At 60.3% G+C, this 54,410-nt stretch carries 59 protein-coding genes, 1 tRNA gene and 3 pseudogenes; 37 read left to right on the forward strand and 26 right to left on the reverse strand.

Going from position 1 to position 54,410, the window contains the following annotated elements:
• Positions 1–103: 103 nt before the first annotated feature.
• Together BZ163_RS17775 and BZ163_RS17780 are read right to left on the reverse strand one after the other, a co-directional pair.
• Positions 104–577 (reverse strand): peroxiredoxin, encoded by a 474-nt coding sequence (locus BZ163_RS17775; protein WP_128871995.1) that lies wholly within the window; start codon positions 575–577, stop codon positions 104–106.
• Positions 578–587: 10 nt separating this feature from the next.
• Entirely contained in the window at positions 588–1,148 is a 561-nt protein-coding gene (locus BZ163_RS17780) for a glycine cleavage system protein R (protein ID WP_019692529.1), read from the reverse strand.
• 327 nt (positions 1,149–1,475) lie between these two features.
• On the opposite strand from BZ163_RS17780, the gene dapA reads away from it, so the two are divergent.
• The 5 genes from dapA (at position 1,476) to BZ163_RS17810 (ending at position 5,170) form a co-directional block, all read left to right on the forward strand.
• Complete coding sequence (gene dapA / locus BZ163_RS17790) at positions 1,476–2,354, forward strand: 4-hydroxy-tetrahydrodipicolinate synthase (protein WP_128871996.1); 879 nt, start codon at positions 1,476–1,478, stop codon at positions 2,352–2,354.
• A 17-nt stretch (positions 2,355–2,371) separates the two neighbouring features.
• A complete protein-coding gene (gene bamC, locus BZ163_RS17795) occupies positions 2,372–3,490 on the forward strand; it encodes an outer membrane protein assembly factor BamC (protein ID WP_128871997.1) in 1,119 nt (372 codons plus the stop codon).
• 6 nt (positions 3,491–3,496) lie between these two features.
• Positions 3,497–4,255, forward strand: a complete 759-nt coding sequence (locus BZ163_RS17800; protein ID WP_128871998.1) for an MBL fold metallo-hydrolase — start codon at positions 3,497–3,499, stop codon at positions 4,253–4,255.
• Positions 4,256–4,283: 28 nt separating this feature from the next.
• Complete coding sequence (gene purC, locus BZ163_RS17805; protein ID WP_007898671.1) at positions 4,284–4,997, forward strand: phosphoribosylaminoimidazolesuccinocarboxamide synthase; 714 nt, start codon at positions 4,284–4,286, stop codon at positions 4,995–4,997.
• Positions 4,998–5,080: 83 nt separating this feature from the next.
• Positions 5,081–5,170, forward strand: a tRNA-Ser gene (locus tag BZ163_RS17810).
• Between the two features lie 144 nt (positions 5,171–5,314).
• Here BZ163_RS17810 and BZ163_RS17815 read toward each other — a convergent pair.
• On the reverse strand, positions 5,315–5,605 hold the full coding sequence (locus tag BZ163_RS17815; protein WP_128871999.1) for a DUF3077 domain-containing protein: 291 nt from the start codon (positions 5,603–5,605) through the stop codon (positions 5,315–5,317).
• Positions 5,606–6,090: 485 nt separating this feature from the next.
• Between BZ163_RS17815 and BZ163_RS17820 the strand changes: the two genes are divergently transcribed.
• The 4 genes from BZ163_RS17820 to BZ163_RS17835 all read left to right on the forward strand — a co-directional run bounded on the left by BZ163_RS17820 (position 6,091) and on the right by BZ163_RS17835 (position 8,027).
• The gene (locus BZ163_RS17820; protein WP_218190524.1) at positions 6,091–6,270 is read left to right on the forward strand and encodes a type II toxin-antitoxin system HicA family toxin; all 180 of its coding nucleotides are present in this window, start codon (positions 6,091–6,093) and stop codon (positions 6,268–6,270) included.
• Positions 6,267–6,599, forward strand: coding sequence for a type II toxin-antitoxin system HicB family antitoxin (locus BZ163_RS17825; protein WP_128872000.1), 333 nt, complete (start codon positions 6,267–6,269; stop codon positions 6,597–6,599). Before BZ163_RS17820 ends, BZ163_RS17825 begins: the two co-directional genes overlap by 4 nt.
• 323 nt (positions 6,600–6,922) lie before the next feature.
• Entirely contained in the window at positions 6,923–7,480 is a 558-nt protein-coding gene (locus BZ163_RS17830) for a chalcone isomerase family protein (RefSeq protein WP_128872001.1), read from the forward strand.
• A 10-nt stretch (positions 7,481–7,490) separates the two neighbouring features.
• The gene (locus BZ163_RS17835) at positions 7,491–8,027 is read left to right on the forward strand and encodes a DUF3833 domain-containing protein (protein WP_128872002.1); all 537 of its coding nucleotides are present in this window, start codon (positions 7,491–7,493) and stop codon (positions 8,025–8,027) included.
• A gap of 56 nt (positions 8,028–8,083) precedes the next feature.
• On the opposite strand, the gene BZ163_RS17840 is transcribed toward BZ163_RS17835, so the two are convergent.
• The 7 genes and pseudogenes from BZ163_RS17840 to BZ163_RS17870 form a co-directional block, all read right to left on the reverse strand.
• Positions 8,084–8,572, reverse strand: a complete 489-nt coding sequence (locus tag BZ163_RS17840) for a DUF2878 domain-containing protein (protein ID WP_128872003.1) — start codon at positions 8,570–8,572, stop codon at positions 8,084–8,086.
• Position 8,573: 1 nt separating this feature from the next.
• Positions 8,574–9,833, reverse strand: a complete 1,260-nt coding sequence (locus BZ163_RS17845; protein WP_128872004.1) for a cyclopropane-fatty-acyl-phospholipid synthase family protein — start codon at positions 9,831–9,833, stop codon at positions 8,574–8,576.
• Positions 9,808–10,620: a DUF1365 domain-containing protein gene (locus BZ163_RS17850; protein ID WP_128872005.1), complete on the reverse strand. Its 813-nt coding sequence runs from the start codon at positions 10,618–10,620 to the stop codon at positions 9,808–9,810. Before BZ163_RS17850 ends, BZ163_RS17845 begins: the two co-directional genes overlap by 26 nt.
• The gene (locus tag BZ163_RS17855; protein WP_128872006.1) at positions 10,617–11,864 is read right to left on the reverse strand and encodes an NAD(P)/FAD-dependent oxidoreductase; all 1,248 of its coding nucleotides are present in this window, start codon (positions 11,862–11,864) and stop codon (positions 10,617–10,619) included. The genes BZ163_RS17850 and BZ163_RS17855 overlap by 4 nt, the downstream gene beginning before the upstream one ends.
• A 6-nt stretch (positions 11,865–11,870) precedes the next feature.
• Positions 11,871–12,621: pseudogene (locus BZ163_RS17860) on the reverse strand (SDR family NAD(P)-dependent oxidoreductase).
• Positions 12,618–13,040 carry a nuclear transport factor 2 family protein gene (locus tag BZ163_RS17865; RefSeq protein ID WP_128872007.1) on the reverse strand — a complete coding sequence of 141 codons (423 nt, stop codon included), beginning with the start codon at positions 13,038–13,040 and terminating at the stop codon, positions 12,618–12,620. Before BZ163_RS17865 ends, BZ163_RS17860 begins: the two are co-directional and overlap by 4 nt.
• Positions 13,041–13,164: 124 nt before the next feature.
• The gene (locus BZ163_RS17870; RefSeq protein WP_128872008.1) at positions 13,165–13,611 is read right to left on the reverse strand and encodes a PAS domain-containing protein; all 447 of its coding nucleotides are present in this window, start codon (positions 13,609–13,611) and stop codon (positions 13,165–13,167) included.
• Positions 13,612–13,787: 176 nt separating this feature from the next.
• Between BZ163_RS17870 and BZ163_RS17875 the strand changes: the two genes are divergently transcribed.
• The 6 genes from BZ163_RS17875 (at position 13,788) to BZ163_RS17900 (ending at position 17,720) form a co-directional block, all read left to right on the forward strand.
• Positions 13,788–14,693, forward strand: coding sequence for a MerR family transcriptional regulator (locus tag BZ163_RS17875; RefSeq protein ID WP_371916818.1), 906 nt, complete (start codon positions 13,788–13,790; stop codon positions 14,691–14,693).
• Between the two features lie 249 nt (positions 14,694–14,942).
• The gene (locus BZ163_RS17880; protein ID WP_128872010.1) at positions 14,943–15,248 is read left to right on the forward strand and encodes a DUF1778 domain-containing protein; all 306 of its coding nucleotides are present in this window, start codon (positions 14,943–14,945) and stop codon (positions 15,246–15,248) included.
• The gene (locus BZ163_RS17885) at positions 15,220–15,771 is read left to right on the forward strand and encodes a GNAT family N-acetyltransferase (RefSeq protein WP_128872011.1); all 552 of its coding nucleotides are present in this window, start codon (positions 15,220–15,222) and stop codon (positions 15,769–15,771) included. Before BZ163_RS17880 ends, BZ163_RS17885 begins: the two co-directional genes overlap by 29 nt.
• Before the next feature lie 131 nt (positions 15,772–15,902).
• Positions 15,903–16,247, forward strand: coding sequence for a hypothetical protein (locus BZ163_RS17890; protein ID WP_128872012.1), 345 nt, complete (start codon positions 15,903–15,905; stop codon positions 16,245–16,247).
• A 123-nt stretch (positions 16,248–16,370) separates the two neighbouring features.
• The gene (locus tag BZ163_RS17895; protein ID WP_128872013.1) at positions 16,371–17,297 is read left to right on the forward strand and encodes a LysR substrate-binding domain-containing protein; all 927 of its coding nucleotides are present in this window, start codon (positions 16,371–16,373) and stop codon (positions 17,295–17,297) included.
• 57 nt (positions 17,298–17,354) lie between these two features.
• Positions 17,355–17,720 carry a 5-carboxymethyl-2-hydroxymuconate Delta-isomerase gene (locus BZ163_RS17900; RefSeq protein WP_128872014.1) on the forward strand — a complete coding sequence of 122 codons (366 nt, stop codon included), beginning with the start codon at positions 17,355–17,357 and terminating at the stop codon, positions 17,718–17,720.
• A gap of 3 nt (positions 17,721–17,723) precedes the next feature.
• Here the strand turns inward: BZ163_RS17900 and BZ163_RS17905 are convergent, their stop codons facing one another.
• Complete coding sequence (locus tag BZ163_RS17905; protein WP_128872062.1) at positions 17,724–18,659, reverse strand: LysR family transcriptional regulator; 936 nt, start codon at positions 18,657–18,659, stop codon at positions 17,724–17,726.
• 223 nt (positions 18,660–18,882) lie between these two features.
• The gene (locus BZ163_RS17910; protein ID WP_128872015.1) at positions 18,883–20,067 is read right to left on the reverse strand and encodes a cyanate transporter; all 1,185 of its coding nucleotides are present in this window, start codon (positions 20,065–20,067) and stop codon (positions 18,883–18,885) included.
• 509 nt (positions 20,068–20,576) lie between these two features.
• Here BZ163_RS17910 and BZ163_RS17915 point away from each other — a divergent pair.
• The 6 genes from BZ163_RS17915 to BZ163_RS17940 all read left to right on the forward strand — a co-directional run bounded on the left by BZ163_RS17915 (position 20,577) and on the right by BZ163_RS17940 (position 27,134).
• Positions 20,577–21,959, forward strand: a complete 1,383-nt coding sequence (locus tag BZ163_RS17915; RefSeq protein WP_128872016.1) for a glutamine synthetase family protein — start codon at positions 20,577–20,579, stop codon at positions 21,957–21,959.
• 179 nt (positions 21,960–22,138) lie between these two features.
• The gene (locus tag BZ163_RS17920; RefSeq protein WP_128872017.1) at positions 22,139–23,788 is read left to right on the forward strand and encodes a phosphoethanolamine transferase; all 1,650 of its coding nucleotides are present in this window, start codon (positions 22,139–22,141) and stop codon (positions 23,786–23,788) included.
• A gap of 73 nt (positions 23,789–23,861) precedes the next feature.
• Positions 23,862–24,524, forward strand: coding sequence for a class I SAM-dependent methyltransferase (locus tag BZ163_RS17925; protein ID WP_128872018.1), 663 nt, complete (start codon positions 23,862–23,864; stop codon positions 24,522–24,524).
• Positions 24,525–24,647: 123 nt separating this feature from the next.
• Positions 24,648–25,781 (forward strand): ribonuclease D, encoded by a 1,134-nt coding sequence (gene rnd / locus BZ163_RS17930; protein WP_128872019.1) that lies wholly within the window; start codon positions 24,648–24,650, stop codon positions 25,779–25,781.
• Positions 25,778–26,071: a YcgL domain-containing protein gene (locus BZ163_RS17935; protein ID WP_128872020.1), complete on the forward strand. Its 294-nt coding sequence runs from the start codon at positions 25,778–25,780 to the stop codon at positions 26,069–26,071. Before rnd ends, BZ163_RS17935 begins: the two co-directional genes overlap by 4 nt.
• A gap of 130 nt (positions 26,072–26,201) precedes the next feature.
• Entirely contained in the window at positions 26,202–27,134 is a 933-nt protein-coding gene (locus BZ163_RS17940; RefSeq protein ID WP_128872021.1) for a D-2-hydroxyacid dehydrogenase, read from the forward strand.
• Between the two features lie 195 nt (positions 27,135–27,329).
• Here the strand turns inward: BZ163_RS17940 and BZ163_RS17945 are convergent, their stop codons facing one another.
• Positions 27,330–27,923, reverse strand: a complete 594-nt coding sequence (locus tag BZ163_RS17945) for a nitroreductase family protein (protein WP_128872022.1) — start codon at positions 27,921–27,923, stop codon at positions 27,330–27,332.
• 278 nt (positions 27,924–28,201) lie between these two features.
• Between BZ163_RS17945 and BZ163_RS17950 the strand changes: the two genes are divergently transcribed.
• Positions 28,202–28,651 (forward strand): YcgN family cysteine cluster protein, encoded by a 450-nt coding sequence (locus BZ163_RS17950; protein ID WP_128872023.1) that lies wholly within the window; start codon positions 28,202–28,204, stop codon positions 28,649–28,651.
• Between the two features lie 21 nt (positions 28,652–28,672).
• Entirely contained in the window at positions 28,673–29,902 is a 1,230-nt protein-coding gene (locus BZ163_RS17955; protein ID WP_128872024.1) for a hypothetical protein, read from the forward strand.
• Between the two features lie 159 nt (positions 29,903–30,061).
• On the opposite strand, the gene BZ163_RS17960 is transcribed toward BZ163_RS17955, so the two are convergent.
• The 4 genes and pseudogenes from BZ163_RS17960 to BZ163_RS17975 form a co-directional block, all read right to left on the reverse strand.
• Positions 30,062–30,439 (reverse strand): DUF2892 domain-containing protein, encoded by a 378-nt coding sequence (locus BZ163_RS17960; protein WP_128872025.1) that lies wholly within the window; start codon positions 30,437–30,439, stop codon positions 30,062–30,064.
• 92 nt (positions 30,440–30,531) lie between these two features.
• Positions 30,532–31,002 (reverse strand): RNA methyltransferase, encoded by a 471-nt coding sequence (locus tag BZ163_RS17965; RefSeq protein WP_128872026.1) that lies wholly within the window; start codon positions 31,000–31,002, stop codon positions 30,532–30,534.
• Positions 31,003–31,208: 206 nt separating this feature from the next.
• Positions 31,209–31,580 carry a YajD family HNH nuclease gene (locus tag BZ163_RS17970; RefSeq protein ID WP_064679221.1) on the reverse strand — a complete coding sequence of 124 codons (372 nt, stop codon included), beginning with the start codon at positions 31,578–31,580 and terminating at the stop codon, positions 31,209–31,211.
• 49 nt (positions 31,581–31,629) lie between these two features.
• Positions 31,630–32,317, reverse strand: a pseudogene (locus BZ163_RS17975) (spermidine synthase).
• 97 nt (positions 32,318–32,414) lie between these two features.
• Here BZ163_RS17975 and BZ163_RS17980 point away from each other — a divergent pair.
• Positions 32,415–32,705 carry a hypothetical protein gene (locus BZ163_RS17980; protein ID WP_128872027.1) on the forward strand — a complete coding sequence of 97 codons (291 nt, stop codon included), beginning with the start codon at positions 32,415–32,417 and terminating at the stop codon, positions 32,703–32,705.
• Positions 32,706–32,737: 32 nt separating this feature from the next.
• On the opposite strand, the gene BZ163_RS17985 is transcribed toward BZ163_RS17980, so the two are convergent.
• Positions 32,738–34,792 (reverse strand): S9 family peptidase, encoded by a 2,055-nt coding sequence (locus BZ163_RS17985; protein WP_128872028.1) that lies wholly within the window; start codon positions 34,790–34,792, stop codon positions 32,738–32,740.
• 230 nt (positions 34,793–35,022) lie between these two features.
• On the opposite strand from BZ163_RS17985, the gene BZ163_RS17995 reads away from it, so the two are divergent.
• The 3 genes from BZ163_RS17995 to BZ163_RS18005 are packed head-to-tail and all read left to right on the forward strand — an operon-like array spanning position 35,023 to position 36,881.
• A complete protein-coding gene (locus BZ163_RS17995) occupies positions 35,023–35,517 on the forward strand; it encodes an MFS transporter (RefSeq protein ID WP_128872029.1) in 495 nt (164 codons plus the stop codon).
• A gap of 32 nt (positions 35,518–35,549) precedes the next feature.
• Complete coding sequence (locus BZ163_RS18000; RefSeq protein WP_128872030.1) at positions 35,550–36,326, forward strand: class II glutamine amidotransferase; 777 nt, start codon at positions 35,550–35,552, stop codon at positions 36,324–36,326.
• A gap of 12 nt (positions 36,327–36,338) precedes the next feature.
• Positions 36,339–36,881 (forward strand): DUF2937 family protein, encoded by a 543-nt coding sequence (locus BZ163_RS18005; protein ID WP_128872031.1) that lies wholly within the window; start codon positions 36,339–36,341, stop codon positions 36,879–36,881.
• Positions 36,882–36,937: 56 nt separating this feature from the next.
• On the opposite strand, the gene BZ163_RS18010 is transcribed toward BZ163_RS18005, so the two are convergent.
• The gene (locus BZ163_RS18010; protein WP_128872032.1) at positions 36,938–37,852 is read right to left on the reverse strand and encodes a LysR family transcriptional regulator; all 915 of its coding nucleotides are present in this window, start codon (positions 37,850–37,852) and stop codon (positions 36,938–36,940) included.
• Positions 37,853–38,092: 240 nt separating this feature from the next.
• Here BZ163_RS18010 and BZ163_RS18015 point away from each other — a divergent pair, with 240 nt between their 5' ends.
• Positions 38,093–38,797: an allophanate hydrolase subunit 1 gene (locus BZ163_RS18015; RefSeq protein WP_128872063.1), complete on the forward strand. Its 705-nt coding sequence runs from the start codon at positions 38,093–38,095 to the stop codon at positions 38,795–38,797.
• Positions 38,794–39,719, forward strand: a pseudogene (locus BZ163_RS18020) (biotin-dependent carboxyltransferase family protein). The gene BZ163_RS18015 and the pseudogene BZ163_RS18020 overlap by 4 nt, the downstream one beginning before the upstream one ends.
• A 135-nt stretch (positions 39,720–39,854) precedes the next feature.
• Here the strand turns inward: BZ163_RS18020 and BZ163_RS18025 are convergent.
• Positions 39,855–41,033, reverse strand: a complete 1,179-nt coding sequence (locus BZ163_RS18025; RefSeq protein ID WP_128872033.1) for a VWA domain-containing protein — start codon at positions 41,031–41,033, stop codon at positions 39,855–39,857.
• A gap of 33 nt (positions 41,034–41,066) precedes the next feature.
• Entirely contained in the window at positions 41,067–41,912 is an 846-nt protein-coding gene (locus BZ163_RS18030) for a MoxR family ATPase (protein ID WP_128872034.1), read from the reverse strand.
• A gap of 204 nt (positions 41,913–42,116) precedes the next feature.
• Between BZ163_RS18030 and BZ163_RS18035 the strand changes: the two genes are divergently transcribed.
• Together BZ163_RS18035 and BZ163_RS18040 are read left to right on the forward strand one after the other, a co-directional pair.
• Positions 42,117–42,347, forward strand: a complete 231-nt coding sequence (locus BZ163_RS18035) for a DUF4160 domain-containing protein (protein WP_128872035.1) — start codon at positions 42,117–42,119, stop codon at positions 42,345–42,347.
• Complete coding sequence (locus BZ163_RS18040) at positions 42,335–42,835, forward strand: DUF2442 domain-containing protein (protein ID WP_128872036.1); 501 nt, start codon at positions 42,335–42,337, stop codon at positions 42,833–42,835. Before BZ163_RS18035 ends, BZ163_RS18040 begins: the two co-directional genes overlap by 13 nt.
• Here the strand turns inward: BZ163_RS18040 and BZ163_RS18045 are convergent.
• Entirely contained in the window at positions 42,832–43,908 is a 1,077-nt protein-coding gene (locus BZ163_RS18045) for a DUF748 domain-containing protein (protein WP_128872037.1), read from the reverse strand. The two genes, BZ163_RS18040 and BZ163_RS18045, sit on opposite strands and share 4 nt — an antisense overlap.
• Positions 43,909–44,034: 126 nt before the next feature.
• Between BZ163_RS18045 and cysK the strand changes: the two genes are divergently transcribed.
• The 4 genes from cysK to BZ163_RS18060 all read left to right on the forward strand — a co-directional run bounded on the left by cysK (position 44,035) and on the right by BZ163_RS18060 (position 47,606).
• Complete coding sequence (cysK, locus tag BZ163_RS18050; RefSeq protein WP_128872038.1) at positions 44,035–45,009, forward strand: cysteine synthase A; 975 nt, start codon at positions 44,035–44,037, stop codon at positions 45,007–45,009.
• 313 nt (positions 45,010–45,322) lie between these two features.
• On the forward strand, positions 45,323–46,261 hold the full coding sequence (locus tag BZ163_RS18055; protein ID WP_128872039.1) for an aspartyl/asparaginyl beta-hydroxylase domain-containing protein: 939 nt from the start codon (positions 45,323–45,325) through the stop codon (positions 46,259–46,261).
• 221 nt (positions 46,262–46,482) lie between these two features.
• Complete coding sequence (locus tag BZ163_RS34870; RefSeq protein WP_168187379.1) at positions 46,483–46,647, forward strand: hypothetical protein; 165 nt, start codon at positions 46,483–46,485, stop codon at positions 46,645–46,647.
• A gap of 95 nt (positions 46,648–46,742) precedes the next feature.
• Positions 46,743–47,606, forward strand: a complete 864-nt coding sequence (locus BZ163_RS18060; protein ID WP_128872040.1) for a DMT family transporter — start codon at positions 46,743–46,745, stop codon at positions 47,604–47,606.
• A gap of 37 nt (positions 47,607–47,643) precedes the next feature.
• On the opposite strand, the gene BZ163_RS18065 is transcribed toward BZ163_RS18060, so the two are convergent.
• The 4 genes from BZ163_RS18065 to BZ163_RS18080 form a co-directional block, all read right to left on the reverse strand.
• Positions 47,644–48,585: a LysR family transcriptional regulator gene (locus BZ163_RS18065; RefSeq protein ID WP_128872041.1), complete on the reverse strand. Its 942-nt coding sequence runs from the start codon at positions 48,583–48,585 to the stop codon at positions 47,644–47,646.
• Positions 48,586–48,654: 69 nt separating this feature from the next.
• The gene (locus tag BZ163_RS18070) at positions 48,655–50,184 is read right to left on the reverse strand and encodes a tripartite tricarboxylate transporter permease (RefSeq protein WP_128872042.1); all 1,530 of its coding nucleotides are present in this window, start codon (positions 50,182–50,184) and stop codon (positions 48,655–48,657) included.
• Positions 50,181–50,714: a tripartite tricarboxylate transporter TctB family protein gene (locus tag BZ163_RS18075; RefSeq protein WP_128872043.1), complete on the reverse strand. Its 534-nt coding sequence runs from the start codon at positions 50,712–50,714 to the stop codon at positions 50,181–50,183. The genes BZ163_RS18070 and BZ163_RS18075 overlap by 4 nt, the downstream gene beginning before the upstream one ends.
• A gap of 53 nt (positions 50,715–50,767) precedes the next feature.
• A complete protein-coding gene (locus BZ163_RS18080; RefSeq protein ID WP_128872044.1) occupies positions 50,768–51,784 on the reverse strand; it encodes a tripartite tricarboxylate transporter substrate binding protein in 1,017 nt (338 codons plus the stop codon).
• Between the two features lie 350 nt (positions 51,785–52,134).
• Between BZ163_RS18080 and BZ163_RS18085 the strand changes: the two genes are divergently transcribed.
• Together BZ163_RS18085 and BZ163_RS18090 are read left to right on the forward strand one after the other, a co-directional pair.
• Complete coding sequence (locus BZ163_RS18085) at positions 52,135–53,091, forward strand: amidohydrolase (RefSeq protein ID WP_128872045.1); 957 nt, start codon at positions 52,135–52,137, stop codon at positions 53,089–53,091.
• Positions 53,088–54,092, forward strand: coding sequence for a 4-hydroxythreonine-4-phosphate dehydrogenase PdxA (locus tag BZ163_RS18090; RefSeq protein WP_128872046.1), 1,005 nt, complete (start codon positions 53,088–53,090; stop codon positions 54,090–54,092). Before BZ163_RS18085 ends, BZ163_RS18090 begins: the two co-directional genes overlap by 4 nt.
• Positions 54,093–54,410 lie beyond the last annotated feature (318 nt).

Raw genomic sequence — 54,410 nt, forward strand, 5'->3', positions numbered from 1 at the left:
CAAGCCAGCTCCTACAGGTTTGCGTCGATCGCACGATTTGGCACGACACAACCCTGTAGGAGCTGGCTTGCCAGCGAAGGCGTCCGAACAGACGCCAGATGAATCAGGCTTTATCGAGCGCCTGGGCAGCCGCCAGAACCGCATCCACATGCCCCGGCACCTTCACCCCCCGCCATTCCTGACGCAGCACCCCATCCTTATCGATCAGGAACGTGCTGCGATCAACCCCCATGTATTCCTTGCCATACAGCTTCTTCAACTTGATCACGTCGAACAGCTGGCACAGCGCTTCTTCCTTGTCGCTGATCAGCTCGAAGGTGAAAGCCTGCTTGGCCTTGAAGTTCTCGTGAGATTTCAGGCTGTCGCGGGACACGCCGAAGACTTCGGTATTGGCCGCTTTAAAGGCGTCAAGCTGATCACGAAAGCCCTGGCCCTGGGTGGTGCAGCCCGGCGTGCTGTCCTTCGGATAGAAGTAAATCACCACCTGCTTGCCTTTGAGGCCCGCCAGGCTGACGGTCTGCCCATTGGTGGCGGGTGCTTCGAAATCGGCAACCGGTTGGTCGATGGCAACGGCCATGAAAGCTTCCTTACATTGGGTTTTGTGGGCGCCACGGTTCGATCAGGGCGTCCAGGTTCAGCGCGTCGGCGAAATCCAGGAACTGATCGCGCAGCCAGCTGATCTGCACGCCGGCCGGCAAGGTCACGGTAAACGTGGCATTGAGCATGGTGCCGCCGGTCTGGGGTGCCTGATAGGTGTCGCAGGTCAGGTTTTCCAGCTCGACGTTGTGGTCCATGAAGAACTGGCACAGCTCGTTGATGATGTCCGAGCGGTAGGCCGAGCTGACATAAGCGACGTACGGCAGGGCCTGGGGGCGATTCTCCAGCGCCGCACTGCGCACCACATTGACGGTGAAGGCGTGCTTCTTGGCGAGGCTCGACAGGCTGCCTTCCAGGCGCGCCAGGGCGTCCCAGCTGCCGGAGATCTCGAGGACCAACGCACTGCACTCGCCATGACGGGTCAGGCGAGAGGTAACCACGGCGCAGCGGTTTTCATGGCTGGCGCGGCACAGGACGTTAGTCAGCTCCATGGGGTTGGCGCCGAGGGCACTGATGACAAGGAATTGTTCGCGAACTGTGGGGGTGGACATGCAGCATTCCTAAAGCGATGAGCGGTCGATACTTTTATGGGCTTTTTTGCCGGGGCGAGCCTGCGGATGCGAATTCAGAAAACCCGGGCCTGAAGGTTGCAACCTGCTCCAGAGTGGCAAGAGCGAAGGGCGGCAACGCTGGATCGGGGCTTGTGATGCCGAAAATGGAGGCTGGAACCCGGCTTGCGAGCTTATCAGTACCGATCAAAGTCTGAAGGGTAGCGAAAAGCAGCGCCAAGGGGAATGGCAGCAGCGCAGTACTTCGCTTGTACAAGCATCTTGGCGCCAGTACCATTACCGCTCTCTTTTTCCGGCAGGAGCGGTTGCATGATTGCGGGCAGTATGGTGGCACTGGTCACACCCATGGATGCACAAGGTCGTCTCGACTGGGACAGCCTGAGCAAACTGGTGGACTTTCACCTGCAAAACGGCACCCACGCCATCGTGGCGGTCGGCACTACAGGTGAATCGGCCACCCTTGACGTGAACGAGCACATCGAAGTGATTCGTTACGTGGTGAAGCAGGTTGCAGGGCGCATTCCGGTGATCGCCGGGACTGGCGCGAACTCGACTCGTGAAGCCATCGAGCTGACCACCAATGCGAAGATCGCCGGCGCCGATGCCTGCCTGCTGGTGACTCCGTATTACAACAAGCCGACCCAGGAAGGCCTGTACCAGCACTTCAAGGCCATCGCCGAAGCCGTCGACATCCCGCAGATCCTGTATAACGTGCCTGGCCGCACCGCGTGCGACATGCTGGCCGACACCGTGATCCGCCTGTCGACCGTGAAAAACATCATCGGCATCAAGGAAGCCACCGGCGACATGTCCCGTGCCAAAGCCATCATCGACGGCGTCAGCAAGGACTTCCTGGTGGTATCCGGCGACGACGCCACCGCGGTCGAGCTGATGCTGCTGGGCGGCAAAGGCAATATCTCGGTGACCGCCAACGTCGCGCCGCGCGACATGGCCGACATGTGCAATGCCGCGCTGAAGGGCGATGCCGTCACGGCCCGCGCGATCCACGAAAAGCTGATGCCGCTCAATAAAACCCTGTTTATCGAATCCAACCCTATTCCCGTGAAATGGGCGCTGCATGAAATGGGCTTGATGCCGGACGGTATCCGTCTGCCGCTCACCTGGCTCAGCGCTGCCTGTCACGAACCGCTGCGGCAGGCCATGCGCCAGTCCGGCGTCCTGGTTTAATTGAGGAAGCACTACGCATGAAGCGATTGGCCGGACTTTCCGCACTTGCCTTGATTATCTCCAGCACCAGTGGCTGTGGATGGGTCTGGGGCCCGGAAGGTTATTTCCGTGACCGTGGCAGCGATTACCTGGAAGCGCAACAGACTGCACCGATGCAATTGCCGCCGGACGTCAACACCGCCAAGCGTCTGGATCCCCTGTTGCCGATCCCGCGCAACGTGGCCGACGACACCGCCAAGGGCGAATACGTCGTGCCGCGTCCGCAGCCGCTGACCGCCGGAGCCGACGCCGCTGGCGCCTACTCGCTGCAGAAGACCGGTGACACGCGCTGGATCGTGGCCCAGAGCCCGCCGGCCGAAGTCTGGCCAGTGGCCGTGCAGTTCTTCCAGGACAATGGTTTCCGTCTGGACGAACAGCGCCCGCAAACCGGTGAATTCACCACCACCTGGCAGCATTCCGACGAACTGTCGGCCGCGATGGCCAAGCGCCTGAGCGCCGCCGGTGTCGGTACCGACAGCGAATCGCGCGTGCGGGTCCGCATCGAACCTGGCGTGCAGCGCAATACCAGTGAAGTCTATGTGGTCAGCGCCCAGCGTCCTGCCGGCAGCACCGCCGACGTGGCCTTCACCAACCGTTCGGTCAACACTGGCCTGGACGCGGCACTGGTCGACGACATGCTCGCAAGCATGAGCCGCACGTCGGAGAAGGGCGGTTCGGTCTCCATGCTGGCTTCCCGTGATTTCGATACGCCAAGTCGCGTCAGCCTGAGCGAAGACGGCAGCGGCAACCCTGTGCTGAACGTCGGTACGGACCTGGATCGTGCCTGGTCGAGCGTCGGTCGTGCGCTGGAACAGGGCGAATGGCGGGTTGAAGACATCAACCGCAGCCTGGGCCTGTACTACATCAACCTGGCGGAAAAAGCCGAGAAGGCAGACGACAAGCCTGGTTTCTTCAGCAGCCTGTTCGGCAGCGCGCCGGACAAGGAAGCCGTCGAAGCCCGTGCCGAGCGTTATCAGGTTCGCCTGAGCAAGGTGGGCGAAAACGTCCAGGTCACCGTCGAGAAAAACATCAACACCGTGGCGCCGGCTGACGTGGCGCGCAAAGTGTTGAGCGTGATTCAGGACAACCTGGGCTGATCTCTCATGCGTTTTGCCGTTCTCGGCAGCGGTAGCCAAGGGAACGGCACGCTGATAGCCAGCGCTGACACGTACGTGCTGGTGGATTGTGGTTTCTCCCTGCGGGAAACCGAAAAACGCCTGTTGCGCCTGGGTGTAAACCCGGCGCAACTGAGCGCGATACTCGTGACCCACGAACATGCCGATCATGTGCATGGCGTGGGTTTACTGTCTCGGCGTTACAATCTGCCGGTCTACCTCAGTCGCGGCACACTGCGCGGGATGCGCAAACCGATTGAACCGGCCGGCCTTCTGGCGGGCGGCGAGCAACTGCAGATCGGCAACCTGAGCATCGGTGTCATTGCCGTGGCCCACGATGCGCAAGAGCCGACGCAATACGTCTTCAGTGACGGTGAGCGGCGCTTCGGCCTGTTGACCGACCTGGGCTCGTATTGCAACAAGGTGCTGGACGGCTATCGGGACCTCGATGCATTGATGATCGAGTCCAACCATTGCCGTGACATGCTGGCTCGCGGTCACTACCCCTACTTTCTCAAGCAGCGGGTAGGCGGCGAACTGGGACATTTGAACAACCACCAGGCGGCATTCCTGGTGTCCGAGTTGGGCTGGCAAGGCCTGCAACACCTGGTCCTGGCCCATCTGAGCAGCAAGAACAACCTGCCGCAGCTGGCCCGGCAATGTTTTGTCGACACCCTCGGGTGCGACCCGGACTGGCTGCAACTGGCCGATCAAGATTCAGGGCTCGACTGGCGACACATCGCCTAGCCCACCTACTTAGCAAGCGGAGCCCATCATGGAAAAACGTGAAGAACTCTACCGCGGCAAAGCCAAATCGGTTTACAAGACCGACGACGCTGACCGCTTGATCCTGCTGTTTCGCAACGACACCTCGGCGTTCGACGGCAAGCGCATCGAACAGCTCGACCGCAAAGGCATGGTGAACAACAAGTTCAACGCCTTCATCATGCAGAAACTCGAAGCCGCCGGCGTGCCGACCCAATTCGACAAGCTGCTGGGCGACAACGAATGCCTGGTGAAAAAACTCGACATGATCCCGGTCGAGTGCGTCGTGCGTAACTACGCCGCCGGCAGCCTGGTCAAGCGCCTGGGCGTCGAAGAGGGCATGAAGCTCAACCCGTACACCTTCGAACTGTTCCTGAAGGACGACGCCAAGGGCGACCCGTTCATCAACGAATCCCACGTCGTGGCCTTCGGTTGGGGCACTGCCGAGCAACTGGTTCGCATGAAAGAACTGTCGCTCAAGGTCAACGAAGTCCTGAGCAAACTGTTCGACGACGCCGGCCTGCTGCTGGTCGACTTCAAACTCGAATTCGGCGTGTTCTCCGACGGCTCCATCGTCCTGGGCGACGAATTCAGCCCGGACGGCTGCCGCCTGTGGGACAAGGCCACCGGCAAGAAAATGGACAAGGACCGCTTCCGCCAGGGCCTCGGTGATGTCATCGAAGCCTACGAAGAAGTCGCCAATCGTCTGGGCGTACCGCTTTAATCGACGCAAGCATCTGATAGCACAGAAATATTTCGCTTAGGGGGTTCGCTTCCGGCGAAAGTGTTGTTATGATGCGCGCCGTTGGAGAGATGCCAGAGTGGCCGAATGGGACGGATTCGAAATCCGTTGTACCTTCACCGGTACCTAGGGTTCGAATCCCTATCTCTCCGCCATTACATAGAAAAAGCCCCGTAGCTGAAAAGTTACGGGGCTTTTTCGTTTCTAGCGTTTCGTAATAGGGGGTTTTTTAGCTGCACGCTCTCAACCGCAGTTGGAGGCCCCAGAAAGCGCGAGTCTTGTCGGAGAGAGGCTGACCGCTATTTTGCTGACTTTTTAGCTTTCCAGGTAGGTCGTGGCGAAACAGCCTTAACCACATCATCGATCAGCGCTTTTCCCATTGCAGTCAAATAGTGTGCGGCCCAAGCATGACGGTCGGTGTCTTTTGCGTAAGCTGCGTCCTCTGCGAGCGCCTTGGCCAAGAAAAGGAAATCAGAGGCCTGTGCCAATGCAACATTGATGGGCACCCCTGCGCTGACGTGGAACAGTGCATTGTCTGAGCAGTAGATGGGGGTGAAACCGATAGTTTTTGCTTCTTCTGGTTCGGTCATACACCACCTCCCATGACGGAGAAGCGGTGGGGAAAGGAGAGCGATGGAGTGTTAAGCAACCCGGTATTGATTTGAAGGTCAATTCGGATTTTGAGCGGATTTATGGTGTGCATTATTCAGATCCCTTGATTTGAGGAGCTGCCGTATTCGATACCAAGCGAATGGGTGGCAGCTGTACGCAGGTTGGTAAACCGGGGAATCAAGGAAACCGGCACATCCGAAGACGTCCCACGCACAGCCGCCATAAACAAAATTGCAGATGAGGAAAAACGTCCGCAATCGTGTTGAAGGCGCTGTTACGCCATATTCCACCGGGTTACCAAGCCCGGTCGCTGAATGTGCAGCGACGTCTGGAGAGTATCCCGCCGAGATATGGCCAACAAGGCGGTAACCTGCCCAAAAGCACAGGAAACGAACCGCCTTACATAACTCTCGGATTTTGCCTACAACTTCATCGCTCGTCACCCGAATATTCTGGGGCGCGAATCGAGTCGCTTTTTGGCGCGGTTGGTGTCAAGACCATTGAAGGCAATGGGTCGCGGGTACGCTTCGAACTGAACGGTGTGGTTGCTACCTTTCACCGGCCCCACCCCGACAAAGAAGCAAAGGCTTACCAGGTTCGTGATGCGCGGGCTTTCCTTGAACAAGCAGGAGTCACCCCATGAACGTAATGAACTATCAAGGCTATGCCGCCCGAATTGAATACAGCGACGAAGACGGTCTGTTTGTCGGCCACATCGCGGGTATCAAGGATATCGTTGGCTTTCATGGCGAGTCAGTACGGGAGCTTCGAGCAGCCTTCGAAGAGGCCGTCACTGATTATCTGGATACGTGCGCCAAGCTCGGTCGCACGCCGCAGAAACCTTATTCGGGCAATCTCAGTCTTCGTTTGGCGCCAGCGCTCCACGCTACCGTTGCCGTAAAAGCTCAACTGGCTCGCAAAAGTATCAATCAGTGGGTGGCTGACGTTCTTGATCGTGAGGCGCATGCCTGAGGAAATGGCCTAGGGTGGCGCACCCGAAAAACAGGGTCGGCAGCTCCGGCTCGGACAACTTGGTTTGTTCTGGCTCAGGTCCGAGTGTCGACTCGAACAGGGCGGGCTGGTCCTGTAGGTCTTCCTGCGGGATGACGTTGTCAGCCAGCGGCAGCCCCGGCCTGGACGACTCGAATGCCCAATCATTGATCTGACTCATCACTGCGCTGATCGGCTGGGCACCAAATGCATACGCAAAAAATTGTACATGTTCTCTTTTGATCGCGTAAAAACTATACATTAAGCTAGTCTTGTATAGAATTTTAAAAAAGGTCGAGGCGTTGATGAACGTGGCTGATTCCAGACGCTTTCTCGCACATCGTCTGTCGAGATCCTTGCTCTTCGCACTGGTACTCGCTGTACCTGCCTGGGCGGATTGGCGTCCCGCGCTGCCCGATGGGCGTCTGGTGGGCAGCGGCGACTTCACCTGGTTCGGCGTAAATCTATACACCGCGCGCTTGTGGAGCGCTGGGTTGCCGCTGACCTGGGATCAGCCCTTTGCGCTCGAACTGACTTATCACCGTGCCTTTTCCAGGGACACGCTGGTGGAGGCCAGTCTCAAGGAAATGCGTCGCATGGCAGGGGCTCGTCCAGAGGACTCAACGCTCCAACGCTGGTCCCGTGAAATGCGTGGCGCCTTCGTCGATGTGCGGCCCGGAATGCGGATTACCGGGGTCTACCATCCAGGCTTTGGCTGCACTTTCTTCGTCGACGGCCAACTGCGCCGGCGGGTCGAGGACCCTGCATTCGCCCGCGCCTTCTTCGGCATCTGGCTCGATCCGCGCACCCGGGATAAGCAATTGCGTCAACAACTGCTGGGGATGCCCGGATCGGCGGAGTGAGGAGGTTGAGATGCGTCAAATACTGGTACTGCTCGTTAGCCTGTTGCTGGTCAGCTGTAACAACATTGGCGTGGAGCACTATGCAAAGGAGCGACCGGCCCTGGATCTGGTGGCGTTCTTCTCCCGGCCGGTACAGGCTTGGGGTCTGTTCCAGAATCGCTCGGGCGAGGTGGTCAAGCGTTTCCATGTCCGGATCGAAAGCCGCGTCGAGGGCCGGCAGCTGATCCTCGACGAGCGTTTTCTCTACAGCGATGGCACGCGTCAGCGGCGCGTCTGGACGCTGGAACAGACCGGCGCCGGGCATTGGCGTGGTCGTGCGGACGACGTAATCGGAGAGGCCAGGGGCGAGGTCGCTGGCAACGCGCTGCGCTGGCGCTATCGTCTTGACCTGCCGGTTGACGGCAGGCATTGGGAAGTGGATCTGGACGACTGGATGTACCTGATGGACGAAGACACGATGATCAATCGCTCGAGCATGAGCAAGCTTGGCGTCGAGTTGGGACAAGTGATCCTGTTCTTCCGCCGCCAGCCGGAGGCGCTTCCGTGAACCCTCGATAACCGGCCAAAGCAGAGGATGTTCACGCATTCGAAGGCAGTTGCTTGTCAGCGGGGTGCAGCCAGGCGCAGGACAAGCGGCATCCATACAGCCCACAACGGCGCGAGCAGCAGGACCGTGCCGAGAGTGCCCCAAGGCAGGCCAACACCGGCCAGCGTAGCACCGGCGATGTAAGCCGGAGGTGCGCCGCACAGGCCCAGTAGCGCCCCGTACCAGAGGGGACGTCGAGCCCAGGCCAGGCTGTGGCGAAGCCCACTGGCCAACACCAGCCACAGCACGGCCAGCCACAAGGGTAGGGGGCGCTGGGCAAAATCGAAAACGCCCAGCGCACCCAGGCCGGCATCCAGTAAACAACCTGCCATCCCCACGCAGGCCAGAGTGATTGCTTCTTCGCCCGGCCGAGGGCAAGCAGCCACATGCACCAACAGGCCGGCCACCACCGGCAGTAGCAGCCAAGGATGCCGCTCGCTCAGCACGCAAGCCCACCAGGCGGCCTGCATCCATAGCGCGTTACCGATCAGCCAGGCCCGGCTCATATCAGCCGCCCGGCAGCGATGCGCGACGTGCGGCCGGGGCTGCCCAGAGCAGTTGCGCGACGCCGATCGCGCGCTCCTCGAAACCGCCTTGGCAGTAACACAGGTAGAACTCCCACAGGCGCTGAAAGGTATCGTCATAGCCCAGCTCGACCAACGCGGTGCGCGACTGACGCAAGTTGTCGCGCCAGTGCTGCAGGGTCCGCGCATAGTCCAGGCCGAAGTCCTCCATGTGCACCAGGTTCAAAGAGGTATGCCGACTGGCGGTCTGCAGCATGACGCTCAGGGAGGGCAGGGAACCGCCGGGAAAGATATGCCGTTGAATGAAATCCACCGACCGCCGGGCCTGTTCATAGCGCTGGTCGCGGATGGTGATGGCCTGCAGCAGCATCAAGCCGTCATCCTTGAGCAGCGACGCGCAGCGGCGGAAGTAAACCGGCAGATAGCGGTGCCCGACCGCCTCGATCATTTCGATCGAGACCAGCTTGTCGAAGCGTCCGCCAAGGTCGCGGTAGTCCTCGCGCAGGACGGTAATGCGCTCTTGCAGGCCAAGATCGCGGACGCGCTGCAGGGTATGGGCGTACTGCGCCTCGGACAACGTGGTGGTGGTCACTCGGCAGCCGTGCCGGGTGGCGGCATGGATCGCCAGGCTACCCCATCCGGTACCGATCTCGAGCAGATGATCGTCGGGGCGCAGCGCGAGTTTGTCGCAGATACGCTCGAGCTTGTTCAGTTGGCCCTGCTCCAGGCTCTGCTCCAGACTGTCGAACATGGCTGCCGAGTACATCATGGTCGGGTCCAGCAGCCGCTCGAACAAGGCATTGCCCAGATCGTAATGGGCCAGGATGTTGCGCCGCGAGCCGCGCCGGCTGTTGCGATTGAACCAATGCAGCAGGCGCAGGACCGGACGGCCCAGGCGGGCCAGCCCGCCTTCAAGGGCGTCGAGCACCTCGAGGTTGGCGACGAAGAGGCGGGTGACCGCGGCCAGGTCCGGAGTGCGCCAGTAGCCGTGGATGTAAGCTTCGCCGGCACCGATCGAGCCGTTGGCCGCCACCATGCCCCAGGCTGCCTCGTCGAAGATCTCGACCTCGGCGTGCAGCGCGCTGCCGACATCGCCAAACAGCCACTCCCGGTCCTGGCAGATCAGGCGCAGACGGCCTTGGCGCAGGTTGCGCAGCTGAGTGAGCACGGCGCTTCTGGCCAGGCCGCCGAATAGTGGCGCCAGGCTAAAGGATTTGCTAACGCTCAGAGTTGGATCGGACATGCTCGGGCTCCTCGTGGACGTGATGGCCAAGGTCTTGGCTGCTCTTACTGGACGTGTGGGTGTAGAGCGGGGTGCGCTTGAGCAACAGGCGCATGGCTTGCCAGTAAATGGCGGTGAGGGTGCGCAGGCTCATCCAGGGGAAGGCCAGTACGTGGCGTCGCAGGGCGCCGGCATCCAGCGGCTGGCGGCGCAGGGCCAGGTCGGCCTCGAAGACTGTTTGCCCTTCGCGGCGGTTTTCCATGTGGATGCGCAGGTGCTCGCCATCGATGTGGAAGCGCATGTGGTACTGCATGTCCATCGGCAGGAACGGCGAGACATGGAAGGCCTTGCTGACCGAGAACTGCCGGGGCTGACCGGGCAGCACCGACAACACGTAGTGAAAGCGCTCACGCCAGGGGGTGTTGCGGACTTCCAGCACAATTGCCGCCAGGTGCCCGTCGCTGTCGTGGCAAAAGTAGAAACTGACCGGATTGAACGAGATTCCCCAGCTGCGCGGCTGGGTCAGCAAATGAATGGCGCCGTCCGGTGCCTGGCCCAGGGCCTTGGCCACCACTTCGCGCACCGCGTCCTTCAAGGGTATGCCGCGACGGGTCCAGGCCGGCAGGTAATCGGTTTCTCGCCAGCACAGCGGCGCCAGGCGAGAAGCACCGAGCAGCGGGGACAGGCCCAGCAGCTGTTCCTGTTCGTCCAGGTCCAGGTAAAACATGCCGCTGCGATAGCGGAAACCATGGAACCGCGGCGCCAGGCGCCGGTGGCTGACCCAACCGTAGCAAAGGCTGCTGTTCACAGGCGCTCCCCGAACCTTTGTGCGACGTCCAGTGCGCTGACCACGCCATCCTCATGGAAGCCGTTTGCCCAGTAAGCGCCGCAGAAATAGCTGTGCCGGTTCCCCTGCAGCTCACCCTGGCGCGCCTGGGCCGCCATGGCGGCCAGGCTGTATTGGGGATGGGCGTAATTGAAGCGTGCCAGCACTTGCGACGGGTCCACGCAGTCGCCCTGATTGAGGCTCAGGCAGAAGGTCACCGGGGCGTCGAGGCCTTGCAGAATGTTCATGTTGTAGGTCACGGCCGCCGGGGCGTGGGCGGGTCCGCCGAGGCGATAGTTCCAGCTGGCCCAGGCCTTGCGCCGGCAGGGCAGCAGGCGGGTGTCGGTGTGCAGCACTATTTCATTGGCGGCATAGGTGAGGGCGCCAAGCACCTCGCGCTCGGCGATCAAAGGTTGCTCCAGCAGCGCCAAAGCCTGGTCGCTGTGGCAGGCGAACACGACCTTGTCGAAGCGCTCCTGGCCTGCGGCGCTGGTGATCTCCACGCCGGTGTCGTCCCGGTGGACGCTCGTCACCGGGCAATTGAGCCGAATGCGCTCGCCGAAGGTCTTGCACAACGGCTCCACGTAGCTGCGCGAGCCACCCTCGATCACTCGCCACTGTGGCCGTTGGCTGATCGAGAGCAGGCCATGGTTACGAAAGAATCGGACGAAGAAGTGCAGCGGGAAGCGCAGCATATCGGCCCTTGATACCGACCAGATGGCCGAGCCCATAGGGACGATATAGTGATGGATGAAACGCTGCCCGTAACTTCGCGTGTGCAGGTAATCGCCAAGACTCATGCCTGGCTCGATGCGGTGGCCATCCAGGTCGGCCACCGCCTGGCGATTGAAGCGCACGATATCGCGCAACATTCCCCAGAAGCCCGGCGACAGCAGATTGCCGCGCTGGGCGAAGAGGGTGTCGAGGTTATTGCCGTTGTATTCCAGGCCGCTGTCCGGATCGTTGACGGAAAAGCTCATCTCGGTAGGGCGCGAGACGACGCCCAGACGATCCATCAAACGGATGAAGTTGGGGTAGGTCCAGTCGTTGAAGACGATGAAACCGGTGTCCACGGCATAACGCTGGCCCTGCCATTGGACGTCGACAGTATGGGTATGGCCGCCGATCCAGTCGGCTGCTTCAAACACGGTCACCTCGTTGCGACGTGACAGCAGATAGGCACAGGTCAGCCCAGAGATCCCGCTACCGATGATGGCGATGCGCATGTGTCGCTATTCCTGTTCGGTTCGCGCCAGGCGACGGCCCAGGGCCAGGCGCCAACGCGCTGGCAGGGCGCCGAGCAGGCGCAGGACGAGAGTGAAAAGAAGTGGAAAGTTGATCTCCAACGGTCGGCGCGTCAGGCGCGCGACCACATGCCGCGCGGCGCGGTCGGACGTCCAGAGTTGTGGCATGGCAAAGGCATTGCGCCGGGTCAGGGGGGGTGTCGATGAAGCCTGGGCTGACCAGCGTTACATCGATGCCTTCGGCGTGCAGATCCAGGCGCAGTGACTCGACCAGATAACGCAGGGCCGCCTTGGACGCGCCATAGGCGCCAGCCCGGGGCAGCGCCAGCCAGGTCACCGAGCTGCCGATCACCACCAGGTGTGGCCGGTGCCCGCGGCGCAGCAGTGGCAGTGCCGCCTCCAGGCAGTAACTGACCCCCAGCAGGTTAGTGCGCATCACGCGCTCGACGGTCTCGGCCTCGAACCTGCCCGGCACAAGGTATTCGCAGGTGCCGGCGTTCAGGATCACCAGGTCGAGTGCGCCCCACGCATGCTCGATATCCTCGCAGATAGCCGCGACCTGTCGTGGGTCAGTCACGTCGCCGGTAGCAAGCAGGGCCCGAGGGTGGCGCAGCACGAGCGGCATCAGTGCCTCCGCCCGCCGGCCCCCCAAGGCCACCGCATGGCCTTGCTCCAGCAGCAATTCAGCCAGGGCAGCACCAAGGCCGCTACTGGCCCCTGTCAGCCAGCAGCGACTCATGCGAGCCTTCCCTTGATCCAGCCGATCACCCCGCCAAGAACCGGGACGTGCTCGTAGAGCAGGGCGCCGGCATCGAAGTAGTCGTGGTGCAGGTAGACATGTGTCGCCCAGCGCAGGTGGCTGCAGCCTTGCAGACTGATCAGCTGGCCGCGGGACAGGCGCGGATGACGGAAATGCAGGTTCCAGCGCAGATAACCGTGGCCGGGGGCGGTTTCATCCACGTCGAGGATGTCGTAGCGGATTTCTTGGACGTTGGTGTACAGTTTTTCAAAGTAAGTGTGCAGTGCCGGCAAGCCATCAAGCTGATGCAACGGATCACGAAACTGAACGTCGTTGCTGTATAGCTCGCCCAGTTGGCCCAGGCGATCAGCGTTCAGCGTTATGAACGTGTCAGCAAAATGGCGGAGATATGCAGACATGGCAGGCTCCAGGCAAAATTGTACAATTCGAAATAATTGTACAGGTTTGTCTGAAGCCTACGTCGAAAATTGTACAAGTCAATATTCTTGTACACTTTTTGTGTCGGTCTAGCGCTATCCGTCTTTAGCCACCAAGCCTTGCCAATTGAAGGCGAAGCTCGGCCACTTCGGTCTCGAGTGACTGAATCCTTTCCAGAGCGGCAATCTTGTCGCTGACGTCATGCTGAATGCCAATGTAGTAGGTCAACTGGTCGGCATCATTGTGCACGGGAGTGATAGACAGCTCGTTCCAGAACGGGCTGCCATCCTTACGATAGTTGCGCAGCACCTGACGGCAGGGCTGGCCGCGGCGGATGGCATCGCGAATTGCCTCGAGGCCGACCTGATCATGATCGTCTGCCTGCAGGAACCGGCAATCCTGGTAGAGAATTTCGTCGGCACTGTAGCCGGTCAGGCGCTCGAAGGCAGGGTTGGCATAGATGAGGATGCTGTCATCGCCTTCCTGCTCGGCCACGACGATGCCGTCATTGGAGGCTTCGACCATAAGTTGCAGGAGTTTGGCGTCAATCATTGTCCGGGCTCGCTGGGGTTCGGGGGTTTGTCCAACAGCGTAGTCGTCAGCGACAGCCATGCCTAGATGGCAGGGCGCAGGGACGCCGGACAACGATTGGTGCTGGTTTAAAAGTGTCATGCCTGGTTTAGAATGCCGACACACTCAGGATGCAACGACTTTTAATGACCGAGCCCATCGAATCCGCCTCCGACGACGTCTTGCTCCCCATGCGGGAAGTCGCCAGCCTGACCGGCGTCAACCCGATCACCCTGCGGGCATGGGAGCGCCGCCACGGGCTGATCCGACCAGTACGCACTGTGGGAGGGCATCGCCTGTATTCGCAACAGGACATCGAACATATACGTAGCATCATGCTCTGGACCAGCCGGGGTCTGCCCATCAGCAAGATAGGCGCTCTGCTCGTCCGGCAGCAGGACACGCCCGGGCTCGCTGTATCAGGCTCGGCCGAATCCCCCCTGGTCCAGTGGCAAGAGGCAGTTCATCGTGCCACGCAGGCTTTTGATGGCGCAGAGCTGGAGCGCCTCCACGGGCAACTATTCACGATCTATCCGAAGGCTACGGTACTGGAGGCTGTTCTGCTGCCTGTCTGGCGCAGCCTGGCATCTGGCAATGCATTCGGCCGACGCAGTCAGTGGCTGTTCCTGGACGCCTTCTTGCGTGCGCGGATGTTGTTGCGACTGCAGATGAACCCGAGCAACGGTGCTTGCGTGCTGCTGGCGGACGGCTCGGGCCATGCGCACGAACTGGAGCTGTTGTGCGCCGGTTTGTTGATGAGTAATGACCAGCTGCGCATCGAGGTGCTGGGCACGGGCCAGCCCCTGGAAGAACTGCCGTTGCTGTGTAAGGCCATTCAGCCCGCTGCGCTGGTGTTATGGGTCCAGGTGCCACTGCAGGCCGATGCGCACCAGCGTCTGCGTGCCCTTCAAATGGGCGTTACGTGCCCGGTGGCGTTGGCCGGCGACGCAGCCGCCGCTTCGTCGGCAGGGTTACAGGGTTCTTCGATTGCCATTTTGGGCAATGACGAAGCGAGTATTTTGCCCAGGCTGGAAGCCTTGGTAAGGGGGACGCTGCAAATTTGAATCCGGTCGTTGCAGCTAAGGAGGCTTATCTGAAACTGCATTGCACACCTAGGCCAGCGCCTGCCTGATACGTACGGCTATTGTACGGATGGAGGTTGACGCTTGTCTGGCTATACGTCTAATATCCGTACATTGCTAAAGGCCTCTATTAGGGGCAGAGCTCAAGAGCTTGCTCACGCTTCTAAAGCTGGGGATGCAATAAAATGACACTCAGTAAGGATATAGGCGCTCTGAAAACGGGGACATCCCATGCTGGAAATTAACGAAATTCTCAAAGCACCAAAAAATGCACGGCTTGAACTCAAAACCACGGACGTCGCCAAGGAGTTCATCCGCAAGGCCGCTTCAATCTCGGGGCTTGATATGACTTCTTTCATTATTTCGTCTGCCTTTGAGAAGGCGGAGGAGGTGATGGAAAAACATCGACGTATCGAAGTGTCGGAACAAGCCTATGCCCGAGCCCTGGAGATCCTTAACGAGGATACGGCTCCAACGCCTGGGCTACTGAACCTGATGAGAGGGAAGCATGGGGACAAAAGCGACTCCGGCTTATGAAATCGACAACCATCTGCAGGTTCGTCTTGAGACTTACCTTTATCTGAAAGATTTCGATTGTGGGCTTGCCATGATGGACGAGTACTACAAAAGCGGTTTGAAGCGTGCCTTGAAGAGCGAAAACATCCGGGGGATTGGTGCGATTAACCCTGCGAGCGAAGTCGTTGGCTTTGGTACGCTCACGCTGGGGCACATTGACAGGACGCTAGCGAAATCGGCCATCAAAAAATCGAACCTGCCGTCTCAGTTGCCCGTGGTGCGGATGGTGATGTTTGGTGTGGATCGTCGATATCAGGGGCTTGGAATTGGTCAGGAAATCCTGAGACATACATTCATCCAGGCGGCCAAGGTTCACAACGAGGTGCCTATCAGAGGTTTGTATCTGGACGCGGCGCCGAATGCAGTTTCGTATTACGAGTCTTTGGGTTTTCAATCCCTGAGCGGGTCCGATACCAGGGGAGGAGTTCCCATGCTTGTCAGCATCGAGCCGATCCTGCGGGCGATTGTCGATACGTCTGAATAACGTAATACATAGAAAAGCCCCGTAGCTGGACAAGTTATGGGGTTTTGTTGTTTTTCAGATCAAGAGAAGGCGCGTCCAACTCATTAGCTATCATGCAATACAGAGCAAATCACCTGACGACGGGGATATGCATGAACAGAGGGCAACGGCTCTGGTTGGTCGTAAAGCTGCTGGCAGCCGTGGCGGCCTGCCTGTACGCGGCTGTCCAGGCTTCTCGCTACATGCTGGAAAGCCCTGACGCAGAGCAAATCCACCCCCTGAGCATTTTGGTTGTCGGGCTGATCTTTGGCTTCGTTACCTTCGGGCTTCTGTCACTGATCGGATGGATTGTCCGACTTTTCCTGCCTTTCCCTGATCCGGTCACTCCGACGGTAGTGGCTCAACCTCAGACAACGCCTGATGAAGATGCGTCGCTGATGCCCGAATCTCCTCCGGTCCTACCCGCTGACGATTCAACTCGGCAGAAAAATCAGTGAACCGGTATCAGGCCGCTTTCGGACATTAAACGCAAACTGCATCAACCTATTCACTTGGTCGCATAGACGCCGATTGCGACACCTACCTAAACTGTCGGCAGATACAGGGATCGGGATCAGTGGATGAATCGCAATGAACTACGCAAGGCCGATATCAACCTGATGGTAGTGTTCGAGACCTTGATGCTCGAACGCAATGTCACGCGCGTGGCGGAGAAGTTGTTTCTCGGTCAGCCGACCATCAGTTCGGCCCTTAATCGCTTACGTGTGATGTTCAACGATCCGCTGTTCATTCGCGTCGGCCATCGTATGGAGCCGACGGCGCGGGCCGAGGAGATTATTCGGCACCTCTCGCCGGCGCTGGATTCGTTGTCGGTGGCCTTGAGCCTGACCCATGATTTCGACCCCATCAGCAGCACCATGACGTTCCGTATCGGGCTGTCGGACGATGTCGAGTTTGGCCTGCTGCCGCCGTTGCTGCGGGCCTTGCGCCAGGAAGCGCCGAAGGTGGTGTTCGTGGTGCAGCATGTCGATTACTGGCGGATTCCGGATTTGCTGGCGTCCGGTGATATCACCGTCGGCATCAGCCAGACCCGCGGGTTGCCGGCCAATGCCAAGCGCAAGTTGCTGCGGCATATCCAGCCCAATATATTGCGCGCCGATGCGTCCGATACGCCGCTGACCCTCGATGAATATTGCCAGCGTCCCCACGTGCTGGTGTCCCACACCGCCAATGTCAGCGGTTATGCCGATGAGTGGCTGGCGGAGATTGGCCGGACGCGCCATGTGGTGCTCTCGGTGCCGCAATACAGTTCATTGCCGGCCTTGCTCGCCGGGACTGATCTGATTGCCAGCCTGCCGGATTACACCGCCGAGGCGATGGCCGCGTCCGGGGTGCTGTTCAGGGAACCCATTCCGTTCCAGGCGCCGACCCTGGACCTGTCGATGGTCTGGCTCAGCCATGTCGATACCGATCCGGCCGAGCGCTGGTTGCGGTCGCGGCTGGAGGCATTCATGGGTGAGCGCGCGATGTTGCCGCTGCCAGAGTGAGCAGGGCACCGCTGTGTTATATCTACGACCCTTCCGCCCACTTTCAGGAGCACCGTCATGCCTCATCTGCACATGGAATACACCGCCAACCTGCCTGAGCTGAATGCCGACGTGGCATTGATCCGGCTCAACAATGCGCTGGTGGCTTCCGGTCAGTTCGCTGCCGAATTCGACATCAAGAGCCGGGCGGTAAAGGTCGAGACGTTCAAGGTCGGTACTGCATTGACTGAGCGGGCGTTCGTGCATGTGAAGCTGGCGTTATTGAGTGGTCGCTCAGGGCAGATCAAGAAGCAGTTGTCGGACAGCCTGCTGGCGGTGGTGCAGGACCTGTGTCAATGGCCAACGGGCATTGAAGTCCAGCTGGCCGTGGAAATTCTCGACATCGATCGTGAGTCCTACACCAAGATTGCCATTGGTCACTGAGTCTCAGGCCTTTTCCTGCTCGATGCAGGCCTGGGTCACTTGCTTGCGCAACCAGGTATTGGCGCTGTCCTGGTCAGCACTTTGGCTCCACTGCATATCGAGGGTGAACCCCGGCAAGCCGACGGGCGCTTCGCAATGCTTGAAGATCGCCTCGCTGGCCAGCAATGGCTGGATGCGTCGGGGCAGGGTCACGATGAAGTCGGTGCCGGTGATCAGTTTCAGCGCCGCACTGTAGCTATTGGCGCGGGCGACGATTTGCCGTTTTTGCGCCTGCTGCGCCAGCCAGCCATCGACCATGTTGGTGTTGGACGTCCAGGGTGTCGGAAACACATGCCGGCGGGCGACGTAGGCTTGCAGGCTTAGCGGCAGCTCCAGCGGTGGGGCGCGCTTATCGAAGACACAGACCAGGTCATCCTCCAGCAATACCCGGGAGTTGAGGTCGCTGTGGCTGCGATGGAAGTGGGGGCCGAAGCAAATCACCAGGTCCAGGCTGCCATCGCGCAGTGCCTCGGTCGGGATGTCGGTTTCGAGCTTGTGCATGTTGATCATCACCGGCAGGCCGGCGAAATCCAAGCGTTTCAGCAGGCGCGGCAGGATCAGTTGCTCGAAGTACTCCGGGGCACAGATGTTGAACGTGATGGACTGCAAGGTCGGGTCGAACGTCTGGGCGCCGGCGTGACACAGGTTGATGCTTTCGAGGATTTTCAGCACGTGGGAGTACATGGTGCTGGCTTTGCCGGTGGGGCGCATGCCGGCGCGGGTATTGATGAACAGCTCATCTTCGAAACTGGTGCGCAGCTTTTTCAGGCAATAGCTCACGGTGGACTGGCTGACGCAGAGTGTCTCGGCGACACTGGTGACGCTGCTTTGCTCGTACACGGCGACAAACACCATGAGGTCTTGCATGTCGAGCTTTCTAAGCAAATTGCTGTTCAGCATCCATTCCATCTCGCTGCGTTCCTTGCGCTGAACATGCGCAAACGTGTGCGCAAGATCCTAGCGGAACGATGGTGTCAGGAAAATGCCTTGTGGGAAGTTTCGCTGATAGTTGTGAGGCGGTTGCCATAAGCCTTGAGCTTTTGCAAGGCGGCAAGCATTGCGCGGCGCCTGGGCATGGACAGTGGTCGCGTGCCAATGCATGACCCCGATCGCCCGTTCCAGATTAGCTGATGTGTCTGGCGTAGTGCCGTGGATCGAAGCGCAAGACCATCAGGATCATCAGCGCCGTGACGCCGGTCAGTGACCACCAGGCCCACTCGAAGCTGCCGAGTTGATCGCGGATCATCCCGGCCAACAGCGGCGAGAGACCGGCGATCAGGTAGCCGATGCCTTGTACGAAGGCGGTCAGTCCACCGGCTCGCCGGGGGTTGTCCAGGTGATCCAGCGACACGATCAGGCTCATCGGAAACAGCCCGCCGATGCCCAGCCCCAACAGGCACGGCCATAACAGGCTCAGGTGTTGCGGGCCGAGAATCAGCCCGCAGAACCCGGCCATGATCAGTGCCAGCAACACCACCAGCACCAGGCGTCGGTCGCGGCTGCGGTTGGCGATGGCCGGCGTCAACAGGCCGGACAACACTTCCATGGCGGTCAGGAAACCCAGGAGCAACCCGGCGTTCTGTTCGCTCCAGCCCTTTTCCACGTAGTACGGCGCCAGCCAGGCCAGCACACAGGTGTAGGACGCTGTTCCGAGGCCAAAGAACAGCGCCAGCAACCAGGCGCGGGAATTGCCGAAGAAGGATGCGTCAGGTGATGACGCCGAAACCGGCGTCGGCATCCCTGAGCGCCGGCCGCCCCAGACCAGCAACGCCACCAGCGCCAGCGCCGCCCAGATCGCCAGGCCCACGCGCCAACTGCCGGTCCGCGCCATCACAAGGGGGGCGAAAGACGCGGCGATGGCGGCGCCGCCCATGATCGAGGTGACGTAGAGGCCCATGCACACGGATACGTTATCGCTGAAGCGGGATTTGATCAGCGCCGGCATCACGGCCTGGATCAGCGCGATACCGATACCGGCCAGCACGGCGCTGAGGATCAGTTCGACCGCCGAATCGAGGAACAGGCGCGACACGGTGGCGATGCCGATAATCAGCAACGAGAGCACCACGGTACGTTGTTCCCCGAGTCGTTGGCTGACCCGGAGACCGAAGAACATCGCCAGCCCCATCGCCATCACTGGCAGCATGGTCAGCAGCGAGGCCAGGCTGAAACTCAGCGCGATGTCGCCGCGAATGGCGGATAACAAAGGACCGACGGCGGCCATGGAGGGGCGCAGGTTCAGGGCTACGAGAATGATGCCGGCCATCAGCCAGAGGGCAGGGCGGGAGGTTGCGCGGACGTTTTCCATCAATCGGACCTTGTATGACAAGGAGCCGATTAGGCGCTGGAGGGGTGGAGGCCGCAAATCAAAATGTCCGGGGTGGTATCTAGAAATTAAATATTACTGTCGGAACACAGCACCCTGTAGGAGCGAGCTTGCTCGCGATGGACGTTAAGAGCGCCGCGTTTAGCTAGTAAGCACGCGTTATCGTTAAAGACCATCGCGAGCAAGCTCGCTCCTACAGGGACTGTGAATGTTTAGCCAACCCACACCCAAAGTTCTTCAAATCCCGATTTAACGACTTGACCACCCGTGTGACGCTGCCGCTCATCTGTTTACCGCGGTCTTCTCTATGGACGATAGTCCGGTCGCACTCCCTTCCGAACTCGCCTTTTGGGCGCTGTGGCACTGTCGTCACGCGCGCCCGCCGGACTCCTGCCTTTTCCGTTGATTGTTCCTACAGGTCCCGTGCTGTGCGCCGGGATCAAATCGGCAGCGCCTGTGCGTTTGCCTGACGCGAATACAAGAGAATGCCCATGAGTTGTGCCACGACCTCCTTCGCCTCCACACAAGAAGCCTTGACCTTCCTCGAGCAGAACCCGGATATCGAGATGTTCGAGTTGTTCATCCTCGACAACAACGGCGTACCCCGGGGCAAGTTGCTGCACCGCGATGAGTTGCTGGCGGTGTATGAAAGCGGGCGGCCTTTGCCGAGCACCATCCTCGGCCTGACCATCAACGGTGATGACGTGGAAAATTCCGGGCTGGTCTGGGACGTCGGTGATATCGATTGCCGGGCCTACCCGATCAGCGGCAGTCTGACGCGCATGCCATGGCGATTGATTCCGACCGCGGCGGTGCAGGTCAGCATGCACCCGAAAGAGGGCATGCCCGCGACCATTGCCGATCCACGGCATCTGCTGGCGAAAGTCATCGAAGGTTTGCAGGCCGACGGCTATTACCCGGTCATGGCGGCGGAGCTGGAGTTCTACCTGCTGGATCAGCAGCGCGACAGCAACGGACGGCCGCAGCCGGCGCGGGATGTCGATGGCGGGAGGCCGCGTGGGACCCAGGTCTACGGCTTGCGTGAGCTGGAGCAGATCGAACCGTTCCTGGCCGACCTCTACAGCGCCTGCAAACTCCAGGGCATTCCGGCGCGCACGGCGATTTCCGAATACGCGCCGGGGCAGGTGGAGATCACCCTCGAACACCGCACTGACGCCTTGCAGGCGATGGACGAAGCGGTGCGTTACAAAAGGCTGGTCAAGGGCGTGGCACACAAGCACGGGATGACGGCATGCTTCATGGCCAAACCCTTCGATGACCTGGCGGGCACGGGGATGCACATGCACGTCAGCCTGGCGGACAAGGACGGCAACAACCTGTTCGCCAGCGAAGCCCCGGATGGCACCCCGCTGCTGAAACAGGCAGTCGCAGGGATGCTCGGCACGTTGCTCGATTCGTTGTTGCTGTTCTGTCCCAACGCCAACTCGTACCGCCGTTTCCAGACCAACAGCTACGCGCCGCTGGCGGTGACCTGGGGCGTGGACAATCGCACCGTGAGTTTGCGTGTGCCCGGCGGGCCGGCGTTCTCGCGGCATATCGAGCATCGTATCTGTGGCGCCGACGCCAACCCGTATCTGGCGGCGGCGGCGATCCTGGCGGGTATCCATCGCGGCATTCGCGAGCAACTCGACCCAGGCGCACCGGTGGAGGGCAATGGTTACGCCCAGGCGACGAAACTGTTGCCGACGGACTGGCTGACGACGTTGCGGGCGCTGGAAGGTTCGAGCTGGGCGCGGGAGGCGTTCGGCGCCGAGTTTCTTGGGGTTTATCTGGCGGTGAAACGTGCCGAATACCGACAATTCATGGGGGAAGTCGGTGAGCAGGACTGGCGCTGGTATTTGCATCAAGCCTGAACAGAACCTGAACTATTCTCAAATAAGTTAAAAGTTAAGCGCTAATCCCCGAAGCCAACTAATCGTTGGCTTCTTTTTCACAAAAAATTGATGGTTGCCTGCTTAAAATTTGTGTTGTCGCGGTAAATGAAATTTTCACATTTGCCGACGGCACTTCTTTTCAGGAACAGCCAATCATCATGTTGAAGATTAAAGCCGTGCGCCCCGAGTGGGTGACACTGATTGCCAGCGCCTTGTTATTGACGGCGTTCAATCTGGTGCTCTGGCAACACCTGTTTGCAATCACCGCGTCTGACGGCAAAGGCCTGCTCATACGCGTGGCGTTCGGGCTGATGATCCTCGCCGCGTTTAACCTCGTGCTGACCTTGCTGGCGTTCCGGGGCGTGATGAAACCGCTGCTGACGCTGATCTTCATGGTCAGTGCCGGCGTGGCTTACTTCATGAGTCAATATGGCGTGATGATCGACATTGGCATGCTGCGCAACTTTGCACAGACCAATGCGACGGAAGTACGCGACTTACTCTCGATAAAACTACTTGTTTATATTCTGTTGCTGGGCATTCTTCCGTCGTGGTTGTTATGGAAGACACCGATCAGTTATCGCCGCTGGCACCGCGAACTGTTAAGTAAAGCGCTGGTGTGTGCCGCTTCAGTCGCGGTCTTGGGCGGCGTTGCCTTGATCAACTACCAGGGCTTGTCTTCGTTGTTTCGCAATCACCATGAGTTGCGTTTGATGGTGGTGCCGAGTAACTACATCGGTGCCTCGGCCAGCTACTTGCGTGAACAAGTGGTTTCCGCGCAGCAACCTTTTGTCAAAGTCGGTGAAGACGCCGAGAGAACCCCGGCCTGGCAAACCCATGCCCGTAAATCCTTGACCGTACTGGTGGTGGGCGAAAGCGCCCGGGCCGAAAATTTCGGCATCCTCGGCTATGACCGCGATACCACGCCAAAACTGGATAAAGAAGCCGGCCTGATCGCCTTTACCGATGTGCATTCCTGCGGCACGGAAACAGCCGTGTCGGTGCCGTGCATGTTTTCCAACATGGGCCGCAAGGATTACAACGCCAGCCAGGCGAAAAACGAAGAGAGCTTGCTGGACGTACTCAAGCGCGCCGGTCTTGACGTGATCTGGCGCGATAACCAATCGGGCTGCAAAGGCACCTGCGATCGGGTCACCCTCCAGGACGTCAGCAACCTCAAGGACCCGGTACTGTGCGCCAACAGTGAATGCCGTGATGAAATTCTGCTGCAGGGCCTGCAGCACTTCATCGATACCCTGGATAAGGATACGGTCCTGGTATTGCATCAGATGGGCAGTCACGGTCCGGAGTATTTCAAGCGCTACCCGAAAGAGTACGAACGCTTCACCCCGGTCTGCGACAGCAACGCGCTGAACAATTGCAGTCGCGAAAGTATCGTCAACGGTTACGACAACACCCTGGTGTACACCGACCACGTGCTGTCGACCCTGATCGATCTGTTGCGCAGCAATCAGGACAAAGTCGATACCGCGATGCTGTACCTGTCGGATCACGGCGAGTCCCTGGGCGAATACAACCTGTTCCTTCATGGCACGCCTTACCTGCTGGCGCCGGAACAACAGAAGCATGTCGCAATGCTGGCCTGGTTCTCCGACACCTATCAAAAATCGTTCTCGGTGGACACCCACTGCCTGCAGCTGAGCCGTCAGCAGCCCTTGAGCCAGGACAACCTGTTCCATTCGATGCTCGGTCTGCTGGAGGTCAAGAGCAAGGTCTACAACCAGGATCTGGATATGTTCGCCGGATGCCGCGGTGCCGTGATCGACGGTGTGCTGGCCAAAGAATGAAGGCTTCGACCTTTTTTTCACGCGCTCGCCGCTAAGCTGCGGCGGGTTCATATTCCTACAAGAGTCATTGCACATGTCCGCGCAACCCCCCTCCGCCATTGAACTGGAGTTCACCCGGCGCTACGACCGGGAACATGCCCGCGACTGCCTTCAGTCGCGACCGCGGGGCCTGGGGCGGCGATTGACGTTCTGGCGCGACGAGCAGTTGGTGCGCAGCGCACTCAAGGTGGCTGGCGAGCCGGGCCTGATCCTCGATGTAGCCTGCGGTGCCGGGCGCTTCTGGCCGGTGTTGGCCGAGCATGCAAACCGGGTGATCCTCGCGTCCGATCCCTCCCAGGAAATGCTCAATCACGCCCAGACCCACCATCCGCAGCACCTGCTTGAGCGAATCAAGACCTTTCAGAGCTCAGCCTTCACCATCGATTTGTCGGCGAACGCGGTCGATTGCATTTTTTGCATGCAACTGTTTCAACACATCGACGGTTCCGAGCATCGGTTGGCCATGCTCAAGGAGTTCCACCGGGTCAGCCGCGATACCGTGATAGTGGCGGTACGAATTGATGCGCATTTCAAACTGCAGCGTCCCGGTGCAGAGGGCGCACAGCCCCGGCAACTGCCGGGCAAGGCCGAGGTTGAAGCCGAATTCAGGCAGGCGGGATTACGTCTGCTCAGCCATCAGGATTTCCTGCCCGGTTGCGCCCGGATGCGGGTCTATGTGTTGCGTAAGACCAGATAACCTCCCTTTGTCAGACAATTCTTGCTAATTGGCAGGTATTTTCGCTAAAGCTCTTGTTCAGTGGATGCGTGGAAATCGCCTGAGGCGATATATACTGCGCGCCATTCTTCAAGGGAGAGCCGTGTGGCCATCGATATTCACTGGATTCGCGACAACGATAGCCTCGGTCGGTTTTGTGCCGAGTGGCAGCAGCTGCCGTTCGTTGCCCTCGACACCGAATTCATGCGGGTCGACACCTTTTATCCGATCGCGGGCCTGCTGCAGATCGGCGATGGCGTACGCGCTTACCTGATTGACCCGCTGACCATCGACAACTGGCAGCCGCTGGCCGCGTTGCTGGAAAACCCGGCCGTGGTCAAAGTCCTGCATGCCTGCAGCGAAGACCTCGAAGTCCTGCTGCGCCTGACCGGCAGCCTGCCGGCGCCATTGTTCGACACCCAACTGGCCGCCGCTTACCTGAACCTGGGTTTCTCCATGGGTTATTCGCGGCTGGTGCAGGAAGTGCTCGGCATCGACCTGCCCAAGGGCGAGACTCGTTCCGACTGGCTGCAACGCCCGCTTTCCGACACCCAGATCAGCTACGCCGCCGAAGATGCCGTGCACCTGGCGGAAGTTTTCGTACAGTTGCGCCCGAAGCTTTCTGACGACAAGTACGCCTGGGTCCTGGAAGACGGTGCCGAACTGGTGGCGAACCTGCGCCGCGAGATCGACCCGTACGAGGTCTATCGCGACGCCAAGCTGGCCTGGAAGCTGTCCCGTGCCCAACTCGCCGTATTGCGTGAACTCTGCGCCTGGCGCGAGCGCGAGGCGCGCGCCCGCGATCTGCCGCGCAATCGCATTGTCCGTGAGCATTCCCTGTGGCCGCTGGCGCGGACGCAGCCGGACAATCTCGGCGCACTGGCGAAAATCGAAGACATGCACCCGCGTACCGTGCGTCAGGACGGCGAATTCCTGCTTGATCTGATCAAGCGCTCTGGCAGTGTGTCACCGGATCAATGGCCGCCTGCCGTGCCGGAGCCGTTGCCGGTGGAAGCCGCCGCGTTGGTCAAACAGCTGCGGGCGATCGGCCAGGCCGAAGCCGAGCGCCTGAACATCGCGCCGGAACTGATGCTGCGCAAGAAAACCCTGGAAGCCCTGCTCAAGAGCGGTTTCCCCAATGGTCCTTACCTACTGCCTGATTCGCTGCGTGGCTGGCGCCGCGAATTGATGGGCCAGGCGCTGCTCGACAGCCTGGCCACCGCCGGAGAACAGCCTTGAAACGTATTTGCTCCATCTACCGAAGCCTGAAGAAAAACGAGATGTACCTCTACGTGCTCAAAAGCGATGCACTGGAACGCGTCCCGGAAAGCCTGATGGCCGCCTTCGGCAAACCGCATCACGCCTTCGACCTGGTGCTGAGTCCCGAGCGCAAACTGTCGCGCGAAGACATCACCCAGGTCCTGGAAAACCTCGAAAAGCAGGGCTATCACCTGCAAATGCCGCCGGCCGAGGACGAATACATCGAACATTTGCCGGAAGAGTTGCTGCGACGCAATGACCCGATGTGATCGGCAGAGCATCCAGGCTTTTCGTGAAGAGCCTTCTCTTGAATCACTGGAATTGAATTTGGCGATGGCCAGGGCGATGGAGCGTTACTTCATCGGCGGTCGTCTGCACTGTTTTCGAAAGGTTTGAACCATGCGCGTTCTGATTGCTGAACACGAGCACCCTGTGTACGCCCAACTGCTGCGTCAGGCAGCGCCCGACCTGGACGTGCTGACCAGCGGCGATTCCGCCGAACTGGCCAGCCAGGCCGCCGATTGTCCGATCTGGCTGGGCCAGCCGGATTTGCTGGCGACCCTGCTGCGCCAGGGCCACCAGCCGCAATGGCTGCAATCGACCTGGGCCGGCATTACGCCGCTGTTGGCCGACGGCTTGCCACGGCATTATCGCCTGACCCGGGCGGTGGGGATTTTTGGCCAGGTCATGGCCGAATACGTGCTCACCTACATGCTCGGCCACGAGCGCGAAGTGCTGCCGCGACTGGTCAGCCAGGTCGAGCGCAAGTGGGACAGCCGCCAGGGGCACAGTCTGGCAGGGCGCAAGGTGTTGATCGTCGGCACCGGTGACATTGGCCAGACCGTGGCGCAGTTCCTGCTGCCGTTTGGCGTGGTGTTGTATGGCATCGCCAGCGAGGCCCGCGAGCAGGCGCCGTTTGTCGAAGTAGGCGCGTTGGCTGATTTGCCGCGTCTGGTCGGTGAAGTGGATTACGTGATCAACCTGTTGCCGAACACGCCCAGTACCCATGACCTGTACGACGCGGCGCTGTTCAAGCAGTTCAAGCCGACCGGCTTGTTCATCAATGTCGGACGTGGGGTGGCAGTGGTCGATGCGGATCTGGTGGCAGCCTTGAAGGAAGGGCATCTGTCAGGCGCCGTGATCGATGTCTGCCGTCAGGAGCCGCTGCCGCAACGTCACCCGTTCTGGACCGCCTGGGGCTTGCTGTTGACCGGGCACAGTTCGGCGCCGACCTCGCCATCGATGATGGTCAAGCTGTTTGTCGAGAACCTGCGGGCGTATGAGGCGGGCGAGGCGTTGCGCGGGGAAGTGGATTTCAATCGCGGGTATTGAGACCACCATGAACCTGTAGGAGCCGGCTTGCCGGCGAAGGCGTTGTATGGCCGCTGCATGGCTTGAGCCCGCCTTCACTGGCAAGCTGAACCTGTAGGAGTCAGGCTTGCCGGCGAGGGCGTTTTCATGGCCGCTGCAAGGCTTGAGGCCGTCTTCGCTGGCAAGCCAGCTCCTACAGGGGGGCGGCGGTGTGGTTTAGAGGGTGAAATCGCCTTCGGCCGCCAATTCGTTCAACGGACGACGCGGGCTCGGCGCTTCACGCGCTTGCAGGTACTCCGCCAGGCTCGCCTTGTCGCCCAACTTGCCGATCGCCACGGCCGCATGCAGGGCGTAGCCCTCAGGAATATTCAGCACCTTGCGGGTCAGTTCCTGATCGAAGCCGGCCATGCCGTGGGTGTGCCAGCCGCTGATGCTCGCTTGCAGCGCCAGATGGCCCCAGGCCGAACCGGTGTCGAAGGTGTGCCACAGGGCCGGGGTTTCTTCGGTGGCGCCAGGCGCGACGAAGGTGGTTTTCGAGATTACGATCACCAGCGCCGAGGCGTGTTGTGCCCAGCTGCGGTTGAACTCGTTCAGCAAGCCCAGGTAACGCTCCCAGTTTGGCGTGTCGCGACGCGCGTAGAGGAACCGCCAGGGTTGCGAGTTGTAGGCCGATGGCGCCCAGCGTGCGGCTTCGAAGAAGCTCAGCAGGGTCTCGACAGGAATGGTTTCGCCGGTGAAGGCGCGGGGCGACCAACGATCGGTGAATTGAGGGTGAATGGCGTGGTCGGCAACGCGAGGATTAGCGCTCATCAAGAGGTTCCTTGCTACGGTTGAAGGTGAGGGTCGTCTGAAACCTGCGGCCGCAGTTGAGCTGAGCGTTGAGGTTTTTCTTGAGCCTGGGCAGTTCGCCGGAATGCAACGCGGTCGAGCGTTAATGGCACGCGGGTCTGGCTCCTGGCGACTGGCAAAGCTACTTCGCGGCGCAAAAACTGACAAGCCCTGTCGACCGGCAGTCGCCAATGCTTGGCCCGCAAGGGCCTTGGCACTAGACTGGCGGCCTTTTCACCACCTGATGTCGATGTTGAACCATGGCCGCTAAAGTCGAACCGTTCTGGATGCGCAAAACCCTCGATCAACTCGATCCGCAGGAATGGGAATCGCTGTGCGACGGCTGCGGCCTGTGCTGCCTGCAAAAGCTCGAAGATGAAGAAGACAACTCGGTCTATTACACGCGCATTGCCTGCAAACTGCTGGACCTGAAAACCTGCCAGTGCACCGATTACCCCAACCGTCGCGACTTCGTGCCGGACTGCATCCAGCTCACGCCAGGCAAGGCCGACACGTTCAAATGGCTGCCACCGACCTGCGGTTATCGACTGGTCAGCGAGGGCAAGGACCTGCCGCTCTGGCATCACCTGGTGTGCGGTGATCGCGACGCCGTGCACCACGAGCGAATTTCACAATCCGGGCGCATGCTCGCCGAAGGCAGCGTGGCCGAAGAGGATTGGGAAGACCATCTGATTTTCCGGGCGGGTTGAGGTTTTCTCCAAGGAGTGTGTATGGCTGTAGGATTGCGGCTGGCGTTGGTCGTTGGGCTGTTGGCCCTGGGTTTGCCGGTGTGGGCGGCGAAGAAGGTCGATCTGGATTATCACGTGCGCCTGTTGCCGCAAAGCGATCAGGCCGAAGTCCGCCTGACCCTGGCTCAAGGCTCGGCAGTGCGCAGTCTGGATTTCGACCTGGGCGATGGCAGCCACTACAGCGATTTCAAGGCCGACGGCCAATGGCAACTGACGCCCGGCAAGCCGATGCGCGGTGTCTGGCTTCCGTCCGCCGACAAGGCCAGCCTGACCTACCGCGTGCGCATCAGCCATGGCCGCAAGAGCGGCAGCTTCGACACTCGCATGACCCCGACCTGGGCGTTGATGCGCGGCGACGATCTGGTGCCGGCTGCCCGGCTCGATCAACAGGATGGCATCGAGCTGGTTTCACGCCTTGAATTCGAGTTGCCCAGCGGCTGGAAAAGCGTCGAAACCGCCTGGCCGCGGATCGGCAAGAACACCTTTCGCATCGATAACGTCTCCCGATTGTTCGACCGGCCCACGGGCTGGATGCTCGCCGGCCACCTTGGCAGCCGACGCACGCGATTGGGGGAAACCGAAGTCACCGTCGCTTCGCCCCGAGGCCAGGGCATGCGTCGCATGGACGTGCTGACGTTGCTGACTTTTGTCTGGCCGCAAGTGCAGGCAGTGTTCCCGCGTCATCCCACCAAGCTGCTGATCGTCGGTGCCAATGACCCGATGTGGCGCGGCAGCCTGGCGGCGCACGAATCGATTTACCTGAACACACGTTTGCCGCTGGTCAGCGAAAGCGGCAGCAGCGCGGTGGTGCGTGAATTGGCCCAGGTATTCGGCCGGATCAACGACCGGCAGCGCAGTGACTGGATCAGTGAAGGCTTTGCCGAGTATTACGCCATCGAACTGGTGCGCCGGGCGGGTGGCATGAGTGATGAGCGCTACGAGAGTTTGCACCGCAAGTTGGTCAAGGACGGCCAGAAAGTCACGACGTTGCGCGGTGAGCAAATGAGCCCGGCACAGGTTTCGAAGGCGGTGTTGTTGCTGCAGGAGCTGGATCGCGAAATTCGCCTGAAGACCCGCAACAAGCGTTCGTTGGATGATGTGTTGCGTGGGGCGATGCGTCTGGAGGGTGTGGACACCAAGGAATTCGTTCAGCTCGCCGAGAGCGTGATTGGCGAGTCTTCCAAGGTTCTTGATACCGAGTTGCTTCAGTAATATCGCCTTCGCTGGCAAGCCAGCTCCTACAGTGATTCGTGAACCGCACACATCACCTGTAGGAGCTGGCTTGCCAGCGAAGAGGCCATAAGCCCCACTACAAATCCGGGATCAAATCCGGGATCACATCCGGGATCAAATCCCGGATCAAATCCCGGATCAAACCCCGGTCTTAGGCGACTTCAACGAATCATTCCCGGTCACGGTAGCCGTCTTGGTCGCCGCGTCGGCATTCGCCTTCAACCGCCCCAACTCTTCCCCGGCCCGCTCGATCTTCGCCCGCACGTTATTCATGTCCTGGCGGCTTTTCTCCAACAGGCTCTTGACCGAACTGTGCCCGGTAATCCCGCGAGCCAGCGCCACGCCGCCGATCGCCACTTGAATCAACCCGAACACACCGCCGCGACGCAGGCCCTTGCTGACCATCACCACGCCACCGGCCACGGAGCCGATGCGCTCCCAGCCCTGAACGTTATGGTCGGAATGGGTCTGGAACGGGGTGGACTCGATGCGTTCTACGCGTGTGAGTTCGCTCATGATCTGTCTCCTGGCTGGATGGGCTGCTGCAAGAATAGATAATTAAGCTGACTGCCGAGGCGGGCGGCTTGTTCCATCGGATGTACAGCAATTCAGCGGAATTTCGGCCCCGAGCGGGTGTTCAGGCCCTTGGCCATGCGGTCGTACAGCACGACATTGACGGTGGCCGCCAGGTTCATGCAGCCGGTAGTCGGGATGTACACCACGTCTTCGCACCAGTCGCGGATCTCTTGATCCAGCGAGCCGTCTTCCGGGCCGAAGATGTACAGCGCGCGATCCGGGTGGGTGTATTCGGGCAGCGAACGGGCGCCTTCGACCAGTTCCACCGCGACCGGGACGCAGCCCAGGGGCAGGATTTTCTTCAGGTCGTCGATGCCGATCAGCGGAATGTCGTAGTGCACGCGCTTGGTGTCGGTGACGAAGTCTGCGGCGCGTTCATAACGCTTGCCGGTGTAGAACACCGACGCGGCGCCATAACAGCCGGCGGCGCGCATCACCGAGCCGACGTTTTCCGGTGATTTAGGGTTATACAAACCAATGCAGCTGTACCGTTTGTCTGCCACGAGCGGGGTGCCTTCGGGGAAAAAGCGCGATTATACGGGGATTGGGGGAGGGGTGTCCGGTTTGGGGACTTGTGGTGGCGAGGAGATTGCCTTCGCGAGCAAGCCCGCTCCCCCACTGGATCTGCGGCGAACATCATAAGTGTGGTCACCACGGATCAATGTGGGAGCGGGCTTGCTCGCGAAGAGGCCAGCTCAGGCGCTGAAGATTATTCGTCTTTCTTCATCAAGCCGGCCAACGCCGCAAACGGGTTATGCGTCGCCTTGGCGATCTTCGGCGAGCTCAGCGAGCCTTCACCAAAGTACTGCTGGTCGGTGTATCGCGAGTGTTCATTGTCGTGGCAATACAGGCACAACAATTCCCAGTTCGAGCCGTCCTGCGGATTGTTGTCGTGGTTGTGGTCGCGGTGGTGCACGGTCAGTTCGCTCAGGCGCTTGCCAGAGAACTCGCGGGCGCAGCGGCCGCACACGTGCGGGTACATCTTCAGGGCCTTGTCGCGGTAACCCATTTCCTTGTCGCGCTGGTTGTCGGCGAGGATGCGGTCCAGCTTCGATGTATTGGTTGGGGTGGACGAACTCATGGGTTCACCTTTGTAAAAAGACTAATGACGGTTATGAGGTCAGTTTAGCTCAGGCCTTGAGCTTCTCGGCAATCCAGATGGTGTGGCGGGTGCCTTTGTTGCCATGGGCGAAGACTTGCACTTCCTCGGCCTTGAAACCGGCCTTTTTCAGCTTGTCGGAAAACTGCCGGTCAGCGCTGGCCGACCACACCGCCAGCACGCCTTTGGGGCGCAGGGCCTTGGCGCAGGCGCTCAGGCCTCCAGCGGAATAGAGCCAACTGTTGGCCTTCTGGGTCAGGCCTTCGGGGCCGTTGTCGACGGTCGAGCATGATCGCATCGAAGCCCTGTGGCTCGGCTTGCAGCACCTTGGCCACGTCTTCCATGCGGATCACCGTGCGCGGATCGAGCAGCGGATTGCCGGCTTTCTCGCCCAGCGGCCCACGGTTCCATTCGACGACGCCGGGCACCAGTTCGGCGACCACCACTTCAGCGGTCTTGCCCAGATGCTTGAGGGCCGAGGCGAGGGTGAAGCCCATGCCCAGGCCACCGATCAACACCCGCGAGTTCGGCCGGCCGGCCACCTTGCGGCACGGGATCTCGGCCAGGGCGTCTTCGGAACCGTGCATGCGTGTGTTCATCAACTGCCCGCCATCGCCCCCCTGGATCTTGATGACAAAGTCCTCGCCGTATTCGAACAGGCACAAGGCACCGCCATTTTCAGGAATCGGGGTGGTGTCGAGCAGAACGAAACGTTTCATTGGGGCACTCTTGATGGAAAATCGGCAATCAGGGGCAGGCAAACAGCGGCGGTTGGGAGTAGCCTGCAAACAGACTACAAGGCCAACGGAGCCATTGATGAAGCGCACCATTCTAACGGTCATTGCCCTGGCCGCGCTCTCGATAACTGCAGTGCAGGCCCAGGAACAACCCACCATTCCCACCAGCCCCGGGCCATTGCCCGGGTCGCCGGGCACCGCGACGCCGACGCCATACCCGCAAATCACCCCGATCAGCGTGCCCAAGGCCGGGTCCGGCAGTGGCGGGCCGCCGTTGTTGCCGCCGATCGAAATGCCCAGCCCGCCCAAGGACCAGACGTTGCCGGGGCTTGAGCAGAACGGCACGAAGATCAAGTCGCCGGGCGGTTAAGGCGAAGACGATCGGCCGTCGGCCCAGGTTTCTCAGGCAATACCCAGCACTTTGAACACAAATGCATATTCGAGCGCTACATCACGCAATCCCTGGTACCGCCCGCTCATCCCGCCGTGCCCGGCGCCCAATTCGGTCTTGAGCAACAGGGGATTGTTGTCGGTTTTGGTCGCACGCAACTTGGCCACCCACTTGGCCGCTTCCCAATACTGCACGCGACTGTCGTTGTAGCCGGCAATCACCAACGTCGCCGGATAAGCCTGCGCGGTGACGTTTTCGTACGGGGCATAAGCCTTGATCCGCTCATAAACGTCCGGTTCCTGCGGATTGCCCCACTCGTCGTACTCGGTCACGGTCAACGGCAGGTCCGGGTCGAGCATGGTGTTGAGCACGTCGACGAACGGCACTTCGGCAATCGCTGCGCCGAACAACTCCGGCCGCGTGTTGAGGACGGCGCCGATCAGCAACCCACCAGCGCTACCGCCGCTGATCGCCAGTTGCCTTGATGTGGTGAAGCCGTTGTCGATCAAATGCTCGGCGCAGGCGATGAAGTCGCTGAAGGTGTTGTGCTTGTGCTCCTGCTTGCCGGCGCGATACCAGGCTTCACCCAATTCACCGCCGCCACGCACGTGAGCGATGGCAAACGCCACGCCGCGGTCCAGCAGGCTCAGGCGCGCATGGGAGAACCACGGGTCGAGGCTTTCGCCATACGCGCCGTAGCCGTACAGATAAAGGGGCGTCGGCTTACCGAGGGCTTCGCGTTTGACGACGAGGCTGATCGGCACTTGCGTACCGTCGGGTGCCGTCGCCCACAGACGCTGGCTGACGTAGGCATCGGCATCGAACGGGCCCAGTACCGGGGTTTGCTTGAGGACTTGCTGCTCGCCGGTGGCCAGTCCCAGCTGGCGGATTTGCGCCGGACGGTTCAACGCTTCGTAGCGCAGGCGAATCCTGTCGCTGACGAATTCCAGGCTGTTCTGCACGTGCAGGCTGTAGGCCGCATCCGGCAGTTGCACACGGTAGCTCGGCAGGTCTTGCGGATGGACTTCGATCACCGGCAAGCCGCCGACCCGCAGGCTCAGGGTCATGGCCGAGGCGTTCAGGCTCATGCCGTCGATCATCGTGGTGTCGCTGTGGGGAATCAGGTTCTGCCAGTCAGCCAGGGTCGGCTCGACGCCGGTATCGACGGCCGTGTACAGGGCAAAGTTGATGCCGTCGCGATTGGTGCGAATGAACCAGGTCCAGACCCCGTCGAGCACACCGTGGTCGACGTCGTATTCATGATCTTCAACCCGCGGCGCTACGCAGGCAAAGGCTTGCTGCGGCTGGAACGCGTCGAGCACCCAGACTTCGCTGGTCGTCTTGCTGCCCAGGGACAGCAGCAATTGCTGCTCGGAACTGGACCGGTAGCAGTGCATGAAGAATCGACCGTCGGTTTCATGGAACACTTCTTCAGCCGCCGTGCCATCCAGTCGATAGCGGTACAGTTTGTGCGGGCGGTGGGTGTCGTCCAGTTCGCCGAAGAACAGCGTCAGGCTGTCGTTGGCCCAGGTCATGCTGCCGTCGCAGTCCTGGAATTCCAGTTCGCTGACACGACCATTGGACAATTCCTTCACGAACAACGTGAAAATCTCATCGCCCGTGGAGTCGATGCTGTAGGCCAGGCGTTGGTGGTCCGGGCTGATGCTGAATGCACCCAGGGAAAAGAAGCCGCCCTTGGCCAGTTCGTTCGGGTCCAGCAGCAGTAGCTCCTGGCTTTCGTCGAGCTGCAGGCTGTCGTCGGCCGGGCGCGGGCAGCGATAGTGACGGGCGTATTCGTCACCCGCCGTGGTGCGTGTGTAATACAGGTACGGCCCCCAGGGGGAGGGCAGCGACAGGTCGGTTTCGAGAATCCGGCCCTTGATCTCTTCGAACAGGGTCTCGCGCAGCCCGGCCTGATCGGCGGTTTGCGCCTCTTGATATTGGTTTTCCGCTTTCAGGTAGTCGAGCACCGCGTCGGTGTCGCGCTCCTGGAGCCAGGCATACGGGTCATCGCCTTCGGCCTTGTGGGCGATCGGGGCGTTGGAAACGTTGGCGGATAGGGGCATGAAGGGCTCTCGAACAATGTGCGGAAAGGGGCTTCGCAACCTGTGGGAGCGGCGGTGCGACGATTCGACTTGCTCGCGAAAGCGGTGTGCCAGTCAACGCAGTTGTTGAATGGACTGGCCTCTTCGCGAACAAGCCCGCTCCCACAGGGGTTGCGCTCTACAGACAGGTATTGGGACAAGCCTGATGGGCGAAAAGTCGTTACTATAAGCGCCTCTTTGCCTGCCTTGCCATGGACACCATGACCGAGAACGACTATCTGATCGCTTGGGGCCTTTACGCCTTCGCCGCTTTAGGCTGCCTGTTAGTGTGGATGCGCATGACCCGCTGGATGTGGCGCTGGCTGCGTGAGCCGTTGCGGCTGCTGGTTTTCGTGTTGCTGTTCAGCCCGACCATCATCGACCCGGTGAAGGAAAAGGTCGCCCCGGCCATCGCCATCACGGCCCTGGACCTGTTGTTCAAGGTCGGCAACAACGCCTGGCGGGCGATTTCCGATCTATTGATGTACAGCATGCTCGCGTTCGGCCTCTACCTGGTGTTCGTGGCGATCCGTTTCATGATCGAGCGCGGCTCCAAGGCTCGCATGGAGCAGGCTGCCGCCGCCCAGGCCGCGGCCAGGGCCGATGAACCTGAAGACCAGCCTTTCGGCGGTGCCGGCGACGATCGTTACGGTCGCCCGCCGGTGCCGAGCAATCCCCAGCGTTTGCGGGTCGAACCGCGGTTGTAACCTTGCCCCTGCATTGAATCGAGAGTCAGAACATGTGTGAGTTATTGGGCATGAGCGCCAATGTCCCGACCGATATCGTGTTCAGCTTCACCGGGCTGATGCAGCGCGGCGGCCGCACCGGTCCGCACCGCGACGGGTGGGGCATCGCTTTCTATGAAGGCCGAGGCCTGCGCTTGTTCCAGGACCCGGCGGCGAGCTGCGAATCGGAAGTCGCGAACCTGGTGCAACGCTATCCGATCAAGAGCGAAGTGGTGATCGGGCACATCCGCCAGGCCAACGTCGGCAAGGTCTGCCTGTCCAACACCCATCCGTTCGTGCGCGAGTTGTGGGGACGCAACTGGTGTTTCGCCCATAACGGCCAACTGGCGGACTTTCAACCCATCACCAGTTTTTATCGCCCGGTCGGCGATACCGACAGCGAAGCGGCGTTCTGCGACGTGCTCAATCGGGTGCGTGCCGCCTTCCCGGAACCGGTGGAAGTCGAAGAACTGCTGCCGGACCTGGTGGCCGCGTGCGCCGAATACCGCAGCAAAGGGGTGTTCAATTGCCTGCTCAGCGACGGCGACTGGCTGTTCTGCTACTGCTCGACCAAACTGGCGCAGATCACCCGCCGCGCACCGTTTGGCCCGGCGCGCTTGAAGGATGTCGACGTGATCGTCGACTTCCAGGCCGAAACCACGCCCAACGACGTGGTCACGGTGATTGCCACCGAGCCCTTGACCGAAAACGAAACCTGGACCCGCTACGAACCGGGCCAATGGAGCCTGTGGCGACGCGGTGAATGCGTCAGCCAGGGCAAGACCGAATAAGGACACGCAACCATGTTGCTCAGTTATCTACGGCTGGTGTTGTTTGCGGCAGGCCTGTTGATCGGTGTCCAGGTGCCGGGGTTCATCAGCGATTACGCCAAGCGGGTCGAAGCCCATCTGATCGAAGCGCAGACCGGGCTGAGCGGTTTTCAGGGGACTGCCAATCAGTTCTTCAAGGGTGACATGCAGGCGTTGGTGGCCCATTACCGCGCGAGCGAAGACCCGATCTTTCGCAGCGATGCCGACAGCCTGAACACCCTGTTGACCCGTCAACAGGCCCTCGACAAACAGTTCCAGGCGATGCAGGGGCCGTGGTATATCCGCTTCCTGCAAGTGGTCCTGGCCGCCGATCCGGAGATTCGCAAGGAAACCTGGAATGGCTACAGCTACCAGATCCTGCTGACGCCGGAAGCGATGATCTGGGGCATGAGCGGCGCGCTGTTGCTGTCTTTCGGCATCGAATGCCTGTTCCGGCTGATCGACTGGGTGGTGCTGGGCGGCAAACGCCTGCGCCAGAGTCGGCCGATCGAAGACCGGGATGTGCGGGGGTTGTAAGGGGGGCGATGCGATCCCTGTGGCGAAGGAGCAAGCTCCCTCGCCACAGGGTGTGATCACCGCGCGAGGACGATGTAATCCTCACCCACCTTGTGCGCATACCCGTCCAATACCTGCTGACACAACGCCACTATCTCCTCGACCCACTCCACCCCGGTCCGCCACGACACCACCACCTGCAAATTCGGCGGCCGTTGCTCGATGGCCAGCAAGGTCAGTTCCCCTCGCGCCAGTTCCTCGGCCACCAGCACCGGCGGCAACGCGCCGATACCGAAGCCATCCCGGAGCAAGCGGGTAATCGCCGACACCGAGTTCACGCAGTTGAGCCGTGGTGCCATGACACCGTTGGCCTGCATCAGGCTCAAGATGTCCTGATGTGGGTGGGAGTTTTTCGAGTAGGTAATAATTCGCTCGCGAGCCAGATCGGCGATGTCGCAATACTCGCGGTTGTAGATCGAGTTACTGGCAACGATCCAACCCATCGGGTGGCTGGCCAGCTCCAGGCTGCGGACACTTTCCTGGCGCAACAGGTCGGTTTGCAGGATCAGGTCGAGAAAGCCTTTTTGCAGCTGATCGCAGAGATTGAGCGCCGTATCGGCCACCAGCTCGATTTCCACCAGCGGATAGTGATCCATCATCTGTGCCACCAACGGGCTCAGCCAGGTATGGATCACCGTGTCCATCACGCCGATCCGCACCCGTCCAACCTTGCACGAACGCGTCTCGATCGACTGCTTGAGCGCCTGCATGGTGTCCATCATCTGCTCGGCATAGTCGAGCACTTTCAGGCCTTCGGGCGTCAGGCTCACGCCGCGGGAATCGCGCAGGAACAGCTTTACGCCGAGTTCGCCTTCGAGCACCGCGATGCGGCTGGAAATCGAGGCCTGGGTGGTGAAGAGTTTGTCGGCCGTCAGGCGAAAACTCTTGAGTCGGGCGACCCAGACAAAGGTCTCGAGAAACTTCAGGTTCATGGGAGCAGCTCGCGGATAAAGTTTTCTTATGTCTAGGGCGGGATTTTATTAGTTGGACGCGGCAGGGCCATGCGTCCAAAAATCAGGCTATCCGGTTCCCACGATAGGCGTCGTCGGGGCTCAGAACAATATTAATAAAAACCAGCGCGGAGATTTGCCATGAGTGCGCCCGACACCCCCTTCATTCCGAAAGCACCGGCTCGCCCGGGAGCTTCAAGCACTCGATCGGCAGGGCGCATCATGAAGCCGCGCGTGGAAGTGGTGGCGCTGGACTGCCTGATGGTGCGTCTGTTCGATGCGATCAGCGAAGCGAACATGCCGTGGATACTCGCGGCCAGCGAAGGTCTTCGCACTGCGTTCGCCGGGCACCTGATCGACCTGGTGCCGTCCTATACGACGTTGATGGTGCATTATGACCTGACTTCACTGAGTCCGGCCCAGGCTCGGGAGTTGATTGCCGAAGCCTTGATCGATCTGTCGCCCAACGCCCGCACCCCTGGCAAATGTCATGTGCTGCCGGTCTGGTATGACTTGAGTGTCGGTCCGGAGCTGAGCCTGTTGGCGCAGCGCAGCGGATTGGCGGTCGATGAAGTGGTCCGCCGCCATAGCGAGCGCGAGTATCAGGTGTTCGCCTTGGGTTTCGCGCCGGGGTTCGCCTTCATGGGCCTGGTGGAGGAAGCGCTGGCGGCACCGCGCCTGGACACTCCGCGTAAAAAGGTCGCTGCCGGCAGTGTCGGCATCGCCGAACGCCAGACGGCGGCTTACCCCGTGGTGTCGCCGGGCGGCTGGAACCTGATCGGCCGGACCCCGGCCAAACTGTTCGACCGCGAGCGCGACGGCTACAGCCTGATGCAACCGGGCGACACTGTACGCTTTGAAGCCGTCAGTCATGCCGAATTCATCAACCTGGGCGGTGACGACACACCACTGGAGGCGCAGGCATGAGCCGTCTATCGATAGAAGCGAGTACACCGTTGTGCCTGTTGCAGGACGCTGGCCGTTTCGGTGTGCGGCATCTGGGCGTGACCCAGGGCGGAGCGCTGGATTGGCGATCGATGTCGTGGGCCAACTGGTTACTGGGTAACCGGCTGGATGCGCCGGTGATCGAGATCACCCTCGGCGGTTTCAGCGTGCTGGCCGAGGAGGAGTGTGTGCTCGCCCTGGGTGGCGCGGATCTGGGCGCGCACATCGATGGCGAGGCGTTGGCGCCGTGGCGTAGTTTCCGGTTGCACAAAGGTCAGCGGCTGCAATTCACTCAGCCGCTACTCGGGGCGCGGGCCTATCTGGCGGCCCCGGGGGGATTCGAAGCCCCCGAGGTCCTGGGCAGTCGGTCGACGGTGGTGCGCGACAGCTCGGCGGCCTGGAGGGCATGGGGCGCCCGCTGACACAGGGGCGGTCGTTGAGTTATTCCGGTAACTCGCTGATGCTGCTGCGGGAGTTGCCTGCCGATCAGCGACCGGACCTTGACCTCGCTACGCCGCTGGACCTGGTGCTGGGCGCGCAGATCGGTGAGTTCAGCGGGCAGAGTCTGTTCGACGCGTTCAACAGCGGCTGGACCCTCGACAGCCGTGCCGATCGCATGGGCATTCGCTTGCTGGGAACGGCGTTGGAGTACCAGGGCCAGCCGATGATTTCCGAAGGCATCCCGCTGGGCGCGGTCCAGGTGCCGCCGGACGGGCAGCCGATCGTGTTGCTCAATGATCGGCAGACCATCGGCGGGTATCCGCGGTTGGGGGCGTTGACGCCGTTGGCGTTGGCGCGGCTGGCGCAGTGTTTGCCCGGATCGAAGGTGAGATTGAAGCCGGTGGTGCAAGAGGTGGCGCATCGGGAGCAGGTCGAGTATCTGCGCCGGTTCGTCAACTGCTAAAAGCTTCGCGAGCAAGCCCGCTCCCACAGTTGATCTCCAGCGGACACATTATTTGTGTGCGAACAAAATCCAATGTGGGAGCGGGCTTGCTCCGGGCGGCGTTCCGACGAAGAGGCCCTTGCAGGCAATGCATTTCTATTTGGAAAGAAACCGCATCGCCTCTTCCAGCCCCCGCAACGTCAACGGGTACATCTGATCGTCAATCAGTTCCCGCACGATATTGGTCGACGAGGTATACCCCCAGGTATCTTTCGGATACGGGTTAATCCAGATGAGCTTCTTGTACTTCTCCTTGAACCGCTGCATCCACACATAACCCGCTTCTTCGTTCCAGTGTTCGACGCTGCCGCCGGGCTGGGTGATTTCGTAGGGCGCCATGGCGGCGTCGCCAATGAAGATCACTTTGTAGTCTGCGCCGTACTTGTGCAGCAAATCCTGGGTCGAGGTGCGTTCGGAGCTTCGGCGCATGTTGTTCTTCCACACCGATTCATAAATGAAGTTGTGGAAGTAGAAGTACTCCAGGTGCTTGAACTCGGTCTTGCAGGCCGAAAATAATTCCTCGCAGATCTTCACATGCGCGTCCATCGAGCCGCCGATGTCGAACAGCAGCAACAGCTTGACGGTGTTGCGCCGCTCGGGCCGCATCTGGATGTTCAGCAGCCCGGCATCGCGTGCGGTGTGGTCGATGGTGCCATCGATGTCCAACTCTTCCGCCGCACCCTGGCGCGCGAATTTGCGCAGCCGGCGCAAAGCGACCTTGATATTGCGCGTGCCCAGTTCCACCGAGTCGTCGAGGTTCTTGTACTCGCGCTGATCCCAGACCTTGACCGCCTTGCCCTGGCGCTTGCCGGCATCGCCGACCCGAATGCCCTCGGGGTTGAAACCGCCGGAGCCGAACGGGCTGGTGCCGCCGGTGCCGATCCACTTGTTGCCACCGGCATGGCGTTCCTTCTGTTCTTCCAGGCGTTTCTTGAATTCTTCGATCAACTTGTCCAGGCCGCCGAGGGACTGGATCTGCGCGCGCTCTTCATCGCTCAGGGAACGTTCGAATTCCTTGCGCAACCAGTCTTCCGGGATCAAGGCCTGGAGGTGGTCGTCGAGTTTTTCCAGGCCATTGAAGTAGGCACCGAACGCGCGGTCGAACTTGTCGAAATGCTTTTCGTCCTTCACCAGGATCGCCCGGGACAGGTAATAGAACTCATCCATGTCGGCGAACGTCACCCGGTGTTTCAGCGCGTTGATCAGGTCCAGCAGCTCGCGCACCGAGACCGGGACCTTGGCTGCGCGCATTTCATTGAACAGGTTGAGCAGCATGGCTATCGCCCTCTATCTGGTTAAACAGAGGGATCAGCGAGTGCCGCGACGGCTCATGAACGCCAGGCGCTCAAGCAACTGCACGTCCTGTTCGTTCTTCACCAGGGCGCCGGCCAGCGGTGGGATGGCCTTGGTCGGATCGCGCTCGCGCAGCACCGCTTCGCCGATGTTGTCGGCCATCAGCAGCTTCAGCCAGTCCACCAGTTCGGAGGTCGACGGCTTTTTCTTCAGGCCCGGCACCTTGCGTACGTCGAAGAACACATCCAGCGCTTCGCTGACCAGGTCTTTCTTGATGTTCGGGTAATGCACGTCGACGATCCGCTGCATCGTGACGCGATCCGGAAAGGCGATGTAGTGGAAGAAGCAGCGGCGCAGAAACGCGTCCGGCAGTTCTTTTTCGTTGTTGGAAGTAATGATGATGATCGGGCGTTTCCTGGCCTTGATGGTCTCGTCGATCTCGTAAACGTAGAACTCCATCTTGTCGAGTTCTTGCAGCAGGTCGTTCGGGAACTCGATGTCGGCCTTGTCGATCTCGTCGATCAGCAGGATCACCCGCTCTTCGGCCTCGAAAGCCTCCCAGAGCTTGCCCTTTTTCAGGTAGTTGCGAACGTCGTGGACCCTTTCCGTGCCCAGTTGCGAATCGCGCAGGCGGCTGACCGCGTCATACTCGTACAGGCCCTGATGCGCCTTGGTGGTGGACTTGATGTGCCAGGTGATGAGCTTGGCGCCGAAGGACTCGGCCAGTTGCTCGGCGAGCATGGTCTTGCCGGTGCCCGGTTCGCCCTTGACCAGCAGCGGACGCTCCAGGGTAATGGCGGCGTTGACTGCCAGCTTCAGGTCATCGGTGGCAACGTAGGCCTGGGTGCCTTCGAACTTCATCTGCTAATCCTCGAACGTTAACGCCGACCTGAACGAGGCAGGGCGGGGCGTAATAATGTGTAGTACCCCGACTATAACGCGGCGCCCGGTCCACTGTGAACGCGGACGGCTTATTCAGTCTCTGAATGGGGCGTCACATCTTGACTCAGTCTCGGCGCCAGGCCAGTATTGAGCTATCGCCATTTTGGCGATAGCGTGCCGCGCATGTCTACTAAATATCGATTTCGCGATAAGTACCGCATCCAGTTGCGCGAAAAGGATCATCCGCCGCCCGATGTCCACCTCACCGGTGGCGGTCTGGATGTGGTGCTGAGTCTGGAAATCGTCGAACTGATGATGGGCCAGGCGCCGCCGCTGATCATCAAGGAAGCGCTTCAGTGGATCAGGGCTCATCAAGTGCAATTGCTGGAGGACTGGAAACGATGTTACCCATGAAACGACCGCGGCTGTCGGCCTTGCAGGCATTGCCGGATTATCGCCTCGCACTGACCTTTATCGACGGCCGGCAACTGACCCTCGATCTAAGTCGTGACCTGCGCGCCTATCCAGGCTTGCAGCCCTTGCTGGAGCCCGGCGCTTTCGAAGGTGCAACCCTGGGCGACGATGGCTGGTGTGTCGAGTGGCCTGAACTGGACATCCAGATTGGCGCCGACACGCTCTACCTGGATGCGCTTGCACAAAACGCATCGGACGAAAACACCCGGATTTTCATCGATTGGCGCGCTCGCACCGGGTTACCGCTCAACCAGGCGGCCGAGGCGCTGGGCGTCAGCGCCCGAAGCATCACCCGCTACAGCAGTGGCCGTGAAGCGGTGCCGCGGTCGTTGGCCCTGGCATGTCTGGGCTGGGATTTTCTGCAGCAGCGAGACCCGGCGCGAGCGGCTGAAGAAACCGGTCGCTATACCGTTACGCGCAAACCTTAACCCGCATCCGGCTTCGGCCGTTCATAGCGGGCATTGAACGCCTGGATGAAACCATTGCGTAAAATCTGTAAAAAAGCCTGGAACGCGCTGATATCTTGCCGGTGCACATTGCCGCTCAGTTCGACGCGGGTGGCAAACTGGTTCTTGCCCTGGTTTTTCAGTACGGTTTCGGAGCCGCCGACGATGGCCTCCCAGATGGAACGGAAGATTCCTTTGTCCTTGTTCTCGACGTCCTGCTGCCAATTGAACACGTCCACGTCCTTCAACAGCGGTTTGATGTAACCCGTCAATTTTGCCTTTTTGGCCTGCGCCTCGATCACCACATCGCCATGACCGGCGTTGAAATCGAACTTGCCATAGGCGGAGGCGAAGTCGTTCATGCGCTTGAGTTCGATGCCCCTGGCGCGCAGCCGGAATTCGAAGTCTTCGAAATTGCTCAGCGGGTCGAAGGTTGCGGTGGTTTCCAAGGGTGCATGTCCCAGCAACATCGCCTTGCCTTCGAAGCGAGCGTCGCGTCTTCCGTCGGTGTCGACCACGTTGGTCAGGTTATAGATGCTGGCGTCGACCTGGGTGGCATTCATGTTGACCGGCGGTTTTGAATTGAAATTTCGAAAGCTGATCTTGCCGTCGGTGATGCGCACTTCGTTCAGGGTGATCGGCAGCAACTTGCCCAGTTGCGCCCGCCAGTCGGTGCCCTGGCCGGTCTGGGAATTTTGCTTGTTGGCCCCACCGTCGACGAAGTTCACTTCGGGCTTGATGAACTGCACCTCGGCCACCACCGCGTGGTCGTACCAGAGCGAGTGCCAACTGACGGCGAGGTCGATCAGCGGCGCGTTGACGAAGGGCACCGGGACCTTGCCATCGACCTTGACGATTTTCAGCCCGTTGATTTTATAAGCGCCGCGCCACAGGGCCAGGTCCACGTCGACGATCTGGCCACGGTAGTCGCCCATGTCCGCCAGCTTGTCGTTCAGGTAGTTGCGCACCATGTAGGGCAGGGCGAAATGCAGGGCAATCAGCAATACGACCAGGCCGGCTAGCGTCCACAGCGGCCAACGGTATCTCCGTTTCATGATGGCAAATCTCTGGCGATGTAAAGCCATTGACTGTTGTTGTAACCGGACGTTCGACTGACTGGACGACCACAGGTAACAGGCTTACCTTGGAGGGCTTATTCAATGCTGTACAAGGACCCAGCCATGAGCCGTATTTTCGCTGACAACGCCCATTCCATCGGCAATACGCCGCTGGTGCAGATCAACCGCATCGCCCCGCGCGGCGTGACCATCCTGGCCAAGACCGAAGGGCGCAACCCGGGTTATTCGGTCAAGTGCCGGATCGGCGCGAACATGATCTGGGACGCCGAAAGCTCCGGCAAACTCAAAGCAGGCATGACCATCGTCGAGCCGACCTCGGGCAATACCGGTATCGGCCTCGCGTTCGTTGCCGCGGCGCGTGGTTACAAGTTGATGCTGACCATGCCGTCCTCCATGAGCATCGAGCGACGCAAAGTGCTCAAGGCGCTCGGTGCCGAGCTGGTCTTGACCGAACCGGCCAAGGGCATGAAGGGTGCGATCGAGAAAGCAGCTGAAATTGTTGCCAGCGCCCCGTCCAACTATTTCATGCCCGCACAGTTCGACAATCCGGCCAACCCGGCCATTCACGAGAAAACCACCGGCCCGGAAATCTGGAACGATACCGATGGTGCGGTCGATGTATTGGTGGCGGGCGTCGGAACGGGTGGAACCATTACCGGGGTTTCGCGGTATATCAAGAATACCCAGGGCAAACCGATCATTTCGGTGGCCGTGGAGCCGGTGTCATCGCCGGTCATCAGTCAGGCGCTGGCCGGGGAGGAGATCAAGCCGAGCCCGCACAAGATCCAGGGTATCGGAGCCGGCTTCGTGCCGAAGAACCTGGACCTGTCGATGGTCGATCGGGTCGAGTTGGTCAGCGACGAAGAGTCCAAGGCCATGGCCCTGCGTTTGATGCAGGAAGAAGGAATTCTGTGCGGGATCTCCTCTGGCGCGGCGATGGCTGTAGCGGTCCGACTGGCGGAAACCCCGGAGATGCAGGGCAAGACCATCGTGGTGATCCTGCCCGACTCCGGCGAGCGCTACCTGTCGAGCATGTTGTTCAGTGATCTGTTCACCGAGCAGGAGACTCAGCAGTAACAGGGAAGAATCAAAAGATCGCAGGCTGCGCCAATCCGGTGTTTCCGGGAAGGCGGGTGCACAGTAGATCCTGCAGGCGCTGCCGCAGGTTCGGGCTGCGATCTTTTGATCTTGTTTATTGATCTGGCGAAAGGGAATGACCCACGTAAGCCCCCGTTCAGGAGCCTTGTGCTAGAAGTGCTTTGTTGCATATTCATCAACACTGAATGTTGATTTATGCGGGTTTTTCCCAAGGCCGGTAGTGTTTATCATGCCGGCTGCGACGTCGGGCAAATGGCGTTGTGCAGAGTTGTCGACTATCAAGGAGTTGCTGATGACCTTTTCACTTGCCGCGAAGGCGTCACTGTTGCTGCTGTTTATGGGCAGTACTCTTTACGTGCATTTGCGCGGCAGGGCGCGATTGCCGGTCCTGCGTCAGTTCGTCAACCACTCGGCCCTGTTTGCCCCCTATAACGCCTTGATGTACCTGTTCTCCAGCGTACCGTCCAGGCCCTATCTGGATCGCAGCAAATTCCCCGAACTCGATGTGCTCAAGGACAACTGGGAAGTCATCCGCGACGAAGCGATGCACCTGTTCGACGAGGGCTACATCCGCGCTGCCGAAAAGAACAACGACGCCGGTTTCGGCTCGTTCTTCAAGAAGGGCTGGAAGCGCTTCTATCTCAAGTGGTATGACAAACCGCTGCCGTCGGCACAAACCCTGTGCCCAAAAACCGTGGCCCTGCTCAGCGGCATTCCCAACGTCAAAGGCGCCATGTTCGCCTTGCTGCCGGGCGGCAGTCACCTCAACCCGCACCGCGATCCATTTGCCGGCTCCCTGCGTTATCACTTGGGGCTGTCGACGCCGAACTCCGACGACTGCCGCATTTTCGTCGATGGTCAGATCTACGCCTGGCGCGATGGCGAGGACGTGATGTTCGACGAGACCTATGTGCACTGGGTCAAGAACGAAACCGAGAAGACCCGGGTCATCCTGTTCTGCGATGTCGAACGCCCATTGAGCAACCGCTTCATGACCCGCATCAACCGTTGGGTCAGTGGCTTCCTGGGGCGTGCCACCGCACCGCAGAACCTGGATGACGAACGTGTTGGCGGGATCAACCAGGCCTATGCCTGGAGTAAGAATTTCGCCGACAGCTTCAGTGGCGGGATCAAACAGTGGAAGCGCCGCAACCCCAAGGCTTACCGCGTGATGCGACCGGTACTGGCGGTCGTGGTCTTGACGTTGTTGGGTTATTGGCTGTTTGGCTGATGCCTATTCCCGAATAGAATATCGGTCCCTGTAGGAGCGAGCTTGCTCGCGATGGATTCAAGGACTACGCGTTTACCCAGAAAAAACGCATTATCGTTAACGTCCATCGCGAGCAAGCTCGCTCCTACAGAGCGTTATTGCAATCCATGCCACGCGCTGGTTATAGTCGGCGCTCGGTCGTTCTCCAAACCACCGATCCACCCCTCAAAAAAGATCAGCCCATGCCAGCTTCCCTCATCAACGCGGTAGTCGATTCAGCGGTCAACGCTGGCGTCGTGCCGTGCGGGAACCAGCAACCGGTGCAGATCAGTCATTACCCCCCACCTGTCAGCAGCACGCCGGTGTGCGCAGTCGTATCACCGCCAGGCGTCGGCATTTCGGGCTGATCAGTTTTTTCTGCTGTTCCCCGTGCCCGCTTGAAAAAACTACTGGATTTCAGCTTCGGCTGAGTTGGCTTTTTGCCTGACTACAGGTGGCATTCATGTTTGTCCTTTCGAAAAAAACCGCGCTCGCGGCGGCGTCCACGAGCCTGTTCGTCCTGCTGTGGAGCAGCGGGGCGATCTTCTCCAAATGGGGCCTGGCGCACGCGTCGCCCTTCGCATTTCTGCTGATTCGCTTCGCCATCGCGTTGTGCGGGCTGGTGCTGTTGATGCCATTGCTCAAACTGAAATTGCCCAAGGGCGGCAAACCGATGATGTATGCAATGGCCACGGGCGTGGTGTTACTGGGCGCTTATCAGATTTTCTATCTGCTGGCCCTGGACCTGAAAGTCACGCCCGGCGTGATGGCAACCATCATGGGCGTGCAACCGATCCTCACCGTGGTGCTGATGGAGCGTCAGCGTTCGTGGAGCCGGATGTTCGGTCTGGCGCTGGGCCTGACCGGGTTGATCATGGTGGTCTACCAAGGCATCGGTCTGGCCGGCATGTCGCTGGCGGGCATGCTCTTCGGTTTGCTGGCACTGGCGAGCATGACCTTTGGCTCGATCATGCAAAAGCGCATCACCGACAATCCCCTCGGCACGCTGCCGGTGCAGTACCTCGCCGGGCTGTTGCTCTGCGGGATCTTCGTGCCGTTCCAGCCTTTCCATTTCGAATACGGCAGCGGGTTCATCGTGCCGGTGTTGTGGATGGGACTGGTGGTGTCGGTGCTGGCGACGTTGCTGCTGTATCGGCTGATAGCCCGGGGCAACCTGGTGAATGTCACCAGTCTTTTCTACCTGGTACCCGCGGTGACGGCAGTCATGGACTACCTGATTTTTGGCAATCGCCTGGCGGCCTTGAGCGTGCTTGGCATGTTGCTGATCATCGTTGGTCTGGTGTTCGTCTTCCGTAAAACCGCTTGAAGCAAAACAAGGCCCCGGGGCATGCCCCGGGGCCTTGCTACTTGGCTTGCGCATGTTCCGCCCGCACTGAATTCATGAACGCCTGCATCGCCGACGATTGAATGCGATGACGCCGGGTGATCAGCCCATAGGGGGGCAGCCGGGCTTCGAACTTGATCGGCAACACGGCCAGCAGATGACGGCCCGGATAGTCCTCGACCACCGACACCGGTGTCACACCGAGCATGTCGGTCTGCTGGATCAACGACAGCAGGGTCATGATCGAGGTGGTTTCGACAATGCTGCTGGGGATATCGACCCGTGCATTGTGGAACACCTGATTGATGATCGAGCGCATCGGGCTTGGATGCTGTTGCAGCACCCAGGTCATATTCTGCAGTTCCGCCCAGCTCAGCTGTGTTTCTTTGGCCAGGGGATTTTGCGCACCGGCAATCACGCAGAGCGCTTCTTCACCCAAGCTGTCGAACAGCAACTCCTCGGCCCGCGCACCCGCCGGAATCCGGCCCAATACGATATCCAGTTGATCCTGCAACAGCGCCTGCACCAGCACGTCGCTGGTGTCGACCTGGATGCTCATGGATAACCGTGGATGGCTTTGTTTCAAGGTCGCGATGGTCCGGGTCAACAGCCCGGAGGCCAGCGCCGGAATCGCCCCGACCGCGACCCGCCCAAGGTTGCCGGATTCAAGTGCAACCAGCTCTTCACGCATGCCGCTGATTTCGGCGAACACCATGCGTGCGTAATACGTGACGGTTTCCCCGAACGGGGTAGAACGCATGCCCCGGGGCAGTCGCTCGAAGAGCTCCACACCCAGCAAGTCCTCGGCTTCGTGCAGCATCTTGGTCGCCGCCGGTTGCGTCATGCCGATGTGGTCGGCGGCGCGGCGCAACGAACCGAATTCCTGCAACGCCAGCATCAGCCGTAGCTGACGCAATCGCAGTCGACTGTGGATCACATTGGCAACAGGAATTCGGGTCATGGTCGCGCTCGCGAAAAAGGACTGCGGCAAGCCTGACAACAAATGTCAGGCGTTGCCAGCATTGCTGTGTCACAGCACCGATTTTGGCTTGGCGACCTGGGGTTTGCGCAGGCCCGTCAGGGTTTGCAGCGCCTTGGAAATCAGCGGCCAGAACAGCATCAGCAGCGCTGCCGTGGTCAGGCCGCCCACCAACGGGTTCGACCAGAAGATCCCGATCTGACCATCGGAGAACAGCATCGATTGACGGAAGGCATCTTCGGCCTTGTCCCCCAGAACTGCGGCCAGCACCAACGGTGCGATCGGGTAGCCGAGTTTCTTGAACAGATAACCCAGCGCACCGAAGCCGAGCATCAGCACCACGTCGAAGAACGAGTTGTGCACCGAGTAGGCACCGATGGCGCAGACCATGATGATGATCGGTGCAATGATCGAGAACGGAATGCGCAGGATCGACGCGAACAGCGGCACGGTGGCCAGCACCACGATCAGACTTACCACGTTGCCCAGGTACATGCTCGCGATCAGGCCCCAGACGAAGTCATGTTGTTCGACGAACAGCGTCGGGCCCGGGTGCAGGCCCCAGATCATCAGCCCGCCGAGCATCACGGCGGCGGTGGCCGAACCGGGAATGCCCAGGGTCAGCATGGGCAGCAGCGCGCTGGTGCCGGCCGCATGGTCGGCGGTTTCCGGGGCGATCACGCCTTCGAGTTCCCCCTTGCCGAAGTTTTCGCGGTTCTTCGAGAAACGTCGCGCCAGGCTATAGCTCATGAACGATGCCGCAGTCGGCCCGCCAGGCGTGATGCCCATCCAGCAGCCGACCAGGGTGCTGCGCACGATGGTCCACCAGTAACGTGGCAACTTGGCCCAGGTGCGCAGGATCACCATCGGTGTGATGCGCGCATGCTCGCCGCGGAACACCAGGCCTTCCTCGACCGTGCAGAGGATTTCGCCAATGCCGAACAGGCCGATCACCGCCACTTCGAAACTGATGCCGGTCATCAGGGCCGGCTGGTCGAAGGTCAGGCGCAGGTTGCCCGAGACCGTGTCCATGCCGACCGCGGCCATGGCGAAGCCGATCATCATCGCCACCACGGTTTTCAGCGGCGGGTTCTTGCTCATGCCGATGAAGGTGCAGAACGCCAGCAGGTACACCGCGAAGAACTCCGGCGAACTGAAAGACATGGCGAATTCGGCAATCCGCGTCGACAGGAACGTCAGCAGCAGGACCCCGGCCAGCGCCCCGATCAACGCCGAGCTGAAGGCGGCGGTCAGCGCTTCGGCGGCGCGGCCTTCGCGGGCCATCGGGTAGCCGTCGAAGGTGGTCGCCACCGATGAGGGCTCTCCGGGGATGTTGAACAGGATCGAGGTGATCGAGCCGCCGAACAGCGCGCCCCAATACATGCACGACAACAGGATGATCGCCGACACCGGCGACATGGTGAACGTCAGCGGCAGCAGCAACGCCACGCCATTGGGGGCGCCGAGGCCAGGCAATACGCCGACCAGGATGCCCAGCAGCACGCCGATCACCATCAGGCCGATATGGCCGGGGGTCAGGATCAGGTTCATGCCTTGCAGCAGGGAATCGAACTCGCTCATTTGAAATGTCTCCCGGCCAGGGCAATCCAGTCGCCAAGAGGGCCGGCATCCAGCGGGACCTTGAACCACAGTGCGAAAATCAGGTAACTGGCGAGGACTGCACCGAGGGATATAGTCGCGATCATCAACTTGCCATAGGGTTTGACGCGGGTTTTGTCATGCCACATGAACCAGGCGATGAAGCAGGCCGAGGCCACATAGATACCGGTCAGCGGCATGGCCGCGACGAACAGCGCAATCGGGATGAACACCGACAGCACTTGCCTGAACGCAGGGCGACTGACGAATGAAATGCTCAGCGCTTGCCAGCGCACCAGCGTCAACACGCCGTTGCCCACACTCGCGGCGCTCAACAGCAGGCCGATGTAAAAGGGGAAGTAACCCGGCTCGGGGCCGGAATCGCCCCAGCCAATACCTTGTTCGACGCTGCCGTACATCACCACCACGCCGATCAGCGTGGTGAAGAGTGTCAGACCGAGTTCGACCCAGCGGGTACCGACCAGCGCCGGTGAATCCGAAGAATGGGACATGCAAACACCTCCAGCAGGTGACGGCCGTGCGCAGGCGGACGGCCGCGGGCAACTCAGTTTTTCAGCCAGCCGGCTTCCTTGAACACCGGGGTAACCCGCGCGGTGTCTTTCTCGATGTAGGCGGTCAGTGGCTCGCCTTCGAGGAACGTCGGCACCAACGCGTTCTGCTTGACGTAGGCCTTGAATTCCGGAGTCTCGGTGACTTTGCGCATCAATTCGACATAGAACGCGCGCTGTTCGGCGGTGACTTCGCCGGGCATGAACACGGTGCGCGGGAAGCGGTACTGGTCGATGCCCAGGCCCTGTTCGTGGCAGGTCGGAACGTCGGCCCAGGATTTATCGCCGGCGACTTTCTCGGTGTAGCTCATGCGCTCCTTGCTGAACACGCAGAGCGGCTCGACCTGGTCGCCACGCCATTGGCTGATGCTTTCGCTGGGGTTGTTGACGTTCGCGGCGATGTGCTTGCCGGCCAGTTGGGTCGCGGCTTCACTGCCGCTCTTGAACGGGATGTACACCAGTTTGCTGTTGTTGGTCTGGTTCAGCAGCAGGGTCAGGGTCTGGTCGACATCCTTGGACTGGCTGCCGCCCATGCGCAGTTTCGACGGGTCGGCCTTGGCTGCTTCATAGAAGTCCTTGGCATCTTTCCACGGTGCGCCTTTATAGCTCCAGAGAATGAAGTCATCCTCGGCCACGGCCGCGACCGGGGTCAGTTCCTGCCATTGATAACCGAGCTTGGACACCAGCGGCAACAGGTAGATGTTGTTGGTGCCGATCACCAGTTTTTCCGGGTCGCCCTTGTTCATTTTCAGGTCGAGAAAGGCTTCGGCGCCATTGCCGCCGCCCTTGTTCAGGACGATGGTATTGACGTCGAGGAACTTGTGGGTGGTGATGATCGACTGGATCAGGCGACCCAGCTGGTCGGTACCGCCTCCGGGACCGCCGGCGACGACGATTTCGACGTTCTTGTCCGGTTGCCAGGCGGCGTGGGCCACTGCGGGAAGGGCGCCGGCAGCGAACAGCGTGCAGCCAAGAGCCAGACGGGATGTGCGACGGACGAATGCATTTCGCATGGAAGGGCCTCGTTTTTGTAGTTGTTATGAGCGACTTGTCGGTGGTGAAATTTGCAAGCCTGGCCTGAGTGTGGGAAGGCGCACGGCCCGCGTCTAGTCAAAACAATACATACGCCGATAGCCTGGGGTTATAGGTCGCCACGAGTAAAATCGCCTATGTCGCCAGGAGCTTTGCGCCAGAGCCATTTGAGTGGAAAGTCGGCGTAGGCGCAATATCCTGAAAGCCCGCTGAAAGCAGGGCGTGACATAACCCAAGGCTATCGCCTTATCTCAAGTTTTGATTGGACGGTTATCAATGGGCCTTCGATAGTGCTCGTCAGAACCGATCATCAACCTCGACGAGGTGCCCCATGGGTGAGCTTTGGAATGGACCGATCATCGACGCCCATCATCACTTCTGGGACCCGTCGATCAATGGCCATCCCTGGTTGGCGCCCGAGGCCAACATCCCGTTTCGCTACGGTGATTACAGTGCGCTCAAGCGTCGCTATTTTCCTGAGGATTACTTCGCCGATGCCGGTCCTCATGATGTGGTGAAGACGGTGTATATCGAGACCGAATGGGACCCGCAAGACCCGATTGGCGAAACCCGCTTCATCGAACAACTGGCGGCCCGCTACGGCGTACCGAATGCAATCGTCGCCCAGGCCTGGCTGGACCATCCCGACGCCATTGCGGTAATGACCGAGCAAGCGAGTTACAAGTGCGTGCGCAGCGTTCGCCACAAACCCGGCGGCCCGACCACGCCGGCGCAGGTAGGCCATGTGCGCAGCCTGATGAGCGACGAGCATTGGCGACGCAGTTTCGCTGCACTGCAAGGCCTGGGGCTGCACTTCGATTTGCAGACACCGTGGTGGAACTTGCACGAAGCCGAACGATTGGCCCGGGACTTTCCCGGCACCACGCTGATTCTCAATCACGCCGGGTTGCCGAGCGAACGCAGTGCCGAGGGCCTGGCGGGTTGGCGTCTGGCGATGGCGCGGCTGGCCCAATGGCCGAACGTGCAGGTGAAAATCTCCGGCCTTGGGCAGCGCGGCCAGGCATGGCGCGCCAAGGACAATGCCTGGATCGTGCGCGAAGTGATCGCGATGTACGGTCCCGGTCGAGTGATGTTCGCCAGCAACTTTCCAGTGGACGGGTTGTGCGGCTCATTCAATGACATTTACAACGGTTTCAAATCCATTGTTGCCGATCTGCCGCGGGCCGATCAGGAGCGACTGTTCTACAGCAACGCGCAGCGGGTCTATCGTTGCGAGCCTTGCGCCATCGACCGGACAGGGCCAGAACCCTTGAGGAGTGAAGCATGAACAAGACAACCATCGCCATGGTCCTGGGTGACCCGGCGGGCATCGGCCCGGAACTGATCGCCCGCCTGCTCGGCGAGCCCGAAGTGCGCAGCCAGGCCAATGTGATTCTGATTGCCGACGAGGCGGAAATGCGCCGTGGCATGCGCATCGCCGGGACGGAATTTCCCTATCGTCGCGTCGAGTCTCTGGACCAGTTGGACTTTGACGATGACACGCCGCTGTTCTATGACTTTCGTGGCGACACCATTGGCGAATTTGCGCGCAGTGAAGCCAGTGTCATCGGCGGCCGCTACAGCCTCGACACCCTGGAAAAGGCCTTGCGCCTGACCGAGGCCGGCGCTACCGACGCGGTGCTGTTCGGTCCGCTCAACAAGACCTCATTGCACATGGCCGGCATGGCCCACAGCGACGAGCTGCACTGGTTCGCCGAGCTGCTGGATTTCCATGGACCGTTCTGCGAATTCAACGTGCTCGATAACCTCTGGACTTCCCGGGTGACGTCCCACGTCGCCCTGGCCGATGTGCCGGGCATGCTCACCCAGGCGCGGGTAGTGGAGGCGATCCAGCTGATCGACACTGCGCTCAAGCGCAACGGCCTGGAGAAACCGCGCATCGGTGTGTGTGGGTTGAATCCGCACAACGGCGATAACGGCTCGTTCGGGCGCGAAGAGCTGGACATCATTGGCCCGGCCGTGCGCGCAGCTCAGGCATTGGGGATTGCAGCGGAAGGGCCGTACCCCGGCGATACGATTTTCCTCAAGGTGCAGGGCGATGCCAGTGCCTTCGACGCAGTGGTGACCATGTATCACGACCAGGGACAGATCGCGATCAAGTTGATGGGGTTCTCCCGTGGCGTGACGGTGCAAGGCGGGTTGCCGATCCCGATTACCACGCCGGCCCACGGCACCGCGTTCGATATCGCGGGGCAAGGCAAGGCGAATGTCGGAGCGATCCGCCAGGCGTTCGAGATTGCCTGCCGGATGGGGGCCAACAGCTACTGACACCCGGTCTCTGAAACAACACCAATCCTTTGTCCACCCTGGACCCTGTAGGAGCTGGCTTGCCAGCGAAGACGGCCTGACAGCCACATATGAGGTGACTGTCAGACCGCTATCGCGAGCAAGCTCGCTCCCACAGGAATTGCTGGCGTTGCCCGATTTTTCTGATCAACGCAAAACCCCTGTAGGAGCTGGCTTGCCAGCGAAGACGGTCTGACAGACACACACAAGGTGACTGTCAGACCGCTTTCGCTGGCAAGCCAGCTCCTACTTTTTTTGTGTGATGCCTGATAACCCGATCTAGCGGATAACCGGTTTTTG

Origin of the sequence: Pseudomonas sp. VI4.1, assembly GCF_002029345.1 — a bacterium.
GTDB lineage: Bacteria > Pseudomonadota > Gammaproteobacteria > Pseudomonadales > Pseudomonadaceae > Aquipseudomonas.

What these genes read in the sequence shown, in the direction of transcription:
- BZ163_RS17775 (WP_128871995.1), bottom strand. Translation starts at nt 577, where the DNA reads ATGGCCGTTGCCATCGACCAACCGGTTGCCGATTTCGAAGCACCCGCC.
- BZ163_RS17780 (WP_019692529.1), bottom strand. Translation starts at nt 1,148, where the DNA reads ATGTCCACCCCCACAGTTCGCGAACAATTCCTTGTCATCAGTGCCCTC.
- dapA (WP_128871996.1), top strand. Translation starts at nt 1,476, where the DNA reads ATGATTGCGGGCAGTATGGTGGCACTGGTCACACCCATGGATGCACAA.
- bamC (WP_128871997.1), top strand. Translation starts at nt 2,372, where the DNA reads ATGAAGCGATTGGCCGGACTTTCCGCACTTGCCTTGATTATCTCCAGC.
- BZ163_RS17800 (WP_128871998.1), top strand. Translation starts at nt 3,497, where the DNA reads ATGCGTTTTGCCGTTCTCGGCAGCGGTAGCCAAGGGAACGGCACGCTG.
- purC (WP_007898671.1), top strand. Translation starts at nt 4,284, where the DNA reads ATGGAAAAACGTGAAGAACTCTACCGCGGCAAAGCCAAATCGGTTTAC.
- BZ163_RS17815 (WP_128871999.1), bottom strand. Translation starts at nt 5,605, where the DNA reads ATGACCGAACCAGAAGAAGCAAAAACTATCGGTTTCACCCCCATCTAC.
- BZ163_RS17825 (WP_128872000.1), top strand. Translation starts at nt 6,267, where the DNA reads ATGAACGTAATGAACTATCAAGGCTATGCCGCCCGAATTGAATACAGC.
- BZ163_RS17830 (WP_128872001.1), top strand. Translation starts at nt 6,923, where the DNA reads ATGAACGTGGCTGATTCCAGACGCTTTCTCGCACATCGTCTGTCGAGA.
- BZ163_RS17835 (WP_128872002.1), top strand. Translation starts at nt 7,491, where the DNA reads ATGCGTCAAATACTGGTACTGCTCGTTAGCCTGTTGCTGGTCAGCTGT.
- BZ163_RS17840 (WP_128872003.1), bottom strand. Translation starts at nt 8,572, where the DNA reads ATGAGCCGGGCCTGGCTGATCGGTAACGCGCTATGGATGCAGGCCGCC.
- BZ163_RS17845 (WP_128872004.1), bottom strand. Translation starts at nt 9,833, where the DNA reads ATGTCCGATCCAACTCTGAGCGTTAGCAAATCCTTTAGCCTGGCGCCA.
- BZ163_RS17855 (WP_128872006.1), bottom strand. Translation starts at nt 11,864, where the DNA reads ATGCGCATCGCCATCATCGGTAGCGGGATCTCTGGGCTGACCTGTGCC.
- BZ163_RS17865 (WP_128872007.1), bottom strand. Translation starts at nt 13,040, where the DNA reads ATGTCTGCATATCTCCGCCATTTTGCTGACACGTTCATAACGCTGAAC.
- BZ163_RS17870 (WP_128872008.1), bottom strand. Translation starts at nt 13,611, where the DNA reads ATGATTGACGCCAAACTCCTGCAACTTATGGTCGAAGCCTCCAATGAC.
- BZ163_RS17880 (WP_128872010.1), top strand. Translation starts at nt 14,943, where the DNA reads ATGCTGGAAATTAACGAAATTCTCAAAGCACCAAAAAATGCACGGCTT.
- BZ163_RS17885 (WP_128872011.1), top strand. Translation starts at nt 15,220, where the DNA reads ATGGGGACAAAAGCGACTCCGGCTTATGAAATCGACAACCATCTGCAG.
- BZ163_RS17890 (WP_128872012.1), top strand. Translation starts at nt 15,903, where the DNA reads ATGAACAGAGGGCAACGGCTCTGGTTGGTCGTAAAGCTGCTGGCAGCC.
- BZ163_RS17895 (WP_128872013.1), top strand. Translation starts at nt 16,371, where the DNA reads ATGAATCGCAATGAACTACGCAAGGCCGATATCAACCTGATGGTAGTG.
- BZ163_RS17900 (WP_128872014.1), top strand. Translation starts at nt 17,355, where the DNA reads ATGCCTCATCTGCACATGGAATACACCGCCAACCTGCCTGAGCTGAAT.
- BZ163_RS17905 (WP_128872062.1), bottom strand. Translation starts at nt 18,659, where the DNA reads ATGCTGAACAGCAATTTGCTTAGAAAGCTCGACATGCAAGACCTCATG.
- BZ163_RS17910 (WP_128872015.1), bottom strand. Translation starts at nt 20,067, where the DNA reads ATGGAAAACGTCCGCGCAACCTCCCGCCCTGCCCTCTGGCTGATGGCC.
- BZ163_RS17915 (WP_128872016.1), top strand. Translation starts at nt 20,577, where the DNA reads ATGAGTTGTGCCACGACCTCCTTCGCCTCCACACAAGAAGCCTTGACC.
- BZ163_RS17920 (WP_128872017.1), top strand. Translation starts at nt 22,139, where the DNA reads ATGTTGAAGATTAAAGCCGTGCGCCCCGAGTGGGTGACACTGATTGCC.
- BZ163_RS17925 (WP_128872018.1), top strand. Translation starts at nt 23,862, where the DNA reads ATGTCCGCGCAACCCCCCTCCGCCATTGAACTGGAGTTCACCCGGCGC.
- BZ163_RS17940 (WP_128872021.1), top strand. Translation starts at nt 26,202, where the DNA reads ATGCGCGTTCTGATTGCTGAACACGAGCACCCTGTGTACGCCCAACTG.
- BZ163_RS17945 (WP_128872022.1), bottom strand. Translation starts at nt 27,923, where the DNA reads ATGAGCGCTAATCCTCGCGTTGCCGACCACGCCATTCACCCTCAATTC.
- BZ163_RS17950 (WP_128872023.1), top strand. Translation starts at nt 28,202, where the DNA reads ATGGCCGCTAAAGTCGAACCGTTCTGGATGCGCAAAACCCTCGATCAA.
- BZ163_RS17955 (WP_128872024.1), top strand. Translation starts at nt 28,673, where the DNA reads ATGGCTGTAGGATTGCGGCTGGCGTTGGTCGTTGGGCTGTTGGCCCTG.
- BZ163_RS17960 (WP_128872025.1), bottom strand. Translation starts at nt 30,439, where the DNA reads ATGAGCGAACTCACACGCGTAGAACGCATCGAGTCCACCCCGTTCCAG.
- BZ163_RS17970 (WP_064679221.1), bottom strand. Translation starts at nt 31,580, where the DNA reads ATGAGTTCGTCCACCCCAACCAATACATCGAAGCTGGACCGCATCCTC.
- BZ163_RS17980 (WP_128872027.1), top strand. Translation starts at nt 32,415, where the DNA reads ATGAAGCGCACCATTCTAACGGTCATTGCCCTGGCCGCGCTCTCGATA.
- BZ163_RS17985 (WP_128872028.1), bottom strand. Translation starts at nt 34,792, where the DNA reads ATGCCCCTATCCGCCAACGTTTCCAACGCCCCGATCGCCCACAAGGCC.
- BZ163_RS17995 (WP_128872029.1), top strand. Translation starts at nt 35,023, where the DNA reads ATGGACACCATGACCGAGAACGACTATCTGATCGCTTGGGGCCTTTAC.
- BZ163_RS18000 (WP_128872030.1), top strand. Translation starts at nt 35,550, where the DNA reads ATGTGTGAGTTATTGGGCATGAGCGCCAATGTCCCGACCGATATCGTG.
- BZ163_RS18005 (WP_128872031.1), top strand. Translation starts at nt 36,339, where the DNA reads ATGTTGCTCAGTTATCTACGGCTGGTGTTGTTTGCGGCAGGCCTGTTG.
- BZ163_RS18010 (WP_128872032.1), bottom strand. Translation starts at nt 37,852, where the DNA reads ATGAACCTGAAGTTTCTCGAGACCTTTGTCTGGGTCGCCCGACTCAAG.
- BZ163_RS18015 (WP_128872063.1), top strand. Translation starts at nt 38,093, where the DNA reads ATGAAGCCGCGCGTGGAAGTGGTGGCGCTGGACTGCCTGATGGTGCGT.
- BZ163_RS18025 (WP_128872033.1), bottom strand. Translation starts at nt 41,033, where the DNA reads ATGCTGCTCAACCTGTTCAATGAAATGCGCGCAGCCAAGGTCCCGGTC.
- BZ163_RS18030 (WP_128872034.1), bottom strand. Translation starts at nt 41,912, where the DNA reads ATGAAGTTCGAAGGCACCCAGGCCTACGTTGCCACCGATGACCTGAAG.
- BZ163_RS18035 (WP_128872035.1), top strand. Translation starts at nt 42,117, where the DNA reads ATGTCTACTAAATATCGATTTCGCGATAAGTACCGCATCCAGTTGCGC.
- BZ163_RS18040 (WP_128872036.1), top strand. Translation starts at nt 42,335, where the DNA reads ATGTTACCCATGAAACGACCGCGGCTGTCGGCCTTGCAGGCATTGCCG.
- BZ163_RS18045 (WP_128872037.1), bottom strand. Translation starts at nt 43,908, where the DNA reads ATGAAACGGAGATACCGTTGGCCGCTGTGGACGCTAGCCGGCCTGGTC.
- cysK (WP_128872038.1), top strand. Translation starts at nt 44,035, where the DNA reads ATGAGCCGTATTTTCGCTGACAACGCCCATTCCATCGGCAATACGCCG.
- BZ163_RS18055 (WP_128872039.1), top strand. Translation starts at nt 45,323, where the DNA reads ATGACCTTTTCACTTGCCGCGAAGGCGTCACTGTTGCTGCTGTTTATG.
- BZ163_RS34870 (WP_168187379.1), top strand. Translation starts at nt 46,483, where the DNA reads ATGCCAGCTTCCCTCATCAACGCGGTAGTCGATTCAGCGGTCAACGCT.
- BZ163_RS18060 (WP_128872040.1), top strand. Translation starts at nt 46,743, where the DNA reads ATGTTTGTCCTTTCGAAAAAAACCGCGCTCGCGGCGGCGTCCACGAGC.
- BZ163_RS18065 (WP_128872041.1), bottom strand. Translation starts at nt 48,585, where the DNA reads ATGACCCGAATTCCTGTTGCCAATGTGATCCACAGTCGACTGCGATTG.
- BZ163_RS18070 (WP_128872042.1), bottom strand. Translation starts at nt 50,184, where the DNA reads ATGAGCGAGTTCGATTCCCTGCTGCAAGGCATGAACCTGATCCTGACC.
- BZ163_RS18075 (WP_128872043.1), bottom strand. Translation starts at nt 50,714, where the DNA reads ATGTCCCATTCTTCGGATTCACCGGCGCTGGTCGGTACCCGCTGGGTC.
- BZ163_RS18080 (WP_128872044.1), bottom strand. Translation starts at nt 51,784, where the DNA reads ATGCGAAATGCATTCGTCCGTCGCACATCCCGTCTGGCTCTTGGCTGC.
- BZ163_RS18085 (WP_128872045.1), top strand. Translation starts at nt 52,135, where the DNA reads ATGGGTGAGCTTTGGAATGGACCGATCATCGACGCCCATCATCACTTC.
- BZ163_RS18090 (WP_128872046.1), top strand. Translation starts at nt 53,088, where the DNA reads ATGAACAAGACAACCATCGCCATGGTCCTGGGTGACCCGGCGGGCATC.